This window comes from Methylobacterium sp. 391_Methyba4 (assembly GCF_029691625.1).
In the GTDB taxonomy this organism is placed as follows: domain Bacteria; phylum Pseudomonadota; class Alphaproteobacteria; order Rhizobiales; family Beijerinckiaceae; genus Methylobacterium; species Methylobacterium fujisawaense.
In genome coordinates this window covers 6,103,128-6,157,733 of record NZ_CP121475.1, presented here as the reverse complement: position 1 = coordinate 6,157,733, position 54,606 = coordinate 6,103,128, and the positions used below count along the sequence as shown (strand labels likewise).

Here is a 54,606-nt window from a genome sequence, read left to right as displayed (position 1 = left end):
CGTCCTGCTCTCCCTCCGCTGAGCGCCGCCGCCGCGCCCTTCACAGGACGCCGACGGGCCGCGCCGGCCTCGGATGCCGGGCCAGCGTCCGAAAGGCCGAGACCGACCAGACCAGCGTGGCCACCTCGGAGGACAGCAGGCCGACGAGCGCCGTGGCGGGAGGCATCAGCAGCAGCAGCACCGGCACCATCACGGCCATGCCGAGGGCGGCGCTCGCGACCGCACCCGCCGTGATGGTCCGGAACGCCGCGGAGGCCTCCAGATAGGCCCGCGGGATCGCGTAGAGCAGCGACACGGTCACCACCGCCCAGACGCCGAGCCCGATCCAGCCCATCGGCTGGTCGGCGAACCGCCCCTTGAACAGGATGTCCTCGATCAGCGGCAGGGCGGCCGCCATCAGCGCTCCATAGGCGAGACAGGCGCTGCCGAGCAGGATCCCGTTGCGGATGACGAGCCGGCGTGCGGCGTCGACCTGCCCGGCCGCGAGCAGCCGGCTGATCTCCGGCAGGATCATGTTCAGCAGCGCGCTCGCCGGGATGCGCAGCGGCGCATAGAGCACGATCGTGGCGGCGATCGGCGCGTAGGCGGCAGGCCCGGCCAGGAGCGCCAGCAGCAGGGTCAGCCCCTGCCCCTGCACGGTCAGGCTGGTGACGCCGGCCAGAGACCAAGCGAGGGTCCGCCAGATCGCCCGGTAGCGCGCCCGTGCCCGCGCGTGGAGGGAGAAGCGGATCCGCTCGCGGAGTGCCCCGTACGCCACGGCGATCGCGATCGCGTGGGCGAGTGCGATCGCCGCGAAGGCCCGATCCAGGAGCGCCGTGCCCTCGCCGTTCAGCCAGCGGGCGACCAGGAGACCGCCGCAGACCGCGTAGACCAGATCGCTCAGGCCGGCGATCCGGGGACGGCCGCGGGCGAGAAGCACGATCCGCAGATAGCTGCGGAAGGCGTAGAGGCCCACGAAGGCTCCCGCCGCGAGCGCGCCGAGGCCGATCACCGGGATCAGCACCAAGCCGACGCCGGTCGCCATGACGCCCGAGACGAGCACCGCCCCCGAGCCGAACATCACGTCGTAGCCGAGCGCCGCCGGCCGCCCCAGGCTCCGGGCGACGTGGATCGTCGCCGGGACCGCGACCAGGGCCCGGATATAGGTGATGCCGACCGCACCGACCGCGAAGACGATGGCGAACAAGCCGTAATCGTGCGCGCCGAGTTCGCGCACCAGCAGGATGTTCAGGAGGAAGTGGAACAGGCTCTGGATCAGTTCGCCTGACAGGATCACGGCGAACCGCCCGGAGAGGACGGCGCGCATCGGTCCGGGCAGGCGGCGACGGCCGGGACCCGGGATCCGGAGCCAATCACCGGGACGCGGCATCGAATCGGGCATGTGGGTGTGGACAGTCTCCGTGTGGGCAAGCCGACGGTGTTCCGGCACCGTCATCGAGAGCCGGCCGGTGGCGCAGCATCCGCATTCCTCCGGCTCTATGCCTGCGTCGAAGGATCCGCGCCCGATCGGTCTCAGATGACGCCCTGGCACGCGGCGCGCAGTGCGGCAATGCAGCGCGTGAGATCGTCGTCGTTCGCCCAGACATGCGGGCTGATGCGCAGGGCGCCGGAGCGCTCGCTGACGAAGACCTTGTCCTGGTGCAGGCGCCCGACGAGATCGGTCGGCATCCCCGCAGGCGGCCGCAATCCCAGGATGTGTGGTGCCCGCAAGGCCGCCGGCATCGGCGTCAGGCCGAACGCGGCGACCCCGTCCGCCAAGTGGTCTGTCAGCCCGCGCAGGCGGGCGGCGATGGCCGGCACGCGCCATTCGGCGATCAGCTCCAACCCGGCTACGGCCATGGACAACGCCACCGGATCGTAGAGTTCGCCCCGGTCGTAGCGGCGTGCGCCGACGGCCGGCGGCCGGTTCCCGACATTCTCCTCGATGGCCGCCCCGTCCTGCCGGTGCGGCGCCGCGTACAGGAAGGCGAGGCCATAGGGACCGAGGGTCCATTTGTAGGTGGGGAAGGCCAGGAAATCGGGGCGCCACCGGGCGACGCTCACCGGAACGGCGCCCACGGCCTGCGTCGCGTCGATCACCAGGGCCGCGCCCGCCGCATGGACCAGGGGCGCGAGACGGTCGAGGTCGATCAGGCTGCCGTCGGTCCAGTGCAGCGGGGTCAGGGTGGCGAGGGCGAGCGGCGCGGCACCCGGCCGCGTGATCGCGGCCGCGACGGCTTCGGTCCAGTCCCCGTCCGAAGGGCGCGGGACCTCCTCAACCACCAGGCCCTGTCGCTCGGCCAGGCGGTCGAAGGCGAAACGCAGGGACGGAAACTCGTCGGCCACGCGCAGCAGGCGCCCGCCCGGTCTCAAAGTCAGGTTGTGCGCGGCCACCGCCATGGCGTGGCTGACCGCGCCGACGATCGCGATATCGTCCGCGCCGGCCCCGATCAGCCGGGCGGCCGCTGCGCGCGCCCGCTCGGCCCAAGCCGGGACCACCGCGCGGGGATGGTCCCAGGGTCGGCTCTTGACCAGAATTCCCGCTTCGCCCGCCTCGCGCACGGCCCGCGGAAGCGGCGACCACGCCGCCGCGTCGAGGTAGCAGATGGCGGCAGGCATCTCGAACAGGTGGCGCTGGCAGGGAAGCGCGACAGAGACGGATTCGGGAAACGCCATGATGCGCGGGAGCCTAGAGGATCTGACCTGTCGGGACCAAGGCCCGGGCTTGATCGCGCGGCGCCGATGCCGCAAGGCGACTCGTCCCAGCCCGCGAGGCCGCCTGTGCCGACCCGCCCGCCCCCGTCTGAGCCCGCAGCGCCATGGGCCGCCTGAGCCCCGACTGCTTCGACGCCGCACCCGCGCCGATGCGGGTCGCCGACGCGGTGGCGCTGATCCGGGCGCGGCTTCCGGTCCTGTCCGGAATCGAGACGGTTCCGCTCGCGGGTGCGGATGGCCGGGTCCTCGCGGAGGACCTGATCGCGCCGCTCGATCTGCCCCCCTTCGACAACGCCGCGGTGGACGGCTACGCCCTGCGGGCCGGCGATCTCGCGGTCGAGGGCGAAACGCGCCTGCCCATCGGCGGACGCGTGCCGGCCGGCCATCCGGCCGCCGATCCGGATCCGGGCGCGGTGGTTCGGATCTTCACCGGGGCGCCGATGCCTCCGGGGACCGACACCGTCGCCATGCAGGAGGACGTGCGGATCGAGGGCGGTACCGTTGTCCTGCCCGAGGGCCTGCTGCCGGGCTCCAACCGGCGGCGGGCCGGCGAGGACGTCGCCCGCGGCAGCATCGTGATCCGCGCCGGGACCCGCCTCGGGCCGCAGCACATCGCGCTCGCCGCCGCCTGCGGCATGCCCGCGCTGCCCCTGCGGAAGCCCCTGACGGTCGCGTTGTTCTCCACCGGTGACGAGCTGACGCCGCCCGGCCAGCCGCTGTCGCCGGCCGGCATTTTCGACGCCAACCGGCCGATGCTCGCCGCGCTCCTGAAACGGCTCGGCACCAACCCGGTCGATCTCGGCATCCTGCGCGACGAGCCGGGGCCTCTGCGGGCGCGCATCGCGGGCGCCGCCGCGTCCCACGACCTGATCCTGACATCGGGGGGCGTCTCCGTCGGCGAGGAGGATCACGTCCGCGCCGCGGTCGAGGCTTCGGGCGCGCTGACCTTCTGGCGGCTGGCGATCAAGCCCGGTCGCCCGGTGGCACTCGGAACCGTGGCCGGCACGCCCTTCATCGGCCTGCCGGGCAATCCGGCCGCTGCCTACGTGACCGCCCTTGCGGTGCTGCGTCCCCTGGTCCTGCATCTCTCCGGGGCACACGACACGGCGCCCGAGATGGCGGTCCGCAGCGGCTTCGCCCGCGAGAAGCGTCCCGGGCGGCGCGAATATCTGCGCGTCTGCCTGCGCGCCGGCCCGGACGGTCTGCCTGAGGCCGTGCCGGCGCCCGGCGGAGCTCTGTCGGGCCTTGCGGGAAGCGACGGGCTGGTCGAACTCGCCGAGGATCTGACCGCGATCCGCGTGGGCGACGCCCTGCCCTATCGGCCGCACGGGGCGTTCGGCGGAGACACCCGCTGAGCTGTTGTTCTGGTCCGCGAGGCTGTAGAGCCTCGGGACAAACCGCCACGACCCGACCGAGACCCCGTGCCCCTTCTCGCCGATCGCGCCCCCGCCAAGGTCAACCTGACGCTCCACGTCCTCGGCCGCCGCGTCGGCGACGGCTACCACGTGCTTGAGAGCCTCGTCGCCTTCGCGGGGACTGCCGACCGCCTGACGCTGGATCCCGCTGCCCCGCTGGGCCTGACCGTCAGCGGGCCCACCGCCGGCCCGGCCGGTCCCACGGACGACAACCTCGTCCTCCGGGCCGCCCGGGGGCTCGCCGCGCGGGTGCCGGGGCTGCGCGTGGGCGCTTTCCATCTGGTGAAGCGCCTGCCGGTCGCGGCGGGGATCGGCGGCGGCTCCTCCGACGCCGCCGCGGCCCTGCGGCTGCTGGCGCGCCTCAACGGGCTGTCCCTCGACCACGAGGCCGTCGGCGCGGTGGCGCGCGAGACCGGCGCCGACGTGCCGGTCTGCCTCGTCCCGCGGGCCCGGATGATGCGCGGGGCCGGCGAGGAGATCGGCCCGGCCCTCGGGCTCGCGCCGCTGCCCGCGGTGCTGATCAATCCCGGCGTTCCGGTGCCCACCGCACCGGTCTTCAAGGCGCTGGGCCTCGCCGCCGGCCAGGATCTCCCGGGCGCGCCGCATCCGACGATCCCGCAAGACATGGCGACCGGCGCGCTGCTGGAAGCCCTGGCCGGGGCCCGCAACGATCTGGAGGCGCCGGCTCTGACCGTGGCGCCGGTGATCGGCGACGCGCTCAAGGCCCTCCGCGGCCAGGGCTGCCGCCTCGCGCGGATGTCGGGCTCGGGTGCGACCGTGTTCGCGCTGTTCGCCGACCGTCGCGCGGCCGTGCGGGCCGCCGCAGCCCTGCGCACCGCCCACCCTGCATGGTGGGTCGCACCGACCTTCCTGCGCTGAGCCAACCCGCGGCAGGCGTTCAGGCCGGCTCCGCCGCGTAGACCGTCACGACCCCGTTCCCCTCCGGCACCATCACGCGCCAGCGGCTTGCCCGCGGCAGGTCGCCGGGATCCATCGCGCTGACGCGGCCGCTCCCGACATCGAAGGCGGCCAGCCGGCCGTCCCTGTCGCAGCCGCACAGATACGCGCGGCCGTCACCGAGATGGAGCGCAGCCGGAGCGAGGGCGGCGTGGCCGACGGCGATGTCCGCGAGGGCACCGCTGGGCGCCAGGAAAGCGCCCTGCAGCGCCAACACGTCGGCGTCGGGGGCGATCTCAGAGACGATCCGCAGGTGGCCGTCGGCCTCGTGACGCCGGTTCAGCAGCAGGGCCTCCCGCCGTCCGTCACGCAGGACGACGAGGGCGAGATCAGGCCCGTCCGGGCCGGCGATCAGGTAGCAGCTGCCCGGCCCGAGCTGGTCGAGGCGGGTGGTCCGGCCGGGAAGGCGCGGCTCCATGGTCATGCCTCCATCCGTGCGCGCCGCTCACCCCGCCCCTTCCGGTAGAACGCGCGGCGCTCGGCTTCGGCCCGCACCACGGTGGCGCGCACCTGAAGCAGATCCTTGCGGGTCAGGAGCCCGACGAGGCTGCCGGTCTGCGGATCGGTGACCGGCAGGCGGCCCTGCCCGGCCGACAGCATCACGTCGAGGGCGTGCGAGACCACGTCGCCCGGATGGACGACGGCCAGATCGGCGTCGGAGACGCGCTCGCCGAGGGTGCCCGCCTCCGTCTCACCCTCGCGCACTTCGAGGGTCCAGCGCAGGGCGTCTTTGCGCGAGACGAGGCCCACCGGCCGACCCGCGCCGTCGACCACCGGGTAGGCGTGGTGGAGGCCGGTCTCGATGGCGGCGAGAGCCTCGGCCAGGGGCAGGTCCGCGTCCAGGGTCTCGACGGTGCGGGTCATCACCGCCTCGACCCGGGCCAGATCGTAGGGATCGATCCCGTATTCCCGGGTGACGTGCTGCCCGCGCCGGGCGATCTTCTCGGTCAGGATCGAGCGCTTGAGGAGGAGCACGGTCACCGCGTAGGCCGCCATGGTGGCGGCGAGCAGGGGCGCCAGGGCGGCGACGTCGCCGGTCACCTCGACAGCGAAGACGACGCCGGTGAGGGGCGCCGGCAGCGTGCCGCCGAGCATCGCCGCCATGCCGAGCAGCGCCCAGAAGCCGTGGGCGCCGGGCAGGAGCAGGCCGATCAGCCAGCCGACGGCGCCGCCAAGGATCAGCAGCGGCGCGAGCACGCCTCCGGACGTGCCCGACGACAGGGCGGCGAGCCAGATCACCGCCTTCACCCCCAGGATCAGCACCACGGCGCTCGCCAGCATGTGGCCGGAGAGCAGGTCGTGGATCACGTCGTAGCCGACGCCGAGCGCCCGGGGCTCCGCGAGGCCGCCCAGGCCGACCACGACGGCGCCGAGGGCGGGCCACCACATCCAGTGGATGGGAAGCCGCCCGAACCCGTCCTCCAGCGCGTAGAGCGCCCGGGTCAGCGCGCCGGAGATCAGGCCGCAGGCGACGCCGAGCAGCGCGCAGGCGGGAAGCCCCCACCAGGGCAGGGCCGGATTGTCGGCGAAGGGAAACAGCGGGCCGGCGCCGAACAGGGCCGGCCGCCAGCAGGCCGCCGTGACCGCCCCGACGGTCACCGGGACGAGGCTCCGCGGCCGCCACTCGAACAGCAGGACTTCGACGGCGAGCAGCACGGCCGCCACGGGCGTCCCGAAGATGGCGGTCATGCCCGCAGCCGCGCCCGCCACCAGCAGGGTCTTCCGCTCGGCGGCGCTGAGGTGGAAGAACTGCGCGAAGAGCGAGCCGACCGCGCCGCCGGTCACGATGATCGGCCCCTCGGCGCCGAACGGGCCGCCGGTGCCGATCGCCACCGCCGAGGAGAGCGGCTTGAGCACGGCCACCTTGGGCGACATCCGGCTCCCGCCGATCAGGATCGCCTCCATCGCCTCCGGGATCCCGTGGCCGCGGATCTTCTCCGAGCCGTAGCGCGCCATGGCGCCGACGATCAGCGCCCCGATCACCGGGATCGCCACCATCCAGGGCCCCGGCGTCGCGCCGGCCAGGGAGGTCAGAGCGGTATCGAAGCGGCCATACCACGCGAGATTGGTCACAAGGCCGATGAGCGTGAGCAGGATCCAGGCGGTGACGCCCGCGGCCGTGCCGGTGACGACAGCCATGCCGGCCAGCGTCAGGACCCGCCGATCAGCACTGAAATCCCGCAGCGCACGGCGCAACGGCCTCGCACCCCCGCGCTCCCCTTCCGTCCCGCCGATCATCCAGGCCTCCTTTCCTCACGACCGCATTTATGTCGTGATCCGATATAATCCACAACGGCACGGTCGTGGCGAGGCTGCACAAGCCTGTCGATCCGGGGCATCGTCGGCGGATCACAGGCCCCATCACGGAGGCGATCATGGACACCGACGCGTCCGGGACGGAGGCGCTGTCGCGGGAGCAATATGCGGCGCTCGCGGATTTCCGGTTCCGGCTCCGCCGCTTCCTGGCGTTCAGCGAGGCCGCGGCGGCCCGGGCGGGGCTGCCGCCGCAGCAGCATCAGGCCCTGCTGACCCTGGCAGGCCATGTCGGACGCGCGCCCGCCACGGTCGGCCTTCTGGCCGAGCAGCTGCTGATCGCCCCGCACAGCGCGGCCGAACTGGTGTCCCGCATGGTGGAGGCCGGTCTGCTGACCAAGACACGCGCCGTGGAGGACCGGCGGCGGAGCGCGTTGTCGCTCACGCCCCGTGCCGAGGTCCTCCTGCAAAGCTTGACGGCCGCGCATCTGGACGAGCTGCGCAACCTCGCCCCCGCCCTCACCGACGCCCTCGGACCCGCGACGCGCTGACGCGACCGGCGGCCGATGGGTCGTTCAATCGTAGGGACCGGCATCACCGACCCGCCTGCGGGGACGGAGCGCGAGGGATACCTTCGCGGCGGGCCGCGGTCCGATCAGCCCGGGGCGACGCGCTGCCGATCCGATGGTGGGGCGGTCTGGCTGTCGATGCGGGAGCCGTGAGGCCCCGCCTCAGCGCGCCCGCGCCACGCAGAACTCGACGGCCCCGAGGAGCGCCGCCTTGACGGGCCCGTCGGGGAAGATGTCGAGGGCGGCCCGGGCCTCTGCGCCGTAATGGTGGGCGCGGGCGACGGTCTCCTCCAGGGCGCCGTGGCGCTGCAGGAGGTCGAGGGCCGTTTCCAGATCGTCGGCGCCGATCTCGCCCTGCTGCAGGGTGCGGCGCCAGAAGCCGCGCTCGCCCTCGCTGGCGCGGCGGTAGGCGAGCACGATCGGCAGGGTGATCTTGCCCTCGCGGAAATCGTCGCCGACGTTCTTGCCGAGCTCCGCCGAGGTGCCGCCGTAATCGAGCACGTCGTCGATCAGCTGGAAGGCGATGCCGAGATTCATCCCGTAGGACCGGGCGGCCGCCTGCTCGGCCTCGGGCCGTCCGGCGAGCACCGGGCCGACCTCGCAGGCGGCGGCGAACAGCTCGGCGGTCTTGCCGCGGATCACCGCAAGGTAGGCGGCCTCGTCGGTCTCCAGGTTCTTGGCGTTGGTGAGCTGCATCACCTCGCCCTCGGCGATCACCGTGGCGGCGGCCGAGAGGATGTCGAGCGCCCGCAGGGAGCCGACCTCCACCATCATCCGGAAGGCCTGGCCGAGCAGGAAGTCGCCGACCAGCACGGAGGCCTCGTTGCCCCACTTGATCCGGGCGGCGACGCGGCCGCGGCGCATGTCGCTCTCGTCGACCACGTCGTCGTGGAGGAGCGTCGCGGTGTGCATGAACTCGACGCTGGCGGCGAGCTTCACGTCGCCGTCGGTCGCGCCCGCGTAGCCGCAGAGCTGGGCGCAGGCGAGCGTCAGGATCGGGCGCAGGCGCTTGCCGCCGGAGGCGATCAGGTGGTTGGCGACCTCGGGGATCATCGCCACGTCCGATCCCGTCCGCGACAGGATCGTGGTGTTGACCCGCGCCATGCCGTCGGCCACCAGCGCGACAAGGTCGTTGAGCCCCGCCTCCGCCTCGGGCTTCGGATTCTCGATGGAGAGGGCCATACCCAAGATCCGTGACCTCCAGACCGGTCGCCCCTCAGGGGGCGGGCGATCCCTTCGCACGCGCCCCGCGGCGCCGCAACATCGTCGCCGTCCGGATATGGGGTGCCGCCAGCGCGGGGCTCACGCGACGAAACCGCCGATCCGAGCCCGCTTCGGAGCGAACACGCGATGATCGAGCTGATCCGGGCCAACGATGTCGTGCTGATCGGGTTCGCCCGATCGGTCCTCGAGGCGGCCGAGATCCCGGTCCTCGTCGCCGACAGCCACATGAGCCTGATGGAGGGATCGATCGGGGTCTTCGGCCAGCGCCTTCTCGTCCCGCGCGACCACGAGGCCCAGGCCCGCCGCCTGCTCACGGATGCCGGCATCGCCCACGAGCTGCGCCAGCCGTGACAGAAGAGGCCGACACCGGCGCCGATTCTTTCCTCGGCGGCCTCCTGCGCCTGCACCAGCCGCCGCGGGGGGCGCATCGCGCCGGGACCGACGCGGTGCTGCTCGCCCGGCTGCTCGCGCCGCAGGCCGGGGAGCGGGTCTGCGATGTCGGCGCCGGGACCGGTGCCGTCGGTCTCGCCTGCGCGGCCCTGGCGCCGGGCCTCCGGCCGACGCTGGTCGAGCGCGACCCGGTGCTCGCCGGGCAGGCCCGCGCCAACGCGGCCCTCAACGGCATCGACGCGCAGGTTCTGGTAGCCGACGTCCTGGCACCCGCGGCGGAACGCCGCGCCGCCGGCCTGGCGCCGGACAGTTTCGACGTCGTGCTCACCAACCCGCCGTTCTTCGCACCCGGCAGCCACCGCGCCTCGCCGCATCCGGGCCGCGCCGCCGCCCACACCTTCGCGGGCGGGGATCTCGAGACCTGGATCCGGACCTGCACGGCGATCCTGCGGCCCGGCGGCCGCCTCGGCCTGATCCACCGGGCGGACGCCCTTCCCGCCTGCCTCGACGCCCTGAAGGGCCGCTACGGCGGGCTGGCGATCCGCCCGGTCCATCCCCGCGGCGACGCGCCCGCGATCCGTGTGCTGATCGCCGCGGTCCGCGGCAGCCGCGCCGCCGCGAGCCTGCGCCCGCCCCTCGTGCTGCACGGTTCCGACGGCACCTTCACGGCCGAGGCCGAGGCGCTCCATCGCGGCGCGCCCTGGCCATCGCTCTGAGCCGTCAGCTTACGCCGCCAGCGCGGCGGGTTCGGCATCACGGATGCCGAGGAACCGCTCGACCTCTGGAAGATCCGGGAAGGCGAGGAATTCCGGACGCAGCGGCTCGGGCAGGCCCTCGAAGTTGAGGCCCGGGAACGTGTCGGGATGCGGGTAGAGCTGCCAGGCCGCGCCGGGCTCGACCGGGGGGAACAGGATGGCGACCTTCTCGGCGCCGAGGCGCACGATCCGCGTCGGGCTGTAGGACAGCGTCTCGATGCTCCAGCCGTGGTGGGAATCCCGGCGGGCCTTCATGGTGCGGCGGCTCGTCGCGCGATGCATGGCGGTCTCCTTCGGTGGGGTGGAAGCGGGATCAGGCGGCGCTGCGGCGTCCGGCGCGCTTCGGCCAGCCGAGCGCCACGAGGCGGGCCTTGGCGTAGTCGCGCACCTCGTCGCGGGTGCCGGGCGGCATCGTCGCCAGGACGGCCTGGGTGGCACCGTCCAGCATCAGGTCGGTGACCGCGTTGATCGTCGCGGCCTCGTCGATGCGGCGCTTGAGGTCGCCCTCGGCCTCGGTGACCTCGTCGAAGGCGGGCGCCTCCTCGAAATCCTCGTCGACGGCGCGGACCGGGATCTGATGGGCGCGGAACTCGTCGGCCTCCTCCTCCGAGTAGACGAGACCGTGCAGCTCGATGAGCTTGAGGATGACGCGGTCCTTCCCGCGCTTCTCGGCCATGGCGTAGACGTAGGCCGCCTGCTTGCCGGAGACGCGGTAGTTCACGTTGACCAGCGCCTCGCCCATCGACCACTCGACCCGCTCGGTCCCGGGCTTCGCGCCGGGCAGGCGGCCGGTCACCAGGATCACGGCCTCGTCGCGTTCGGCCCGGATGACGGTCGGCGGCTCGAACACGATGCCGGCCTGGGCGGCGATGCGCTCCAGGGTCTTGTGGTAGATGACGGCGGTCCCCTGAACGCGCCAGACGTTGCCCCCGAAGGGCTCGCCGTAGCGGACGAGGATGTCGGCGATCTGCTTGTCGGCGGTTCGCATGAGGCGCTCGTTCCGTCAGGAGGGAGGCGGGTCGTCCACAGCTTTTCTCAGGGACGCTCTTTCGTTCTCTTTTTGTTCACGTCTATATGCGCAATCTGCCCGCGATGCGCAAGGCTCGGACGCCAAAACCTGCGGTTGCGGACATGCGTCATCGTCCCCGCGCGCCGGTGGCACCCGGGGCATGGCCCGGGACGCCTCGAACAGGCGCGGTCAGGAAGCTCGAGATAGCGATACTGTCCAGACCGGCGAACGCTGGGAGGCTTAGACGCGTGTGGGCGTAGCGCGGGTCCCCTCTCCCGCACGGGAGAGGGGGCGCGTCGCGGATGTCCCAAGAAGACGGTTGGGTGTCGACGCGATCGTCCAGGAGCGCGTCGGCTCCGACGCCCCGTCAGCGTTGGCACCGCCTGCGACCACATTCCGGCGACCCCGCCGCCTGCGCCGCCGACCCGCATTGTTGCTGCACCGCACCCTAGGCTAGACCGCTTCCACGATGTCCGAGACAGCTGCCGCGATGACGCCTTCCCTCTGGACCCGCCTGTCGAACCCCAGCCATTTCATGCGCTGGTCGGGCGCGCTGGTGCCGTGGCTCACGGCCCTGTCGCTCGCCGTCCTGGCCCTGGGGCTGTACCAGACCTTCTTCGTGGTGCCGCCCGACTACCAGCAGGGCGAGACCGTGCGGATCATGTACATCCACGTCCCGGCGGCGTGGCTCGGCGTGTTCTTCTACGGGGCCATGAGCGTGTCGGCGATCGGCACCCTGGTCTGGCGCCACCCGTTGGCCGACGTCGCCCAGCGGGCGGCGGCGCCGATCGGGGCGGCCTTCACGCTGATCTGCCTCGTGACCGGCTCCCTGTGGGGCAAGCCCATGTGGGGCACCTACTGGGTCTGGGATGCCCGCCTGACCTCCATGCTCATTCTGCTGCTGATCTATTGCGGCATCATCGCCCTGTGGCGCACGCTGGAGGATCCGAACCGTGCCGCGCGCGCGGTGGCGATCCTGACCCTGGTCGGGGCCGTGAACCTGCCGATCATCAAGTTCTCGGTGAACTGGTGGTCGACCCTCCACCAGCCGGCCTCGATCCTGCGCATGGGCGGCTCGACCATCGATCCCTCGATGCTCTACCCGCTGCTGGTCATGATCGGCGCCGCGACCCTGGGGGGGACCACCCTGCATCTCTACACGATGCGCACCGAGATCATGCGTCGCCGGGTGCGGACGTTGACGATCCGCGAGGCCGAGCGCCTCGACCGCGCCCAGCCGCACATCACTCCGACACCGGCCGCGATGCCGGTCGGCCAACCGGTCTAGGGGGCCGCAATGGATCTCGGGTCTCACGGCGGCTTCATCCTGCTCGCCTACGCCTTCACCGCCTTCGTGATGGTCGCCCTGGTCGGCAACGCCCTGCGCGATCGCCGGACGCAGCTGCGTGCCCTGAAGGGCTTCGGCGAGGATCGGCGATGACCGCGCCCCTCGACGAGGCGACCGGGCGGCCGCCGCCGGTCCGCCGCTCGCTGCTGCTGATCGTGCCGGCCCTCGCCTTCGCGGCGCTCGCCGCCGTGCTGTTCCTGCGCCTGCGCTCCGGCGCCGATCCGGCGGCCCTGCCCTCCGCGATGATCGGCAAGCCGGTGCCGCAGTTCGATCTGCCCGCCGTGCCGGGGCTGACCGCCGGGGGCGCGCCCGTGCCCGGCCTGTCGAGCGCGGATCTGAAGGGCCAGATCACGGTGCTCAACGTCTTCGCCTCCTGGTGCGCGCCCTGCCAGGTGGAGCACCCGATGCTGATGCGCCTGGCGAAGGAGCCCGGCATCCGGCTCGTGGGCATCGACTACAAGGAGCCGACCCCCGAGGCTGGCCAGCGCTTCCTGGCCCGGCACGGGGTCCCGTTCAGCGCGGTGGGGGCCGATGCCGGAGGGCGGGCGGCGATCGATTTCGGCGTCTACGGCGTGCCCGAAACCTTCATCATCGGGCCGGACGGCATCATCCGCGACAAGCTCGTCGGCATCCTCACGCCTGAGAATTTCGCGAGCGTGCTCACGCGAATCCGCGCCGCCGGCAAGGTCGCGGCAGCGCAGTAGACCCTAGATTTCGGGCTGCGGGGTCTTGCGCTCGTAGCGGGTCAGCAGCGGCGTCTGCGCCAGGGCGAACAGCACGGTGATCGGCATGATGCCGAACACCTTGAAGTTCACCCAGAAATCCTCCGTCTGCGTCCGCCACACCAGCTCGTTGAGCGCCGCCAGCACGAAGAAGAACACGCCCCAACGGAAGGTGAGCTTGCGCCAGCCCTCCTCGGTGAGGCTGAACATCGAATCGAGCACCACCGAGAGCAGCGAGCGCCCGAACACGAGGCCGCCGAGCAGCACCGTCCCGAACAGGGCGTTCACGATGGTCGGCTTGACCATGATGAAGGTCTTGTCCTGCAGCGCCAGGGTCAGGCCGCCGAACACCACCACCACCACGCCGGACACGAGCGGCATGATCGGCAGGCGGCGCACCATCACGTAGTGGATCGCCAGCGCCACCACGGTCGCCGCGATGAACACGCCCGTGGCCACGAACAGCTTCTGGTCCGGGGCGACGCCGAACTTCTCGGAATACGCGTTGCCGAGGAAGAACAGCACCAGCGGGCCGAGTTCCAGCGCCAGCTTCACGAGCGGCGGCAGGTGGCGGTGCGGGGGGACGGATTCGATCTGCATACGCTCGGTCGGCTCGGCTGCGGCGCTCACGGTGGGCCGGGAGCGTCGAACGGGATTTGCGGGGTGTGTGGTACGCCGAGCGCGCGATGTCCATGACATCGCGCACCAAAGATCGGCGGGCGCCCGCGTCCTAATCCTTCTCCAGCCCGGCGATGGCCCGGGCGAAATCGCGGGCCGCGAAGGGCTCCAGGTCCTCGACGCCCTCGCCGACGCCGATGAAGTGGACCGGCAGGCCGAATTTCGCCGCCAGCGCCACCAGGATGCCACCCCGGGCGGTGCCGTCGAGCTTGGTCATCACCAGGCCCGAGACCGGCGCGGCCTGCGAGAACAGCTCCACCTGGCTGAGGGCGTTCTGGCCCACCGTGGCGTCGAGGACGAGGATCGTGGCGTGGGGCGCCTCCGGATCCTGCTTGCGCAGCACGCGTACGATCTTCTCAAGCTCCGCCATCAGGCCGGTCTTGTTCTGGAGCCGGCCGGCGGTGTCGATCAGCAGCACGTCGGTCCCGGCGGCGGCCGCCTGCTTGAGGGCGTCGAAGGCGAGGCCCGCGGCATCTGCCCCCTGCGCGCCGCTCACCACCGGCGTGCCGGTGCGCGCGCCCCAGACCTTGAGCTGGTCGATCGCCGCCGCCCGGAACGTGTCGCCCGCCGCCAGCATCACGGTGCGCCCCTCCGCCCGCAGCTTCGAGGCGAGCTTGCCGAGGGTCGTGGTCTTGCCGGCGCCGTTCACGCCGACGGTGAGGATCACGAAGGGCTTCCGGCTCGCGTCGATGGCGAGCGGCACCGCCACGGGCTCCAGCGCCCGCTCGACCTCCGCGGCGAGGATCGCCCGCACCTCGTCCGGCGAGATGCCCTTCTCGTAGCGGCCCTTGCCGACGGCCTCCGAGACCCGCATCGCGGTCTCGAGGCCGAAATCGGCCTGGATCAGCGCGTCCTCCAGGTCCTCCAGGGTGGTGGCGTCGAGCTTGCGCTTGGTGAACAGGCCGGTCACGCGCTCGGAGAGCGCCGACGAGGTCCGCTTCATCCCCGAGGTGAGCCGGCTCCACCAGCCCTTGGCCTCCGGCTCGCGGTCCGGCCCGGCACCCGCGTCGTGGGCCAGGGCCGCGGCGCTGTCGACCGGCTGGATGTCGGGCATCGGCGCGACCACCGGCTCCCGGTTCACGTCACCGGTATCGACCGGGTCGGCCCCGTGCGCGGGGTCGTCGCCGGCGGTGCCGGCCGGCGGACGCTCGGGCTCGCCCGCGACGGGCAGCAGATCGGCGCCCTCGACCACGTCCGGGACCGGCTCCCCGGTCTCCTCCGGCGGCAGCGGAACATGCGCGACGTCCTCCGCGGCGGTGGCGAAGTCCGGCTCACCCTCGGAGGGCGAGGCCGCCTCCGGGGGCAGCTCGGCCTCGGGCTTGTCTTCCGGCTTGTCCTCGGGCGCGGGCTGGTCTTTGCGCCCGAACAGGCGTCCGAACCAGCCGGGCTTCTCCTCGCTCGCCATGAAATCGCGTCCTCGCCCCACCTTGCCCCGCCGACACCGACCCTCTAGCCGATCCGGATGTCCAACGCCTTCGACATAGGCGCGCGCCTCCTCTACCGCGATGCCCTGCTGCTCGTCATCGACAAGCCGGCGGGTTTACCGGTCCATCCGGGTCCCCGCGGTGGCGAGACGCTCACCGATCACCTCGACGCCCTGCGGTTCGGCCTGCCGCGCCGCCCGGAGGCCGCGCACCGGCTCGACCGCAACACCTCCGGCTGCCTCGCGCTCGGCCGCCACGCCAAGGCGCTGGCGCGGCTCGGCAAGCTGTTCTCCGGCAGCGGCGTCGACAAGACCTACTGGGCGATCGTGGAGGGCGGCCCCGCCGAGGAGGCCGGCCGCATCGACCTGCCGCTGGCCCGCCGCTCGGACGATCCGCGCTCCTGGTGGATGAAGGCCGACCCGGCGGGCGACCCGTCGCTGACGCACTGGCGGGTGCTCGGCCGCGCCGGGGGGCGGACATGGCTGGAGCTGAAGCCGGTGACCGGCCGCACCCACCAGCTCCGGGTCCATTGCGCCGCCTCCGGCTGGCCGATCCTGGGCGACGCGATCTACGGCGGGGCGCCCCGCGGCAGCGCGCTGCACCTGCACGCGCGGACCCTGTCGATCCCGCTCTATCCGAAGCGCGACGCCATCACCGTGACGGCCCCGCCGCCGCCGCACATCGCCGAGGCCGTGGCGCCGCTCGCGGCTCAGGCCGCGATCAGCCGCGCCCCGTCGTGAGACGCGATCGCGACGCTGTGGAACGTGCCGGGGGCAAGCGCGTCTGACAGGCGCACGGCGGTGAAATCCGCGCTCCGCCCGGTGCCGCCGCGCTCCGCCAGCACGGTCAGCCGCCGCCCGACCTGTGCGTCGAGGTGCCGCCGCAGGGCGTCGGCACCGGCTGCGCGCAGCCGCGCCGCCCGCGCGCGGATCGCGTCCGCCGCCACCGGCGGCATCCGCGCGGCGGGCGTCCCGGGGCGCGGGGAATACGGGAAGACGTGCAGGTGCGTCAGGCCGCACTCCGCCACGAGGTCGAGGGAGCGGGCGAACTGCGCCTCCGTCTCGGTCGGAAACCCCGCGATCAGGTCGGCGCCGAACACCATGTCGGGCCGCAGCCGCCGCACGGTCTCACAGAAGCGGATCGCGTCGGCGCGCAGGTGCCGGCGCTTCATGCGCTTGAGGATCAGGTCGTCGCCGGCCTGCAGCGACAGGTGCAGGTGCGGCATCAGCCGCTCCTCCTCGGCGATCGCCGCGAGCAGGGCGTCGTCGGCCTCGACGGAATCGATGGAGGAGAGGCGCAGGCGCGGGAGGTCGGGCACCGCCCGGAGGATCGACCGCACCAGACCGCCGAGGGACGGCCCGGCGAGATCCCGTCCATAGGCGGTGAGGTCGACGCCGGTCAGCACCACTTCCCGCCCGCCCCGGGCCACGAGGGTCTCGACCTGCGCGACCACATCGGGCACCGGCACCGAGCGGGAGACGCCCCGTCCGAACGGGATCACGCAGAAGGTGCAGCGGTGGTCGCAGCCGTTCTGCACGGGCACGAAGGCGCGGGTGTGCCCGGCCATGGCCTCGATCCGCGTCGGCTCGGCCATCCGCGCCGCCATGACGGCCCCCGGTCCGGTCGCGGCCGCCGACCAGCCCTCCGGCCGCAGCTTCTCGGCGTTGCCGACGAGGCGCGCGACCTCCGGCATGGCCGCGTAGGCCTCCGTCTCCACCTCGGCGCCGCAGCCGGTGACGACGATCTCGGCGCCGGGCCGTTCGCGGGCGATGCGCCGGATCGCCTTGCGGGCCTGCCGCCCGGCCTCGGCGGTGACCGCGCAGGTGTTGACCACCACCCGGTCCCGGCCGTCCGCAGCCGCATGGGCCCGCAGAGCCTCGGACTCGACGGTGTTGAGGCGGCAACCGAAGGTGAGGGTCTCGACCGCCATCAGGCCGCGCTGTCGAACAGCTCCGGCGCCAGGGTCCCCTCGGCGACGAGCGCGACCGGGCCGGTCATCAGGACATGGTCGTCGGCGCGCCACTCGATGAACAGCTCGCCGCCGGGCAGCGCGACCTGGGCCTGCCGGCCGATCATCTTGAGGCGCGAGGCGGCCACCACGGTGGCGCAGGCAGCGGTGCCGCAGGCGAGCGTCAGCCCGGCGCCGCGCTCCCAGACGCGGAGCTTGATCGTCTCGCGGCCCGTCACCTGCGCCACGGAGATGTTGGCGCGCTCCGGGAACAGCGGGTGGTTCTCCAGCATCGGACCGATCCGCGCGAGGTCGAAGGAATCCGGATCCTGCTCCACGAAGAACACCGCGTGCGGGTTGCCCATGTTCACCGCGCCCGGCGAGTGCAGGATCGGATCGTCGATCGGGCCGATCTGCAACTCGATCCGGCGCGTGTCCGGGAAGGGCTCCGACAGGGGGATCTCGTCCCAGGCGAGACGCGGACGGCCCATATCGACCGTGAAGGCCCGCTCCGAGACGCGGCGCACGCCGAGCACGCCCGCTTCGGTCTCCAGGGTGAGCCGCCCGCCCTCGGCCGGCCGGGCCATGGCCGGATCGTCGAGCATCGCGTAGGCGACGCAGCGCGTGCCGTTTCCGCAGGCGCCCGATTCCGAGCCGTCGGTGTTGTAGATCCGCAGGAACGCGTCCGTGCCCGGGCTCACCGGATCGTGTAGCACCATCAGCTGATCGAAGGCCGAGCCGGGATCCTGCGCGATCGCCCGCGCCTCCTCGGGCCGCACCGTCGCGGTGGAACCGCGCAGGTCCAGCACCACGATCGCGTTGCCGGCGCCGTGCATCTTCAGGAAGCGTCTGTGGGCGAGTGCGCTCATGCGGTCCCGCAGGTCGAGGAGGGGCCGGCTATATCGCAAAAGCGACCGCCCGGCGCGAGGGGTGCAGCAGCGTGGCAGATGCGCCGCACCCGCGGCTCTCGTCCGCGGTGCCCTCGCGGGCCGTCCCGTTCGCCACTAGGTTACGCGGCGGGAGCCTGCGCGATCATCCGCGGGCCTCGACCGGAGCGCCCCACGTGATCCGCCTTCGTCCGCTCGTCGCCCTCTCGGCCGCCCTCGTGCTCGCGTCCGGCGGCCCGATCGCCGCGCAGCAGCAGCCTGCGCCGCCGCCCTCCACGGCACCCGCGCCGGCCCAGACGAACCCGCTGCCGACGACGACGGCGCCGAACCCGGTGGCCGATCCGGACAAGAGCGCGGCCCCGGCCCCCCAGCAATCGGTGGCGCCCCCGCCCGCGGGCCAGTCCGCGGTGGGAACGCCCGCGCGTCCGACGCTCATCGAAAAGGCCGGCGAGCCCGGCGACGTCGACGAGGTCACCCTGCCGTCGAAGCCCGCCGCGATCCTGTCGGGCAAGACCAAATGGGAGGAGGCCGTGCCGAACCTGAAGCAGGCCTTCGCGCGGATCGAGGCCGACCTCGCCAAGCTGGGCGTCGCGCCGGCCGGCCGGCCGCTGGCGGTCTTCACCCGGACCGACGATGACGGCTTCGAGTTCGAGGCGATGATCCCGGTGGCGGCCGCGCCGAACCCGGCGCCGGCGGAGACCGACGGGCTGCGCTTCGGCACGACGCCCTCCGGCAAGGCGTTGCGCTTCGCCCACAAGGGTTCCTACGAGTCGATCGACAGCACCTACGAGACCCTGACCGCCTATCTCGATGCCAAGGACATCGTGGTGCAGGACCGGTTCGTCGAGGAATACGCCACCGACCTCAAGGACGGTACCGACGACAACCTCGACGTGAACATCTACGCGCTGGTGAAGTAGGGGCCGGCAGATCGGCCGACGTCGCGGACCGATCCCGCGCCGGAGAACCGGCCGCAACCGCCGCCTCTCGCCCCCCTCTGCGGGGAAGGGAGGAGTGCGCGGCACCCGATCGCCCGTTCCTGACGCGCATGCGCGGAGATCGGACAGATCGCCGCTGCCCCGCCCCGGCAGGAACAGGGGCGTCGGCTCGCGGATTCGCCCGACATGCCCGCCACCGACCTCAGAACCGGGACCGTCCCGCCTCCGCGCCGCAAGGCGGCCCCCAACGCCATGGATCCCGCCCTCGCCGAGAAGGCTCTGGCGATCCACGCGCGCCTCTGCCCGGTCTACGGCTGCCCGATCCCGTACTTCCACAGCCTGGATCCGGTCAGCGAACTCGTCTCCTCGCTCCTGTCGCACCGGACGCGCAACGCCGAATCCGGCCGGGCCTTCAAGGCCCTGCGGGCACGCTTCCCGGACTGGGAGGCGGTGATCGACGCGGACGTGCCGGAGATCGAGGCCGCCATCGCGGGGGTGACATGGCCGGAGCTGAAGGCGCCGCGCATCCGCGACGTGATCCGGGCCCTGCGCGACCGGTGCGGAACCCTCGACCTCGCCTTCCTGGCCGACATGGAGGTCGAGGCGGCGCGGGCGTGGCTGCAGGCCATCCCCGGGATCGGGCCGAAGACCAGTGCGGCGGTCCTGTCGTTCTCCACCCTGCGGATGCCGGCGCTGCCGGTGGATAGCCACCATCACCGGGTCGCCCAGCGCCTCGGGCTGATCGGCCCGCGGGTCGATGTCGGCCCGGCGCACGCGATCCTGCGGGGGCAATTGCCCGCCGCGTGGAACGCGCAGGATCTCTACGACAATCACGAGATCCTGATGCTGCACGGCCAGCAGGTCTGCCACCATCACCGGCCCGCCTGCGGGCGCTGCGTCCTGACCGACCTCTGCCCCAGCGCGAAGCGCCCCGTGCGGGAGTCGTGAGCGCGTCCTTGACCATTCCGGCCTACGGGTGCGAGTAACCCCGCGCCCGGACGGCGCGGAGCCCCGGTCTATCTTTGCTCAGGATCGGCGCCGATGGCCGCGTTCACCGAATTGGTCTTCTCGGGCGTCCAGCCCACCGGCAACCTGCATCTCGGCAACTATCTCGGAGCGGTGAAGCGCTTCGTGGAGATGCAGGACCGCGACGCGCAGTGCCTGTACTGCGTGGTCGACCTGCACGCGATCACCGTCTGGCAGGATCCGGAGGCCCTGCGCGGCCAGATCCGCGAGGTCACGGCCGCCTTCCTCGCCGCCGGCATCGATCCGAAGCGCTCGATCGTGTTCAACCAGAGCCAGGTGCCCCAGCACGCCGAGCTCGCCTGGGTGTTCAACTGCGTCGCCCGCCTCGGCTGGCTGAACCGCATGACCCAGTTCAAGGAGAAGGCCGGCAAGGACCGGGAGAACGCCTCGATCGGCCTGTACGACTACCCGGTGCTGATGGCCGCCGACATCCTGGCCTACCGGGCGACCCACGTGCCCGTGGGCGAGGACCAGAAGCAGCATCTGGAGCTGACCCGCGACATCGCGCAGAAGTTCAACACCGACTTCGCAGGCTCGATCGCGGCGCACGGCCACGGCGACGCGTTCTTCCCGATCACGGAACCGCTGATCGGCGGTCCGGCCGCCCGGGTCATGTCGTTGCGCGACGGCGCCAAGAAGATGTCGAAGTCGGACCCGTCCGACAACGCCCGGATCAATCTCACGGACGATGCGGACGCCATCGCCCAGAAGATCCGCCGGGCGAAGACCGATCCAGAGCCCCTCCCCTCCGAGGTGGCGGGCCTGAAGGAGCGGCCCGAGGCCGACAACCTCGTGGGGATCTACGCGGCGCTGGCCGGCATCAGCCGCGAGGACGTGCTGCGCGACTTCGGCGGGGCGCAGTTCTCGACCTTCAAGCCGGCGCTCGCCGACCTCGCCGTGACGAGCCTCGCGCCGATCGCCGGGGAGATGCGGCGGCTCACCGCCGATCCCGGCCATATCGACGCCGTGCTGGCCGACGGCTCCGCCCGGGCGGAGACGATCGCGGCGCAGACCCTCGACGCGGTCAAGGACATCGTCGGCTTCGTGCGGCGGGGCCCCAGCCTCCAGGCGGTGCGGTGACAATCCGGGCGCTGGTCTTCGACGTCTTCGGGACGCTCGTCGACTGGCGCTCCGGCGTCGCCCGCGAGGCGGCGCGGCTGCTGGCGCCCGTCGCGCCGAGCCTCGATGCGGGCGCCTTCGCGGATGCGTGGCGGGCCCGCTACGACCCGTCGATGGAGACGGTGCGCTCCGGCGCCCGGCCCTATGTCGACCTCGACACGCTCCAGGCCGAGTCCCTGCCCGACGTGCTGGCGCAGTTCGGCATCGCGGGCGTGCCCGAGACCGTGCAGCGGGAGCTGGTCCAGGCGTGGCACCGGCTCGAAGCCTGGCCCGAGGTGCCGGACGCGCTGCGGCGGCTGCGGGAGAAGCACCTCCTGGCGCCGAACTCCAACGGGCCTGTCCGGTTGATGGCCGACCTCGCCCGCCGCAACGGGCTGATCTTCGACGCGGTGCTCGGCGCCGGCTATTCCCGCGACTACAAGCCGAAGCCGGCGCTCTACCGCGACGCGGTGGCGGCCTTCGGGTTCGCGCCGGCGGAAACGATGATGGTCGCGGCGCACTCGAACGACCTCGCGGCGGCGGCGCGCCACGGTCTGTCCACCGCCCACATCGCCCGCCCGCACGAGCACGGCCCGGCCGGCGGCGAGACCGCGCCGACGGTGCCGGTCACCCACGCGGCGCGGGACCTGGCGGACCTCGCCGACCAGCTCGGCTGCTGAGGCGTCGCACGGAAGGTTGAGATGGCCGATTGGAACCCCGCCCTCTACACCCGTTTCGAGGACGAGCGGACGCGGCCAGCGGCCGAGCTCCTCGCCCGCGTGCCCCTCGACGCGCCACGGCTCGCCTGCGATCTCGGCTGCGGGCCCGGCAATTCCACCGCGCTGATCGCGGCGCGATTTCCCGATGCTGAGGTGCTCGGCCTCGACAGTTCCCCGGCGATGCTGGAGAGCGCCCGTGCCCGCCTGCCCGACCTCACCTTCGCGCAGGCCGATGCCGCGACCTGGGTCCCGGAGCGCGCCCCGGACCTGATCTTCGCCAACGCCGTCCTGCAATGGCTGCCGGACCACGCGACCCTGCTGCCGCGGCTGTTCGGTCTCCTCGCCCCGGGCGGGGTGCTCGCCGTGCAGATGCCCGACAATCTCGCCGAGCCCACCCACCGGCTGATGCGCGAAGTCGCGGCGGCCGGACCCTGGGCGGCAACGATCGGCGACCCGGCCGTAGCCGGCCGCCTCGGCCGCATGCTGGAGCCCGCGGCCTACTACGACCTGCTGGCGCCCATGGCCGCCGAGGTCGATGTCTGGCGCACTGCCTATCACCACCGGATGGCGGATGCCGCCGCCATCGTGGACTGGGTGAGCGCCACGGGGCTCCGGCCCTTCCTCGACCCGCTGGAGCCCGGGGAGAAGGCCGGCTTCCTGGCGGCCTATACCGGCGCGATCGACGCCGCCTACACGCCGCGCAGCGACGGGCAGCGCCTGCTGGCCTTCCCGCGGGTGTTCATCGTCGCCCGAAAAGCCCCGTAGCGCGCAGGCCGGCCCGGTGGTCCTCAGGCCGCGCGCACCGTTCCGAGGAAGCGGCTGACCTCCGCCCGGAGGTGCTCGGATTGCTGCGACAGGTTCGCGGACGAGTCCAGCACCTGGCCCGCGGCCGAGCCGGTCATGTCGGCGGCTTCGGCCACGCGGGCGATGTTCGTCGTCACCTCGCCCGTGCCGGCGGCGGCCTGGGTCACGTTGCGGACGATCTCTTGGGTCGCCGTACCCTGCTGCTCGACCGCGGCGGCGATCGTCGTGGCCACGCCGCTGATCTCGTCGACGCGCGTCGTGATGCTGCCGATCGCCGAGGCCGCCTGCGCGGTCGAGGCCTGCACGCGGGCGATCTGGCCCGCGATCTCCTCGGTGGCCCGCGCGGTCTGTTCGGCCAGCGCCTTCACCTCGGCGGCCACGACCGCGAAGCCCCGTCCGGCCTCGCCGGCACGGGCCGCCTCGATGGTGGCGTTGAGGGCCAGCAGGTTGGTCTGGCCCGCGATGCCGCTGATCAGCGCCACCACGTCCCCGATCTTCATCACGGCCGCACTCAGATCCTCGACCAGACGCACCGTGCGCCCGGCCTCGTCGGCCGCGGCCCGCGCGAGTTGGGCGGAGCCCTGGACCTGACGCCCGATCTCCTGCACGGAGCTGCCGAGCTCCTCGGCCGCCGAGGCCGCGGCCCGGACGTTGGCGGCCGCCTCCTCGGCCCCGGCCGCGACGGTGGTCGACTGGCCGGCGGTCTCCGACGCCGTGGCGGCCAGCGCCCGGGCCGTGGCCTGCAGCTCGGTGGCCGCGTTCGTGACCGTCTCGACGATGCCGCCGACCGCCTGCTCGAAGGTGTTCGCCAGATCCGCCGTCACCCGCTTGCGGTCCCGGTCGGCGGCGGCCTGGGCAGAAGCCCGCGCCTGCGTGTCGGCCTCCGCCTGCGCCCGGAGGCCGTCGCGCAGGTTCAGGACGGCCCGCCCGACCAGCCCGACCTCGTCGCGGCGCCGAGCCTCGGGCACGTCCGCCCCGTAATCGCCCGCGGCCATGTCGCCGATGGTCCTGCCGAGGGCGCGGACCGGCTTTCTGACGAGGCGGTGCAGCGCGCCGAAGACGACCGCGCAGCCGATCAGCACGCAGAGGACCGAGATGCCGATGAGCCTGGCGCGCGCCTGATCGGCGGCAGCCGTGAGCGTCGCCACCGGCACCGCGACCACGATGGCCCAGCGGTCGGGCGTCTCGCCCGCCTGGATATGCTGCGCCATGTACCGCCACGGCGCCCCATCCGGGCCCGGCGCATCGGTCACCACCACGGCGCCTGCCGCGATCGCCTGCCTGGCCGCGTCGGCTGCCGACGCGTCGAAGCCGTGCATCGGCTTCCCGGCCGCCGCGCCGGTCGGATGCGCGACGGTCGTTCCGCTCGCCGAGACCACGGCCAGGTAGCCGGTCCCGAACGGCTTCACCGCGCCGAAGGCGGCATTCAGGGATCCGAGGTCGATGTCGACACCGGCGGTGCCGCGATACTTGCCGTCCACGCTGATCGGCGCGCCGAACGACATCATGACGACGTCCTTCCCGGCCACCGGGTAGATGTAGGGTTCGATGGCCACCAAGCGGTTCAGCTTCTTCGGCTGAAGGTAATAGGCGCCGTCCGGCTCGGCCTCGTAGCCGGTGAGAACCTCCCGCTTGATCGTGCCGCTGCCGCGATTCCAGTAGGGCATGAAGCGGCCGCTCGCGTCCGACGAGGCCGTGCCGGCGAACGTGCGGTCGCGCCCGTCCAAGGCATCCGGCTCCCAGCCCGTCCAGGTCGCGATCAGGCTGGGGTTGGCGCGCAGAAGCTCGCGCAGCATCGCATCGTAGACCTCACGGTCCTGAATGCCGCGGGCGCGCAGGGCCGAGGCGGAGACCGCGATGCTCTCGGCGGTCTTGGCCGCGACCGCGAGGCGAAACCGGACCTCGCGCGCCTCGTTCGACAGAGTCTCCGACTGCATCTTGGCCGCCTGCTCCTCGAAGGAAGCGTTGATTCGACGGGCAAGAAAAGTCATCCCTCCCGCGAAAACCGCAGCGATCAGGACGCTACAGATAACGGCGACACGCAGGGGCAGCGAAAGCATGTTCTCTACGATCCGCGCAAGGATGTGACCGACTAGATTTGCAGGAAATCTAGCGGCCACCCCCGCACATCGTCAAGAAATTTTGAACTCGGCCGCGATCAGTCGCAATTATATTGCTACATCAATATGAAGCGCCGCGGATATCTACTTGGTATCAACTTGTGCGCCGAAGATTGAATTCCCGGCATATCGAGCGCCCGCCGGCCGCCCCATTTCGCGAGGCGGCCGGCAAAGGGTCGTCAGGCCTCGCCGCGGGCGACCAGCGCCTCGTACTCCGAGACCTCCAGCTTGCCCTCCCGGGCGACCCGCGCCTTGTCTTCGTCGCTGATCACGTCGCCCGCGAGGTCCAGACGCTTCCAGGCGGCGAGCGGCGTCTCGCGGCCGGGCCGCGGCACGTACTTGTTCTGCTCGAGCTTCTGGTACTTGTGGATGTAGCGCGGGCAGTTGATCCAGATCTTCGTCACCGCGACCTTCACCAAATACTTGGCCTCGGTGTACTCGGCCATCAGGGCGTCGTCGCGCAACAGCGTGGCGTGGCCCTGCACGCGGATGCGGTGGGGCGTCTCGAAATCGATGAACAGCAGGCCGACCTTGGCCTGCCCCGCGATGTTGCCCATCGAGTAGAACATGCCGTTGCCGTCGAAGCCCGGGAACACCAGCGTGTTGGCGTCGAGCACCTTCACGAAGCCCGTGGGGCCGCCCTTGTAGGAGACGGTCGGCATGCCGTCCGGGTCGACGGTCGAGAGGAAGAACATGTCGCGGGAGCCGATGAAGGCGGCCTCGTCCGGCTGGATGCTCTCGTGGACCCAGTCCTCGTCGAGGCGCACCGCGAGCTTGGTGGTGCCGAACTCCTCCTGCAGCGCCCGGTGCGCGTCGGAATAGAGCGATGCCATGCGTGTCCTCTCCGCTAGCCGGTCCTCGTACACGCGGGACCGCTGGCGGGCTTATGGCCGGGACTCCCCAGGTCGGGCAACCCGGAACGCGAAGGGCCGGCCACGCTTTCGCGTGACCGGCCCCCGGGCGCGGCCGAGCAGAGCCCGGCCGCGCAATCCGAAGCAATCAGTTGCGGGTCTTGTCGACCAGCGCCTTCTCGGAGATCCACGGCATCATGCCGCGGAGCTTGGCGCCGACCTCCTCGATCGGGTGGGCGGCGAGCTTGGCGCGGGTCGCCTTGAACGAGGTCTGGTTGACCTTGTTCTCCAGCATCCAGTTGCGGGTGAAGGTGCCCGACTGGATGTCGTTCAGCACGCGCTTCATCTCGGCCTTGGTCTCGGGCGTGACGATGCGCGGGCCGGTGACGTACTCGCCATACTCGGCCGTGTTGGAGATCGAGTAGTTCATGTTGGCGATGCCGCCCTCGTAGATGAGGTCGACGATCAGCTTCACCTCGTGGAGGCACTCGAAATAGGCCATCTCGGGGGCGTAGCCCGCCTCGACCAGGGTCTCGAAGCCGGCCTTGATCAGCTCGACGAGGCCGCCGCAGAGCACGGCCTGCTCGCCGAACAGGTCGGTCTCGCACTCCTCCTTGAACGTCGTCTCGATGATGCCGGCGCGGCCGCCGCCGTTCGCCGAGGCGTAGGACAGGCCGAGGTCGTGGGCGTTTCCGCTCGCGTCCTGCGCGATGGCGATCAGGGTCGGTACGCCGCCGCCGCGGAGGTACTCGGAGCGCACGGTGTGGCCCGGGCCCTTCGGGGCGACCATCAGGACGTCGAGATCCTTGCGCGGCTCGATCAGGTTGAAGTGGACGTTGAGGCCATGGGCGAACAGGAGCGCGGCGCCCTGCTTCATGTTGCCCTCGAGGGACTCGCGGTAGATGTCGCCCTGCAGCTCGTCGGGGGTGAGCATCATCACCACGTCGGCCCACTTGGCGGCCTCGGCGACCGACAGGACCTTGAAGCCCTCGTGCTCGGCCTTCTTGGCGGTGGCGGAGCCCTCGCGCAGGGCGATGACGATGTCCTTCACGCCGGAATCGCGCAGGTTGAGCGCGTGGGCGTGGCCCTGGCTGCCGTAGCCGACGATGGCGACCTTCTTGCCCTTGATCAGGTTCAGGTCGGCGTCGCGATCGTAATACACCCGCATGTCTGTCTCCTCTTAAACGTGGCGGTTCGGGTCGGGTTTGGCCTGGCCGTAGAGGGCCAGAAACTGCTCGACGGCGCGGCCCGCATCGCGCCGGATCTCGGCCCCGTCGAAATCGAGGGTCTCGCCGAGCAGAAGTCGAATCTGGATATCCCGGCCGACGAGGCCGAAGAAGGTGCGGAAGGTGGCCTCGCTGTCGGCGAAGGCGAGTAGCCCGGCGGCGCGCCCGGCCTCCAGCACGGGCTTCACCCGCTCGCCGATGGCGAAGCGGCCGTTGGCCAGCACGATGCCGCCGAGATTGCTCTTGCGCGAGCCGGCATGCGCGATGGCGATGCGGTTCAACGCGACCGAGGTGGGGCCGGTGATGACCTCCAGCCACGTCACGGCGAAATCCTGCAGGCGCTCCCGCAGGGTCGCCCCGTCGAGGATCTGCGCGGCGTCGTGCCCGGCATGGACCCGGGAGGCCTGCCAGCGCACCGTCGCGGTCAGCAACCCGTCCCGGTCGCCGAACCACTTGTAGAGCGTCTCCTTCGAGCAGCTCGCCCGGCGCGCGACGGCGTCCATGGTGAGCTGCTCGCCGTCCTCGACCATGAGGCCGAGCACGACGTCCAGCACCGCCTGCTGGCGTGCCGACGGCGCTTCCCGCTCTGCTGTGGCGCTGGCCTGCATCATCTCGAATAGCGTACCGTACCGTACGGTACGCGCTCTAGGCCGATTCGATGGCCGCGGCAAGGGGGTTGCCGCGACCGAATGGGATTAGTGCGGGAGCGGCAACCCCTCGCGGGCGAAGACGGCCTGCACGGCCGGGCGCTCGGCGACGCGGCGGGCATGGGCGGTCCAGGCCGGGAAGCGGCCGGCCATGTCGAACCGCAGCACCGGGCCGTTGGCCCAGAACCAGAAGACCATCAGGTAGGCGTCGACGACGCTGAAGCGGTCGCCCACCGCCCAGCCGCCGTGCGAGAGGCGCACCTCGGTCATGGTGGCGAGATCCGCGTAGGTGTTGGCCGCCTTGCTCTTGATGCCGTCGAACGCGCTCTCATCCTCGGTGTAGCGTTCCGGACGGCGGACATGCGCGTAGGTCACGTGGTGGTTGCAGGCGAGCCAGCCGAGCCACTCGTCCGCGGCGGCCTGCTCCCGCAGGTCGGCGGGCCACAGAGCCGTCTCCGGCACCTGACGGGCCACGTGGCGCATGATGGCCGCACATTCGGTGAGCACCCAGCCGTCCTCGGTCAGCGCCGGCACGCGGCCGCGATCGTTGATCGCGAGGTATTCCGGCCGGCGCTGGTCGCCGGCGGCGAGGTCGAGCTTGATGCCCTCGTAGGGCAGCCCGGATTCCTCCAGGACGATGTGGGCGGCGAGCGAGCAGGCGCCGGGGGCGTAGTAGAGGGTGCGGGCGGTCATGACACTGCTATACGCCGTCCTGCTTCAAAGCCCGAGCAGTTTCGCGATCTGATGCCGGACTTCGGCGAGAACAGCGCCCGGCGCGACGCCGAGGCGCCTCAGAATACGCGCCCGCTGATCGATGGACCGGATCTGATCCGTCAACACCGCGCCTTCGACAGTCATTCCGACCGGAAGCATGACCTTCGTCGGCCATGGTTCGATGTTGCTCGTAATCGGGCAGACGATGACGCGGCGCGTCGCCGTGTTCATCAGCACTTCCGACACAACCAACGCCGGTCGACGACCATCTTGTTCCGTCCCGCGGACAGGACCGAATTCGACGAGGATCAAATCGCCGGCCTGAAGCGATGGCTCAGCGGGAGTCGTCGTCATCGATGATCTCAGAGCCGACATCCGGACCCCAGTCCACGGTCGGCGGCTCGAAATCCGGGCCCAGACGGCGCATCTCGGCGACCATGTCCTCGAGCGTATAGACCGGCAGCCCGTTGACGTACCGGCGCCCAGCCCATTGCTGCGGCTCCGGCGGGACCGGGCGCTTCGAGACGATCTCGACCGTCTCGCCTTCGCGGATGCCGAGTTCTTCGGCCTCCGCGCTGCTCAGACGGACGGCGAGGTCGTCACCCCAGCGGATGACCTTGGCTTCCATCACTCCGCCTCCTGCGGGGACGGGGCATCCTAGCAGAGGTCAGCCGCCGGAGCCTACAGCGGCTCAGCCCCGCGCCCCATCGCGGAGATGCCGGTCCGGCAGATCTCCACCAGCCCGATCACGCTCATCAGGCGCACGAACCGGTCGATCTCCTCGGTGGCGCCGGTCAATTCGAACACGAAGGAGTTGAGCGTGGCGTCCAGCGTCTTGGCGCCGAACGCGGCGGCCAGCCGCAGGGCCTCGCTGCGGTGCTCGCCCTCGCCCTTCACCTTCACGAGGCAGATCTCGCGCTCGAGGGCGTTGCCCTGGAGCGTCAGGTCCACCACCCGGTGGACCGGCACCAGCCGGTCGAGCTGCGCCTTGATCTGCTCGATCACGGCGTTGGTGCCCGTCGTGACGATGGTGATGCGGGAGATGTGGCGCGCCTCCTCGGTCTCGGAGACGGTCAGGCTCTCGATGTTGTAGCCGCGGCCGGAGAACAGGCCCGAAATGCGCGCGAGCACGCCGGGCTCGTTGTCGACGATCACCGCCAGCGTGTGCCGGTTCACCGGCTCGACGCGGACGGCATCGGGGTAGTGGGTGTTCATCGCATTCATCGCCGGCCTCGTCCTCGTCGTCCCGTCCGTGCTCACCAGCGGCGACCCCGGAGGGCCGCCGCCAAACCCATCACACCAGCATCTTGCCTTCCTCGGAGATCACGTCGCCGAGTTCGACGCCGGTCTCACCGAGGTAGTCGGACAGGAGCATCTCGTTGTGCGCCTTGCCCGACGGGATCATCGGGAAGCAGTTCTCGGTCTTGTCGACGATGCAGTCGAAGATCACCGGGCCGTCATAGGCGAGCATCTCCGCGATGGCGCCGTCGAGGTCGCCCGGCTTCTCGCAGCGCATGCCCTTGGCGCCGTAGGCCTCCGCGAGCTTCACGAAGTCCGGCAGGCTCTCCGAATAGCTCTGCGAGTAGCGCGAGCCGTGCAGCAGCTCCTGCCACTGCCGGACCATGCCCATGTACTCGTTGTTCAGGATGAACACCTTGATCGGCAGGCGGTACTGCACCGCCGTCGACATCTCCTGCATGTTCATCAAGATCGAGGCCTCGCCGGCGATGTCGATCACCAGCCCATTCGGATGCGCGAGCTGCGTGCCGATCGCCGCCGGCAGGCCGTAGCCCATCGTGCCGAGGCCGCCTGAGGTCATCCAGCGGTTCGGCTCGTCGTACTTGAAGTACTGGGCCGCCCACATCTGGTGCTGGCCGACCTCGGTGGTGATGTAGGTCTCGCGGTCCTTGCAGGCCTCGTAGAGGCGCTGCACGGCGTATTGCGGCTTGATGATCGTGCCCGACGGCCAGTAGGCGAGGCAGTCCCGCACCTTCCAGGCACTAATCTTCTGGAACCACGGATCGAGGTTGGACTTGTCGGGCCGCGACGGCAGGGCGCGCCACGCCTCCAGCATGTCGGCGAGCACCGAGGCGCAGTCGCCGACGATCCCGACATCGACCTTGACGACCTTGTTGATCGAGGAGGCGTCGACGTCGATGTGGATCTTCTTGGAGAAGGGCGAGAACGCGTCGAGACGGCCGGTGATCCGGTCGTCGAACCGGGCGCCGACGCAGATCATCACGTCGCACTCGTGCATCGCGAGGTTGGCCTCGTAGGTCCCGTGCATGCCGAGCATGCCCAGGAACTTCTCGTCCGTGCCCGGATAGGCGCCGAGCCCCATCAGGGTCGAGGTGATCGGGAAGCCGGTCTCGCGGACGAGCTCGCGCAGCAGGCGCGACGCCTCCGGGCCGGAATTGATCACGCCGCCGCCGGTGTAGAAGACCGGCCGGCGCGCGGTCGCCATCAGTTCGACGGCCGCGCGGATCCGGTCGGCGTCGCCCTTCACGGCCGGGCGGTAGGTCTTGTGGCTCGCGATCTCCGGGCGCTCGTAGAGGCCGGACGCGAACTGAATGTCCTTGGGCAGGTCGACCACGACCGGGCCGGGACGGCCGTTGGCCGCGACGTAGAACGCCTCGTGCAGGATGCGCGGCAGGTCGTCGATCGATTTGACCAGGTAATTGTGCTTCGTGCAGTGGCGCGTGATGCCGACCGTGTCACACTCTTGGAACGCGTCGGTGCCGATCAGGTGCGTCGGGACCTGGCCGGTGATGCAGACCAGCGGGATCGAATCCAGCATCGCGTCGGTCAGCCCGGTGACGATGTTGGTCGCACCGGGGCCCGAGGTGACCAGCACGCAGCCGACCTTGCCGGAGGAGCGGGCATAGCCCTCGGCGGCGTGGACGGCGCCCTGCTCGTGGCGGACGAGGATGTGCTTGACGGCGTTCTGGTGGAAGAGCGCGTCGTAGATCGGAAGTACGGCGCCGCCCGGATACCCGAACAGCGTGTCGACACCCTGATCCTGGAAGGCCCGGATGACCATCTCGGCCCCGGTCATGACCTCGCCGCCCATGCTCGTCTCCTCGCGCTCTCCGGAGCCACCGCGATCCCGTGATCGCCGCCCTGCCCCGTCCTCTCTCCCGGCACCCTCGTCACGCGGGGCGGTCTCCGCCTCGCCCGAAGGTGCCTATCGCCTCGGATCTCCGTCCGTCCCAGTCCTGTCCCGCCCGGACGCGGGCAACAAAAAAGGGCCCCGAGGGACCCTGCATGCGCCACCGCCCGGATCGCGGCCCTAGCTCAGGGCCGCCCCGTCGGTGACGCTACCGCTACAATAAGGACCGTGGTCATCGGAAATCCGAACCTGCCCCGCGGCGCCCGCATGATCCGGAACTGGCTCATGGTCGGCGCGCGAAGTGTCGGGCCTCATAGCGGAGCGCGCGCGGCGGGTCAACGCGTCCGCGCGTGCAAGTGAGCCGGTTCGGAGGCGGAGCCGCTCCCTCACTGCAGGGGCGGCGGGAAGCGGCGGACCCAGTTGCTCGCAGCGTCGTAGGCGGCCCCGAGTTGCAGGCAGGCGAGTTCGCCGTGGTTGGGTCCGACGATCTGGATGCCGGTGGGCAGTCCGGCGGCTCCGAACCCGGCCGGCACGTCGAGCGCCGGCAGGCCCGACATCGTCGCCGGGATCGTGATCTGCATCCAGCGGTGATAGGTGTCCATCGCCTGTCCGCCCACCGTCTCGGGCCAGCGCAGGGCCTTGTCGAACGGGAAGACCTGCGTGCTCGGCATGACGAGGTAATCGTAGCCCTCCATGAAGCGGCGCAGGGTCTCGTACCAGCGGGTGCGCCCCTCCAGGGCCGCGATGATCCGGTCGGCGCCGAGCGCCAGCCCCCGCTCGACCTCCCAGACCGCCTCCGGCTTGAGCAGGGCCCGGTGGCGGGGCTCGTCGTAGAACGGGCGGAGATTTGCCGCGACGGTGAAGGCGCGCAGCACCAGCCAATCCTCCCAGAGCCGCTCCATGTCGTAGCGCGGCATCGCCTCCTCGACGGTGCAGCCGATCTCCGCGAACGTCGCCAGGGCGGCGCGTCCGACGTCGAGCACGCCGGGATCGAAGGGGATCTGGCCGCCGCAATCGCCGAGCCACGCGATCCGCGTCCCGCGGAAGTCGCGGGCGAGCGGGCTCGCGAAGGCGGAGGGGTCCTGCCGGATGGCGTTCGGGCAGCGGGGGTCGTAGCCCGCCAGCACCGAGAGCATCAGGCCGATATCGGCGGGCGTGCGCCCGATCGCCCCGAGCACGCCAAGCCCGGGGCTGAACACGTCCTTGGCCTCGGCGGGGATCCGTCCCCAGGCCGGGCGCAGGCCGTAGCAATTGTTGAAGGCCGGCGGGTTGCGGAGCGAGCCGGCATGGTCGCTGCCGTCGGCCACCGGCTGCATCCGCAGCGCCACCGCCACGGCCGCGCCGCCGCTCGACCCGCCCCCGGTCTTCGCCGGATCGTAGGCGTTGCCGGTGGCGCCGTAGACCGGGTTGAAGCTGTGCGAGCCGAGGCCGAATTCGGGGATGTTGGTCTTGCCGATGAAGATCGCCCCGGCGGCGCGCAGGCGCGTCACCATGATCGAGTCCGTCTCGGCGATCCGGTCGGCGAAGATCGGCGACCCTTGGGTGAACGGCAGGCCGCGGACCGGGTCGAGGTCCTTCACGGCCAGCGGGAAGCCGTGCAGCGGCCCGACGGGCTCGCCCCGCGCCAGGACGGCGTCCGCACCTTCGGCCTCGCGCAAGAGCGCCGCGTCGTCCTGCAGGCCCACGATCGCGTTGACCTGCGGGTTGAGCCGGTGGATCCGCTCCAGATAGGCGCGCATCACCTCCGCGCAGGAGACGACCCGCCCGCGGATCGCCGCGGCGAGATCCACGGCGCCCATGGCCGTGATTCCGTCCTGTCGCGCGTCCTGCATCGTACCCTCCTCCGGATCAACCGAAGATCGGTAACCGGAGGTTGGATCCAGGCAAAGATGGCTTTGGCTGATTGGATGGAGTGCCGATGTCCGTCTCCGCGAGCGCAGCGAAGCAATCCAGTGTCGCGCGACGATCGCCGATGTCGCGCTGCCCTGGGTCGCTTCGCGCCGCTCGCGATGACGGTGCGCTGTCCTCAGCCTAGGCGGTCACACCACCGACCAGGGCAGCGTCTCGTCACCCCGGAACACCACCACCGCGGTGTCGTCCACGGTCACGGCCTCGGCGACGCGGCCGGGCCGGCGCTCCAGGGTGACGGTCCCGGCATTCGGCTCCAGACCGTGGAAGCGGGCGCCGTTGAGGGAGGCGAAGGCCTCGAACTTATCGAGCGCCCCCTCCTCGTCGAAGACCTGCACGTAGGTCTGGAGCGCGCTCGGCCCGCAGAACACGCCTGCGCAGCCGCAGGCCGCCTCCTTGGCGCCGCGGACGTGGGGGGCGGTGTCGGTGCCGAGATAGAAGCAGGCCTCGCCGGAGGTCGCGGCCCTGCGCAGGGCCAGCCGGTGCCGCTCGCGCTTGGCCACCGGCAGGCAGTACAGGTGCGGGCGCAGCCCGCCCTGGAAGATGTGCGTCCGGTTGATCACGAGGTGGTGCGGCGTGATCGTGGCCGCGCACCGGCTCCGGTGCTCCCGGACCACGTCGAGGATCTCCGCCGTGGTGGCGTGCTCCACGGTGACCTTCAGCCCCTTGTGCCGGCCGAGCAGCGGGATCAGGCTGCCCTCCATGAACGCGGCCTCCCGGTCGAAGATGTCGATCTCCGGGTCGGTGGCCTCGCCGTGGATCAGGAGCGGCATGCCGATCCGCTCCATCCGCTCCAGCACCGGCGCGATCCCCAGGAGGTCGGTGACGCCCGCATGGGAGTTCGTGGTCGCGCCCGCCGGATAGAGCTTGGCGGCGACCCAGACCTTCTCCCGGAAGCCGCGCTCGATCTCGTCCGGATCGGTGTCGTCCCGCAGGTAGCAGGTCATGAGCGGGGTGAAGTCCATGCCGGCGGGAAGGGCCGCCAGGATCCGCGCGCGATAGGCCTCCGCGGCGGCGACCGTGGTCACCGGCGGCACGAGGTTCGGCATGATGATGCCCCGGGCGAACTGCGCCGCCGTGTAGGGCAGCACCGCCTTCAGCATCGCGCCGTCGCGCAGGTGGATGTGCCAGTCGTCCGGCCGGCGGATCGTGATCCGGTCGACCGGCTTCGCGTCCTGGCGCTCGGCGGGGAACAGGTCTGCGACGCCCATCGCGAAAACCCCTCAGGCCTGGCCGAAGGCGGAGATGCCGCCATGGGCGGCCGACCACTCGGCCGGCGCGTTGAGGAAGCGCTCGACCTCGTCGAGCGTCTTCGGATCGAAGGTGCCCATCTCCTTGGCCACCGCCAGTACGTCCCACCACGTGGTGAGGTAGTGGAGCTTGATGCCGATCTCCTCCATCAGCGCGGCGCTGCCGGGGAAGATGTCGTAGTAGAACAGCACGAAGCAGTGATCGACCTGGGCGCCGGACTCGCGCAGGGCCTTGCAGAAGTTGACCTTACTGCGTCCGTCGGTGGCCAGATCCTCGACCAGCAGCGTCCGGGCGCCGTCGACGATCTCGCCCTCGATCTGCGCGTTGCGGCCGAAGCCCTTGGGCTTCTTGCGGATATACTGCATGGGCAGCATCATCCGGTCGGCGATCCAGGCCGCGAAGGGGATGCCGGCGGTCTCGCCGCCCGCGATGTGGGTCAGCTTCTCGTAGCCGATCTCGCGCACGATCGTGGCGGTGGCGAAGTCCATCAGCGTCGAGCGCAGGCGCGGGAACGAGATGATCTTCCGGCTGTCGGTGTAAACCGGGCTCGCCCAACCGGAGGTGAACTTGAACGGCTCGTCCTTGTAGAAGAGGACGGCACCGATCTCGAGGAACATCTTGGCCGCCTCGCGGGCGATGACGGTCCGGTCGAGGGGCAGGAAGGGGCTGGTCATGCGGCGTGCGCGCTCCGCTTGAGGCGCTCTCCGGGGCCATGAGGACCGGTCCGGCCGGGGAGCGCGCGTGAAACTAGGGCCTGACCGCCCTCCTCCGCCCTGTCTCCGCCAGCGTCAACCCTGATCGCGGCGCTATCCGCGCCTCATGCAGGCTTGCCGGACCGCAGATGCGCGAGGTGGCGGATGGCGAGCGCGTAGCCGTGCGTCCCGAACCCCGCCAGAACCGCCGTGGCGGCGAGCGAGATGTAGGAGTGGTGGCGGAAGGCCTCGCGCCGGTGGACGTTCGAGATGTGGCACTCGATCACCGGCACCTCGCAGGTGTTGAGCGCGTCGAGGAGCGCCACGGAGGTATGGGTGTAGGCGCCCGCGTTGATGACGATACCGGCCGAGCCGACCCGGAAATCGTGGATCGCGTCGATCATCACGTGCTCGGCGTTGCTCTGGCGGAAATCGACCGTGAGCCCGAAGCCGGCGGCGGTCTCGCGGCACAGGGCCTCGACGTCGGCCAGGGTGTCGCGGCCGTAGATCTCGGGCTGGCGCTTGCCGAGCAGGTTCAGGTTCGGCCCGTTCAGGACCAGGATCGTGTCGTTCATCGTGTGCCTCGCGGCCGGAAGAGGTGCGGCAAGCGCCGGCGAGACACAAGTCCGTCGGGACACGGGTCCGGGCTGTCATCCGGCCCGAGATGTCGCGCAGACGGATCTGCCGCCCGCGCCGGGCGGTTCAGATCCGGCTTGCGCGGCGCTATCCGGGATTCCGAATTCCAAGAGGCAGGGAGGACAGGCGGATGGCAGGATCCCGGAGCGAGGTGCCCGTTGTGATCGCGGTGGCGATCACCGGCTCCGTGCCGCGCAAGACCGACAACCCGGCCGTTCCGGTCACCGTCTCCGAGCAGGTCGAGTCGACGCATCAGGCCTTCGAGGCGGGCGCCACGCTCTGCCATATCCACGTGCGCAACGACGACGAGTCGCCCTCCTCCGACCCGGACAAGTTCGCCGCCGTGCAGGCGGGGCTGCGCGAGCACTGCCCAGGGATGATCGTGCAGTTCTCCACGGGGGGGCGCGGGCGCGACCCGGCCGCCCGCGGCCTCTCGCTCAAGCACCGGCCCGACATGGCGTCCCTGTCCACCGGCTCGGTGAACTTCCCGACGATCGTCTACGAGAATTCCGCAAGCCTCGTGACCGACCTCGCCGGCCAGATGAAGCAGTATGGCGTCCGGCCCGAGATCGAGATCTTCGACCTCTCGCACCTGCACGGCGCCAAGCGCCTCGTGGAGGCAGGCCTGATCGACGCGCGCCCGCACGTGCAGTTCGTCCTGGGCGTCCAGAACGCGATGCCGGCCGAGGAGCACCTCCTCGACATCCTGCTCGCCGAGACGCGGCGGATCCTGCCGGAGGCGACGTGGACGGCGGCCGGGATCGGCCGCAACCAGGCGATCGTGATGGACTGGGCGCTCGCCCGCGGCGCCGACGCGGTCCGCACCGGCCTGGAGGACAACATCCGGGTGACGAAGGACCGTCTGGCGGCCAGCAACGGCGAACTGGTCGGCCTCGCCGCCGAGGCCGTGGCCCGGCACGGCCGGCGGATCGCGACGCCCGCCGAGGCCCGCGCCGCGCTGGGGCTCGGCTGATCGGGCGACGCCTCGGTCCCGCGACGAGTGCCCCCGGCTGGAGCGACGCGACCGTCGCAAGCCCCTCGTTTCGAGGGGGTGCCGGGTTGCCGAGCGGCGCGGCGCCGGAGGATCGTCCCTTCGCGGCGGCCGTTCATCGCTGGCCGCGTCCCACCTTCTCACGGGCATCGCAGCGTGCTAACGATCCGCCCGCGCGGGTGTAGCTCAATGGTAGAGCAGCAGCCTTCCAAGCTGAATACGAGGGTTCGATTCCCTTCACCCGCTCCATTCCAAAATCCGAAATCGCATCACGCGCTTAAGCGTAACCGGCCGGCCCTCCTCAGGCGTCGCGCGGCCGCCCCCTGCGCCGTGCAAGCTGCGTTCCCGGCCCCGCCGCGCCGCGGGCAGCCGGATGCGGGGCGGAGGCGTCGGCGGCTCGAGGCCAGGATCGCGGGCCGCCAGGAGCCCCGCAGGCCAGGCCCTCCCGGAGGACCGACGACCGCGGTGCGCGCCGGCTGTTTCTTGATGGACCCGGCGTTGTAAGACGGGCGCCGACGATCCGGACGGATGACGATGCCGTCCCCCCGTACGGCCGACATGACGACGTCTGACCCTCCCAACGATCCGGGTTCCCGCGGCGACGACCCCTTCGACGCGGAGGGACTTCGGCTGACGCTCGACGAAGCGGGCATCTGCGGCTGGGCCCTCGACGTCCGGACCGGGCGCGTCACGATCTTGCCGTCCTGCCTTCGTCTGTTCGGGGTGCCGCCGGACCGCCTGACCACCTTCGACGCGATGCAGGCCTTCGTGCATCCGGACGACCGCGCAGCCAGGGCGGACGCCATCGGGCGCGCGCTGGCGGAGGGCGGACGCTACGAGGTCGATTATCGGGTGGTGCATCCCGATGGACGCGTCCACTGGCTGCGTTCGCGCGGCCGCGTGCAGCTCGGCGCCGACGGTCGGCCGTGCCGCCACCGCGGCGTGGTCTTCAGCATTCACGAACAGAAGCAGGCCGATGAAGACCTGCGGGCGCGCGAGGCGCATCTGCGCTCGATCCTCGACACGGTCCCCGACGCCATGATCGTCATCGACGAGCAGGCGCAGATCAAATCGTTCAGCGCGGCGGCCGTGCGGCAGTTCGGTTACGGGCCGGACGAGATGGTCGGCCGGAATGTCAGCCTGCTGATGCCGGAACCGTATCGGAGCCAGCACGACGCCTACATGGCGCGCTACCGTTCGACCGGAGAACGCCGCATCATCGGCATCGGCCGCGTCGTGGTCGGCCAGCGCAAGGACGGCTCGACCTTCCCGATGGAATTGGCGGTCGGCGAGATGCGTTCGGGCGGCGTGCGCTACTTCACCGGCTTCATCCGCGACCTCACCGAACGGAACCAGACGGAGATGCGTCTGCAGGAGTTGCAGTCCGAGCTGGTGCACATGTCGCGCTTCACCGCCCTGGGCGAGATGGCATCGACGCTGGCGCACGAGATCAACCAGCCGCTCACGGCAATCGCGAGCTATCTCAAGGGCTGCCGCCGCCTCCTCGGGCGCATGGAAGGCCCGGAGGCGGCCCGGCTCTCCGACGCGGTGAACCAAGCGGCCGATCAGGCCCTGAGAGCCGGACAGGTGATCCGGCACCTGCGGGACTTCGTATCGCGCGGCGAGAACGAGCGGCATATCGAAAGCCTGCCCAAGCTGGTCGAGGAGGCGAGCGCCCTCGCCCTCGTCGGCGCCAAGGAGAAGGGCGTGCGCGTCCGCTTCGATCTCGATCCGGATGCGCCGCTCGTGCTGGCCGACCGGATCCAAGTGCAGCAGGTCCTGCTCAACCTCATCCGCAACGCGATCGAGGCCATGCAGGACGTGACCCGGCGCGAACTCGTCGTCGGGACGCGGGCGCGTCCGGCCGAAGGCCTGGTCGAGATACGGGTGTCGGATACCGGGACCGGCATCGCGCCCGAGATCGCCGAGCAGCTGTTCCAGCCCTTCGTGACAACGAAGGCGAACGGCATGGGCGTCGGCCTGTCGATCTGTCGAACCATCGTCGAGGCCCATGGCGGCAAGATCCTGGCCTGCCCGGGTCCGGACGGCGGAACGACCTTCCGCTTCACCCTGCGCACGCTCGACCGCGAGGAGATGGCTCATGTCGACTGACGCGCCCGTGCACATCGTGGATGACGATCTCGCGGTGCGCCAGTCCCTCGCCTTCCTGCTGGCGACCGACGGACTGGCCGTCCAGGTGCACGACTCGGCGACCGCCTTCCTCGCCGCGGGGACCGACCGTGTCGGATGCATCGTCACGGACGTGCGCATGCCCGACATCGACGGCGTCGAACTGCTGCACCGCCTCCGGCAGAGAGGCCGGATGCCGCCCGTGATCGTCATGACAGGCCATGCGGACGTCGCGCTCGCGGTCGAAGCGATGAAGGCCGGCGCGGTGGACTTCATCGAGAAGCCCTTCGACGACGACGTTCTTCTCGCCAGCATCCGATCGGCCTTGGCGCGGGCGGATCGCGCCCGGACGCGCGACGCCGAGGGGGACGCGGTGCGGGCGCGCTTGGCCGCACTCAGCGAGCGCGAGCGCCAGGTCCTGGAAGGACTGGTCGCCGGCAAGGCCAACAAGGTCATCGGGCTCGATCTCGGCATCAGCCCGCGGACCGTCGAGATCTACCGGGCCAACGTCATGTCCAAGATGCAGGCGGGCAGCCTGTCCGAGCTGGTGCGCATGGCACTGATCGCAGAAAGCCTGGAGGGCGACTGAAGACCGACGCGCGTTGCGTCCCGTCGAGATGCCGTTTCCGGGATGCCTCAGCGGACGGGCTTCGACGCAGGGGCTCGCTCTTCGAAGGCATCCCCAATGCCCTCTCGGCGCCCGCCCACAGCCGGGCGCATGACTGCAGGCCCGCCTCCGCGCCGACATCGGGTGGATCGGCGCACGGCAGTCACTTCCGACCCCAGGGCGCTTGCCGGCTCCGGCGGTTCGCGTTCGCCGCGGGTCGGCGGCGCGCGGTCGATGCCGGATCGGGATCGGGGTTGGGCCAAATCTGCAGTTGATATGCATCAAGGCCGGAATGCGCCCCGGTTCTCACGATGCCGAGGTCGAGTGGAAGCGCAGCTTGCCATGCGCGGAGAAGCGAACACCGATCCCGGAACGGGTGACAGCAGCAAGGAGGCACCGCGCATCCGCACCATGTTCCAGCACACGCTCGAGCACGAAGTGCCGGCGGGGACGATCCTTTTCGCGCAAGGCGAGGTCCCGACCTTCCAGATCGTCGTCCTGTCGGGATCGGTTCAGCTCTTCGGACGATCCCGCGATGGCCGCGAGGTGCTCATCGAAGTCGTGAGGGCGCCGGACCTGTTGATCCCTGCCGCCGTCGTGACCGCATCGCCGTATCTGATGCAGGGGCGGGCTCCGGAGCCGACCCGCTTCCTGCTCATTCCGGCCGATGCGTTCCGCGACGCGGTGGAACGCAACCCGCATCTGGCGAAGGCGGTTCTGGAAACGCTCGCCGAGCAGTTCCGTCGGATGGTGCGGCAGACCAAGAATCTGAAACTGCGCTCCGCGGCCGAGCGCGTCGGATGCCATATCCTCGTCCTATCCGAACGGCAGGGCACGCCGGACCGCGCGATCCTGCCCTACGAGAAGCACATGATCGCGTCCGAACTCGGGATGACGCGCGAGTCCTTCTCCCGTGCCCTCAAAGCCCTCACCAAGATCGGCATCGGCGTTGCGGGCCAGGAGATCGTCATCCGCGACCGCGCGCGACTGACCGCCGTCGCCAAGCCCGACCCCATGATCGATCTGCCTGCCTTCGACGACACCGGTCGCCGGACCCTGGCCCTGATCGAGCGGTTGAAGGGATAGGGACGGAAGGGCGGCCCGCGGCGTTCGACGGCGGACGCCCGTTCCGTCGGCACCGGGCGGTTCGGCGCCCGCACGCGCGATCACGGGAGGCGGCAGCGCCGTTCGCGGCGCCGCCGACACCCGGCTGTGGCGCCACGATCAGGCGACGCGCCGCACCTCGTCCTCCAGCAATTCGTCCGCCGGCCCGAAGAATTCGAAGCGGACGCGCTCGGCCGGGATGCCGTGGCGCTGCAGGCCGTTCACGAGCGCGGCCAGAAACGGCTTGGGACCGCAGAGGTAGTAGACCGCTTCGGCCTGCGGCGTGTTCGCCACGAGCCAATCCGCCGTGATGAGACCCGCCTCGTCGTAATGCTCGCCACGCCGGTCCTGCGTGTCCGGCTGGGCGTAGAAGGTCCGGACGCGGATATGCGCGCGCCCCGAGGCTGCGGCGGTCGTCGCGTCCCGCAGCGCATGGACACGGCCGTTGAGGGCTCCGTGGACATACCAAGTCGGGCGCTCGGGCATCTCATCCGCGATGGCGGCCAGCATGCTCACCATCGGCGTCAGTCCGACGCCGCCGCTGACCAGGACCACGGGGCCGTTCGTCGACCGGTCGAGGAAGAAGTCGCCCGCCGGCGGTGCCACGCGCAGGATCGTGCCGATGCCGGCCGCGTCGTGCAGCCAGTTCGAGACGACACCGGCCGGCGCACCGGGCGCGTTCTCGCGCTTGACGGTGATGCGGTAGACGCGATCGTTCGGGGCACACGAGACCGAGTAATTGCGTTTCAGAACGCCCTGGCCTGGCAGGTCGAAGAGGAAGCCGAGGTACTGACCGGGCTGGTGGCGCAGCACGGGCCCCCCATCGACCGGCGCCAGCACGAAGGAGCGGATCGTCTCGCTCTCCTGGGTCACGCTCTCGATCTGGAACGCGCGCCAGCCGGTCCAGCCTCCAGGCTTTGCGGCGTGGTCGCGGTAGATGGCCGCCTCGCGCCCGATCAGGATCTCCGCCAGGAGCCAGTACGCGTCTCCCCAGGCCGCGCAGATCTCGGACGTCGCCGCATCGCCCAGAATGTCGCCGATCGCGCCGAGCAGCGCATCCGCGACATGCGGATAGTGCTCGGGGAGGATGTTGAGCGCGACATGCTTCTGCGCGATGCGCTCCACCGCCCCGCCGAGAACGCTCAGATTGTCGATGTTGCGGGCATAGGCCAGCACGGCTTGCGCGAGGGCCTTCGGCTGCGAGCCCGCTGCCCCATGGTGCGACTGGTTGAAGAGGTCGCGCATCTCGGCGTTCTCGAACAGGCGCTCGTACATGCGCCGCGTGATGTCCAGGCCTCGCGCCTCCAGGGCGGGAATCGTGGCTTTGATGAGGGCGACGGTGGAGGGACTCAGCGGGGCAGGCATGGCGGTCCTCAAGATGCATATTACATACACCTTATGACGGCCCATTTTTAAAGGTGCAATCGTCATGCACCTTAAGGGCTGTTACGGAGTTGACATGCGGCTGACCCGCTTCACCGATTACGGCCTGCGCACTCTGATCTATCTCGGCTCGCTGGGCCCCCGGCAGGGCTCCATAGCCGGCGTCGCGGCGGCCTACGGGATCTCCGAGCATCACTTGGTGAAGGTGGTGCATCAGCTGGGCCGGCTGGGATTGATCCGGACGACGCGCGGCCGGGGCGGCGGCTTGCTTCTGGGCCGGCCCGCGGACCAGATCCGCGTCGGAGACGTCGTGCGGGCCATGGAGGAGGATCTGGCGCTGGTCCCCTGCTTCGCCGGTGCGGCCTGTGCGATCACGCCCGCGTGCCGCCTCAAGGGTGTCTTGAACGAAGCGCTCGCCGCGTTCCTCGCGGTCCTCGACCGACATACCCTCGCCGACCTGCTGGAGCCGAATGCCGGGCAGGATCTCGCAGCCCTCCTGGGCATCGATCCCATGCCGTCGATCGACGAGCCCGCCTCGCGCATGCCTCGACGCCCCGTCGACCCGGTGCGTTGATCGACGGTTGCTCAGCCTCGACGCCGCGATGTGATCACCAACGCCATCGCAAGGCCGGACGCCCGCAGCATCGGAGCATGGGCGAGCGTCGGCGCGCTCCGGACGCGGGCTCGGAGCCCCACCGGATGCCGACTCGCCTCGGTGATCGCGGCGCAGTCGTCGCGATCGAAGTGGCAGGTCTTCACCTCTGCCGTCACGGCTCCGGAGCCCAGGGCAGGACGGCACCGGCGATAGGACCTCGCCCGAACGCAGGCTATAGTGCTTCTATACGATTTGATCTCTCGAACGCTTTGGGGCTGCCTGCGCGACGCCGATGGATAATTCGGCATTCAACCATCGATATCGAAAGGTCGCGATGATGAAGAATGTGCCAGAGATCCGCGAATTGACGGATGAAGAGATCGATCGTGTCGCCGGCGGCGTGAGCGACGACGCACTGTACGGGGCAGCGATCGGCCTCGCCGTGGCCAGCGTCGGCGCGCTGATCGCGGTGCCGACCATGGGAACGAGCACGACGCTCTGCGTGTGGGGGGCCTCCCTCGCCTCGTCGGCGCTCGCCTACAACATCGCGGCCCAGTAGCGCGGCCTGAACCCGGCGGCCCGCCGGGTCCGGAGAGGGTCTGCTCACGGAGCGGCCCTCTCCAAGGACGGAGGCTTCGACGGGCACCCGAACGGGCGCAGGGTCTTCGGCCGGCCGGCCGGCGCCTGCGCGAGCGCGAGGGGGCCGATCCGGCGGGGGACGCCTCCTGTCCGCAGCCGGCGCAACGCGCGGTCGGCCGAACGCGTCGGCTGCTGTGTCGACCGGCCCATCACGGCCAGGGGCGCCGGCCCATCCGCATCGCGCCCGGCCCCGTCAGGCGACACCCGTGAAGAAGGTGGCGTAGCCGTCCTCGTGCACGCGGGCGAGATAGGCCCGGTACGGTGCGAAGCCCGGCTCCTCGGGTCCGATGCGCCCGTAGCCGAACGCGCCGGCCTGCTCCGGGAGCAGCGCCAGGGGCGCCGCGGCGGGGGTCAGCTGGGTGCCGCGCCCCGCATGGAGCGTGGTTAGGACCCCGTACATCTCGCCCTGGATGTTCGGGCGGCACAGGACCGCCAGGCGGTGCTGCCCGTGCCAGTTGGTCACCAGATAGATCATGCCCGACTGGCTCGGCACGGCGACGCTGCCGGATTGCGCGAAGGGGGCGTCGAGCCGCTCGGCCTCGCGGAACACGAGGCGAGCCGACTCCGGGTCCCAGGCGATCTCGGTGCGGTAGGCGAAGATCGCGCCGGCCGTCCCGAAGGAGGGCCGCAGGGTGAGATAGCGCCCCTCGATCCAGGCCACGCTCTCCCGGGAATAGGAGCCGAGTTCGTCGGGCGCGTGACGGGCCGTCTCCGGAGCCGGTCGCCCCGGTTCCTGGCGGAGGGATTGGCCCAGGGCCTCCTCCAGCCGGATCGTCGTCGCCAGGGTGAAGGGCCGGCGGCCGGCAAGCGCCTTCTCCAGGGTCGAGATGCTGATCCGGGCCTCTTCGGCCAGCGTCTGCCGGGAGATCCGCCGGCGGGCCAGCGCCTCGCGCACGGTCTGGGCAATGGCGCGGCTCTGCGCCTCGGACAGTTCGATCTCGCTCACAGGCACGGCTCGCGCGGGCTTGATCCGGACAGATCCGCACGAAACCGCACAATTGCGCAAGCGCGGCCAAGCTGGCCATCCACGGCGGCCCGTCAGGAACGCCCCGCCTCCGACGCCAGCTCCGTCTCGACGATCAGCCGGAGCGGTCCGGCCCGCAGCGCCTCCAGGGGCCAGCAGGTGACGAGGTCGAGATGCCGGCCGGCCGCCTGCGGGTCGATGCCCGAGGCGTCCCACCGCGCCACCCGCGTGCCGGTGACGCGGAAATGCCGGGTCCGGCCGTCGCGGCCCGTCACCGTGACGGGATCGCCGGGCCCGAGGCGCCCCAGCACCGCGAACTGCGTGTCGCGGTGGGCGGCGAAGATTGCGGTGCCGGGCGCGCCGGCCTCCGGCGTACCGTCCAGATGGCCCGGGCCGAAGGCCAGGGCCTGGCCGCTCCCGCCCCGCAGCACCACGAAGCTGCGGCCCGCGACGGTGAGGCGGGCGACCGGCTCGGTGTCGGCCCAGGGCCAGGGCTTGGCGGGGTGCCCCTCGGCCAGCGTGCGGGCGAAGGCGCGCTCCAGCAGCACCTGCGCCAGGGCGGCCTTGGCGGGGATCCAGGCGGCCTGCGCCGCCAACCCGAGCCCCCCGAGGGTGAGGAGGGCCGCGAGGGCCCTCCCCAGTCCGGATACCGGGGAGCGGCTCATCGCGCGTCCCCGATCAGCCGGACGCCGCGCCGCTGCAGGCCAGCGCCCAGCAGGAGGCCCAGGAGGGCGAGGAGCAGGCCCAGGCCGAGCTGCGCCAGGATCCCGGCCCCGGTTTGCGGGAGGTCGACGCCCGCCTCGCCGGCATGGATCGGCACGATCCGGGCGGCCTTGTCGTCGGCGGGCGCTTCGCCGCTCCGGTCCGTGCCGAACACCTTGGCGAAGTCCCAGCCCGCCGGCAGGTTCAGCGGCAGGTCGGCGGCGACGAGGGGCGTGCCCGGCGCCCGGCGGGGCGTGGCGTCGATGGCCACGAGGCTGGTCAGCCGCGTCGTCAGGCCGTGCTCCAGGGCCAGCGCCAGGATGGTGGCGTCGGCCGCCTCCGCGCCGAGGCGTCCGGTGATCCGCGCGGTCTCGGTCTCGCCGATCCGGGAGCGCGCCCAGACCTTGGAGATGCCGGCGCCCGTGCCGGCCGCGGCGAGGGGCAGGGTCCGGGTCCAAGTCCGGCCGCCCACCCGGCCCGAGACGGTCACGGTCCCGTGGGCGATCCCCTCGGCCGCCTCCGGCAGCTGCGCGGCGAAGACCAGCGGCTCGCCGCGATACAGGTCGGGCAGCGCGCCCGGCGTGACGGCGACGCCCGGGACCGAGAAGGTCGCGGTCAGGTCGGTGACGGCGGGGGATTCCAGCTTCTCGTAGAGCGCGCGGGTCCGTTCGCCGACCAGGGCGAGGTCGCGGATCTCCGTGAAGCTGCCGCGGCCGATCTCGGCGGCGTGACGCATCAGGTGGCCGTTGGGCGCCGAGCCGATGCCGACCATGAACAGGCGCGTGCGCCCGAGATTGGCGTGGATCGCCGCGAAGATCCGCTCCTCGTCGCCGACGGCCCCGTCGGTGAGGAACACGACCTGGCGCACGCGCCCGTCCTCCGGATGGGGATCGGCCAGGGCCGCCTTGAGCGGCGCCAGCATCTCGGTGCCGCCTCGGGCCTCCAGGGCGGCGACGAAGCGCTCGGCTTCCGCCAGGGCCGCCCGCGTCGCCGGGACCGGCTCGGGATGCAGCGCGTCCCAGGTGTCGTCGAAGCGGATGACGTTGAAGCGGTCCTGCGGCGTCAGACGCGCGAGGCCGGCCAGCAGCCCGGCCTTGGCCTGCCGCATCGAGGCGCCGGACATCGAGCCGGAATTGTCGATCACGAAGGTGACGTCGCGCGCCGGCCGGGTGGCCGCGTCGGGCTCGAGCGCCGGCGGGTTCACGGCGGCCAGCAGGTAGGTCCGGCCGGCCACGGTCTCGCGGACCAGGCCGAGGCCGGGCACCCGGCTCGGAGCGGGCTCCCAGGTCAGCTCGAGGTCGCGGTCGGCCGGCACGACGCCGTCGGCCAGCGTGACGGTGCGCGCCTCCGGGCCGGTCTCGGTCACGCGGATCGCGTGGGTGGCGCTGCGGACGGCGCCGACGGCGAAGCCCGCCTGGAGCCGCACGGTGACGGCGACCGGGTTGGTCGGCGGGGACAGGGCCGGGTCGAGCACCGGCGGGCTGATCCGGGCGCGATCCGGAACCGGGTCGCGGGCCGCCTCGGCCACGCCGTCGAGGGAGACCGCGTCCACCGCGGCGGGGGCGGGAGTGTAGCGGGGCGCCACCACCAGCGGCAGGCGCAGCGTCCGCGTCTCGCCGGAGACGGGGATCGTCTGCTGATAGGTAATCTGGACCACCACCGTCTCGCCGGGGCCGATATTGGCGACCGCGTTGGTGAAGATGTTGGGCCGCTCCTGCGCGGTCAGGGCCGCCGACTGCCCGGCCGCCTTCGCGGCCTCGTAGGCGCGCTTGGCCGCCGCCCGCTCGCGGATGTCGGCCACGATCACGCGGTTGCCGACGACGAGCTTCATCCCGTCGACGGCCGCGTCTTCCGGCAGGGGGTACACGTAGGTGCCCTCGACCCAGTCCGCCGTGGTGTTGCGGAAGGCCTGGGTGACCGTGGCCCGGGCGGTCGGGCCGCTGACATCGACGCTGATGTCGGTGGCAAGCTGGACGGCCTCGGCCGGCGCGGCGCCGGCCGGCCCGCGCAGCATCAGGCCGCCCCGCGCCGGCCCCGGCGCCGCGTGGGCCGAGGCGAGCATGATGAGGAGCGCCAGCAGCGCGAGGAAGAGCGGTGACAACGCGGCGTTGCGGGGGAGCTCGACCGCGGGTCGTGGAGCGAAGAACGGCATCGGGGAACCTCCTGCGCCGGCGGATCGGGGCCGGCTCGCCGCTGAAGCTCCCGCGCCCGCCCCTCGGCCGCCACGAGAAGCTTCGCCCTTTTCCAGGCTCGGCCCGCACCGGCCGGCCGCGCCGCGGCGGATCTGTGCGGAGCCGGTGCGGAGCTGTGCGCCCGGCGGCGCGTCCTGACGGATCCGCCGTCGCCTTGACATATGCGCAACCTGCGTCTTAGTTATGCTCAACCTGAGTAGAAATCGAGCGATGACCGAATCCGAGTTCCTGGCAGGCTACGATCCTGCGGCCTACGAGCGGCCCGCCCTGGCGGTGGATCTCGTCCTGCTGGGGATCCGGGCGGGGCGGCTCGCCGCTCTCCTGCTGCGGCGGAGCCAGCAGCCGCAGGCGGGCCGCTGGGCCCTGCCGGGCGGGTTCGTGGGCATCGCCGAAACCCTCGACGCCGCCGCGGAGCGCGTCCTGCGCGACAAGGCCGGGATCGGGCGGGCGCGGCTCGAACAGCTCTACACCTTCGGTGGCGTGGACCGGGATCCGCGGATGCGCATCGTCTCGGTCGCCTATCTGGCGCTGCTGCCGGAGGCGGCCTTCGCCGAGGCCCTGGCGGGCGGCGCCGCGCTGACGGCGGCGACGCTGGTCGTGCCCTGGGCGGGCGAGGCCGGTGGCCCGGTCTCGGCCGTCACGGAGGACGGCGCCCCCCTCGCCCTCGCCTTCGACCACGCCGACATCCTGGCGCTCGCCGTGAAGCGGCTGCGCGGCAAGCTCGACTACACGGATGTCGGCTTCGCGCTGCTCCCGGAGCACTTCACCCTCCGCCAGCTCCAGGACGTACACGCGGCGATCCGCGGCGCGCCCCTCAACAAATCCGCCTTCCGCCGCCGCATGCGCGACCGGGGCTGGATCGCGCCGACGGGCGCCCGCGAGGCCGGGACGGCGTTCCGCCCCGCCGAACTCTTCCGCTTCGACAGGTCGGGTCAGTTTTGAGGAGACCATCATGGCCACGGTCCGCAACATCGGTGTGATCGCCCAGCTTCGGAGCGAGGCGAGCAGCCACATCATCCGCTTCCGCAACGGCCGGGTCCGGCAGAGCGGGCGGGGGCTGGTCTTCTGGTTCCGGCCCGAGACCGCCAGCATCAGCGAGGTGCCGGTGGACGACCGCGAGATGACCCTGTTCGTCCGCGGCCGCAGCCGGGACTTCCAGACCGTCGTGGTCCAGGGGACGATCGGCTGGCACGTCGTCGATCCCGAGCTGCTGGCGAGCCGGGTCGACTTCTCGATCGACCTCCGCACCGGGCGCCTGCAGGGCGAGCCGATCGAGCGGATCGAGGCGCGCCTCGGCGGCATCGCCGGTCAGGCGGTGCTGCAATATCTCGGGGCGAGCCCGATCGGCGCCCTCCTCGACGCGGGGCCGGAGCCGCTGCGCGCCGTTCTGGAACGGGTGCTCTTCGCCGCCCCGGCCCTGGCCGAGATCGGCATCGCGGCCGTGGCGGTGCGGCTCACCAACCTCGCGCCGACGAGCGAGCTGGAGCGCGCCCTGCAGACGCCGACCTTCGAGGCCCTGCAGCAGAAGGCCGACGAGGCGACCTTCGCCCGGCGCGCGCTCGCAGTCGAGAAGGAGCGCGCCATCGCGGAGAACGAGCTCGCGACGAAGACCGAGCTGGCCCGGCGCGAGACCGTGCTGATCGCGCAAGAAGCCGAGAACGCCCGCGACCGCGCCGCCGGCGTCGCGGAGGCCCGCGGCCTGGAGGCCGCCGCGGAGGCCGAGCGGATCCGGCTCGTCGAGGGGGCCCGGGCCGAGGCGGAGCAGCGCCGCGCCGCAATCTACCGGGACATGCCGCCCGCCGTCCTGCTCGGTCTGGCGGCCCGGGAACTCGCCGGCAAGCTGGAGACCATCGAGCACGTCAACGTCACGCCCGATCTGCTGGCGGCCGTCCTCGGGGAGTTCCGCGGCGCGCTGCCCGCGCGGCTCGCGCCGCGCTGAGGAGGCCCGCCATGCCGGCCATCACCCCCCGGGTCGTCTTCGTGATCCGCGACACGGATTACGAGCTGCTCATCGCCCGGCACGCGACCCGCGGCCAGGTTCGGTTCTTCCTGGAGAGCCGGGGCCAGACGCTCGCGGAGGTCGAGGCGCGCCACGCCCAGTTCCAGGCCGTGCTCGCCGAGGCGCGGTCCGCCGTGCCCCTGGACTGGCGGCAGGCCCTGGTGCGGCGCCCCGACCTCGACCGCTTCCTCTTCGCCCCCGAGGACGTGGTCGTGGCCGTGGGGCAGGACGGGCTCGTGGCCAACGTCGCCAAATACCTCGACGGTCAGCCGGTGGTCGGCGTCAACCCGGCGCCCGACCTCTACGACGGCGTGCTGGCCCGGGCCCGGGTCGAGGCCCTGCGTGCCCTGCTGCCCGCCAGCGCGGCCGGCGCCGCGCCCCTGCAGCGGCGCACCATGGTGCAGGCGACCTTCGACGGCGGCGAGCGGCTGCTCGCCCTGAATGAGATCTTCGTCGGCCACCGCAGCCACCAATCGGCGCGCTACCGCATCGACGACGGGGCGCGGGCGGAGGACCACTCGTCGAGCGGGCTGATCGTGGCCTCGGGCACGGGCCTGACCGGCTGGGCGCGCTCGATCAGCGAGGCGACGCACCTCACCGTTGAGGTGGGCATCGAGGAGGCGGCCTTCGGCTACTGGGTGCGCGAGCCGTTCCCGAGCGTCGCCACCGGCACCGACCTGCGCGGCGGCAAGTTCGCCGGATCGCCCCTCACGGTGGTGTCGCGGATGAACGAGGGCGGCGTGGTGTTCTCGGACGGGATCGAGCAGGATTTCGTCGCCTTCGACTGGGGGCGGCGGGTGAGCCTCGCGCCGGCCGACCGCACCTTCAACCTCGTGGCCGCGTAGGGCGGCGCCGACCGGGAGCCCGATGATCGCCATCCGGACCGACCGCCTCATCCTGCGGCGCTTCAGGCCGGACGACGCCGCCGACCTGTTCGCCTACCTGCACCGGCCGCGGGCACGCTGCTTCCTGAGCAGCCGCCTCGATACGCCGGCGGACGCGGAGGCGGAGGCCGAGCGGCGCGCCAGCGACGACGAGCACGTGGCCGTGTGCCTGACCGCGTGCGGCCGGCTGATCGGCGACCTGTTCTGCCTCCCCGAACCGCCCGACACCTTCTCGGTCGGCTGGAACTTCAACGCCGCGTATGGCGGCGCGGGCTACGCCCATGAGGCCGCGGCCGCTCTGTTCGGGCACCTGTTCTGCGAGCGGCAGGCGCGGCGCCTCTACGCCTATGTCGAGGAGGACAACGCCGCCTCGCACCGCCTGTGCGCGACGCTGGGAATGCGCCTCGAGGGCCTGTTCCGCGAGTTCGTCACCTTCGTGGACGACGATCAGGGCAACCCGATCCTCGAGAACACGATGCAGTACGCCATCCTGCGCCGGAAATGGGCAGAGCGCTCCGCGCGCGGCTGAGGCCGGTCCGGCACTGTCCAAAGACCCCGGCTGAATACGCCGGCGGCATTCAGCTGCTTTCGCGGGCGTCGGACCGGTCGAATCACGGCGCGAAGACGGTGTCCGTCATCACGAGCGCAGCGAAGTGACCCAGGGCAGCGCGACGTTCGGAGGCCTAGCGCTGCTGGATTGCTTCGCTCCGCTCGCAATGACGGCGGTGCAGTTCTTCGACAGCGGCGACGGGCAAGGCGCGCCGCCAATACGGTCGGTCCCTGCATCTGGCACGCTTCTTGGTTCGTCTTCACCAGCGCAGCGTCGCCCCGGCGGCGGCTAGAGGTTGGCGTGCCGTCGATGTGGTGAGGTGCCGGGCGACCGGATCTCCGCGACTGCCTTGAGCCTGTCCCGAGCTCCGATCCCTCCGTTTCAGCACCGGCACGCGCCGTCCGGCGGATCGCACGATCCGCCCTCTGAGGAGAGTCGATATGTGCGACCGTCACGGCGATTATCGCGTCCCGGATTTCACGCGGTTCAAGCCCAGCCGCAGGCGCTTCCTCGGCGGGACCGCCGCCGCGCTGACCCTGGCGGTGGGTCCGGGCCTGACCGGCCCGGCCGCGGCGGCCACCGGCATCCGCGCGACCCACGGCACCGGCTTCTGCAACCTGAACTTCTTCCTCGCCGAGGCGATGCAGCTCGCCAAGGATGACGGCCTGACCATCGACTTCGTCAACACGCCGACCTTCTCGGATCAGGTCACCTTCCTCGGCATGGGGCAGGTCGATGCCGGCGTGATGCCCTACACGAGCTTCATGGCGCTCTACGACGCGGGGGCCCCCGTGAAGATCGTGGCCGGCGGCGGCATCGAGGGCTGCGTGCTGGTCGCCCAGCCCGGCCTCGACAGCCCGGAGAAGCTCAAGGGCAAGACGCTCGGCACCTTCCAGCTCGATACGCTGGAGGTGCTGCCCTACGACTGGCTGAAGAAGAACGGCGTCGCCTTCAAGGACATCACGGTCCGCTACATGGGCTCGACCCCGGAGGCCGTGGAGGCGTTCCGCGCCGGGGCGCTGGACATCATCTCGACCATCGAGCCCTACGGCACCGCGCTCCTCACCGACGTGAAGGGCGCCGTGAAGCTCTCCGACGGCACCGACATCTACGGCAAGGGCTACACCGACTGCGTGCTGGCGGTCCGCAATGAGCTGATCGCCAAGAACCCGGCCGCCGTGAAGGCGCTGATCAAGGGCATGATGAAGGCCCAGGCCCTGGCCGAGGGCGATCCCCAGGCCGCCCTGAACAAGCTCGTCGGCTCCTACTACAAGACCTCGATGAGCAACGCCCAGCTCGCCATGGGCCGGCAGCCCTCGGTGGTGGACGCCCGCAACCAGACGCAGTTCATCCTCGACCGGACCGATTCCGTCGCCGAGATGGGCTACATCAAGAAGAAGCCCGGCCGCGACGCGATCGACTGGACCCTGCTGGAGCAGGTCATCGCCGAGAACCCGGATCTCTACGGCAAGCTCAAGCTGAAGTCGGCCTGAGCGGATGGCCGTCGATCTCGCCCGCGCCGCCGTCCCGCACATCCGGCCGCGCGTGCCCTTCGGTCAGCGCCTCGCGCTGCCCGACGGGCTCGTCCCCCTGCTCCGCCGGATCGGCTGGATGCTGGTCTCGGTCGGCTGCTTCGCCGGCCTCTGGGAGCTGCTCTGGGCGCTCGGCATCGCCGACGCCAAGCTCCTGCCGCCGCCGCACATCTTCCTCGGCAACCTCGCCGAGCAGGCGCGCTTCTTCAACACCGCGCAACGCTGGCAGATCGGCACCGGGATGAATACCGGCCCGAGCCCCGCCATGGCGGTGCTGATCACCGTGCTCGCCTCCACGGGCCGGGTCCTGGCGGGCCTCGCCCTGGCCGCGACCCTGTCGATCCTCGTCGGCGTGGCGATCCGCTACGTCGTGTTGTTCGAGCGGCTGACCCTGCCGACCATCACGCTGCTGGCCCCGGTCTCGCCGATCGCGTGGCTGCCGGTGGCGATCTTCATGTTCGGGATCGGCAACGCCCCGGCGATCTTCATGGTGTTTATCGCCCTGTTCTTCACGATGGTCCTCTCGACCATCCACCAGATCGACGGGGTCAACCGGAACTACATCAACGTCGCCCGGACCATGGGGGCGACGAAGCGCCAGATCTACGCGCGGGTGATCGTGCCGGCGATCCTGCCGGGGCTGCTCGCGGTTTTGCGCCTCAACCTGTTCGGCGCCTGGATGGTGGTGCTCGTCGCCGAGGCGACCGGCGTCGGCTACGGGCTCGGCCAGGTGATCATGCTGGCGCGCAACACCTTCAACCCGTCGCTCGTCTTCTTCACCATCACGCTGATCGGCCTCCTGGGCTTCGCCTTCGACCTGCTGTTCCGGCTGGTCCAGCGGCGGATGCTCTACTGGCTGCCGCGCGACGCGGGGTCCTCCCTTGGCCTCTGATCCCGCATCCCAGGACGCCGTCTCCTGCCGGGGCGTCGCCAAGGTCTGGGCGGCCGGCACCGCTCGCGCCCACGAGGCCCTGCGCGACATCGACCTCACCGTGCGGCCCGGCGAGTTCGTGGTGTTCCTCGGCCCCTCGGGCTGCGGGAAGAGCACGCTGCTCTACCTGATCGCCGGGCTCGAACCCGCCTCCGGGGGCGCGCTCCTGGCCTTCGGCGAGGCCGTCACCGGCCCGTCGCCGGAGCGCAGCCTGATCTTCCAGGAGACCTCGCTGCTGCCCTGGCTCAGCGTCTGGCAGAACGTCAGCTTCGGCCTGTCGCTGAAAGGCGTGCCGGAGGCCGAGCGCCGGAGCATCGCGCGGGCCGCCCTCCAGCGCGTCGGCCTCGCCGAGGCCTTCGACAAGCGGCCGGACGAATTGTCCGGCGGCATGCGCCAGCGCGTGGCCGTGGCCCGGGCGCTCGCCATGCGTCCCAAGGTCCTGCTGATGGACGAGCCCTTCGCGGCGCTCGACGTCCAGACCCGCCAGAAGATGCAGGACTTTCTGCTCGACGTCTGGCGCGACAGCGGCGCCTCGGTGCTGTTCGTGACCCACCACATCGACGAGGCGGTGGCGCTCGCCGACCGGGTGGTGGTGTTCACGGCCCGGCCCGGGCGGATCAAGACCATCGTCCGCAACGACCTGCCCCGCCCGCGCGACCCGTTCTCCCCCGAGGCCGAGGCGATGCGGCGGCACCTCACCGAGCTTCTGCGCGACGAGGTCGACCGGGCCTTCGCCGAGCAGGAAGCGCTCGTCTGACCCCCTCCCCCAACACGGACACGACCATGGCCACATCGCTGATCCGCAGCCGGCGGATGATCACCCGTACCCTCGATCACGACCGCTGGGAGGAGATCGCCGACGGCGCGGTCCTGCAGAAGGACGGCGTGATCGAGGCGGTCGGCACCTACGCGGACCTGCATGCCCGCTATCCCGACGCCCCCGTGATCGGCTCCGGCCGCGAGATCCTGCTGCCGGGCTTCGTCAACGGCCACCACCATGTCGGCCTGACGCCGGTGCAGCTCGGCTCCCCCGACATGCCGCTGGAACTGTGGTTCGTCACCCGCATGGTGGCGCGCAACCTGAACCTCTACCTCGACACCCTGTACTCGGCCTTCGAGATGGTCGGCTCCGGGATCACCACGGTCCAGCACATCCACGGCTGGATGCCCGGCAGCCTGGAGGAGGTCGAGGCGCGCTCCAACGAGGTGCTGCGCGCCTATCGCGACATCGGCATGCGGGTTTCGTACTGCTTCGCGGTCCGCGACCAGAACCGCCTCGTCTATCAGGCCGACATGGATTTCGTGGCGAGCCTGCCGGCGCCGCTGCAGGACCCGATGAAGCGCTGGTTCGAGCGCTTCCAGATGTCCCTGGAAGACAACTTCTCCCTGTT

Annotated in this window: 57 protein-coding genes and 1 tRNA gene (2 of these 58 running past the window's edge); 30 read left to right on the top strand and 28 right to left on the bottom strand. The window is 71.4% G+C overall.

All coding sequences use genetic code 11. The features are described from left to right. Positions 1–22 carry the final stretch of a GNAT family N-acetyltransferase gene (locus P9K36_RS29060; protein WP_043352155.1) on the top strand. It extends 977 nt beyond the left edge of the window, so the window shows 22 of its 999 coding nt (coding positions 978–999); the start codon falls outside the window, past its left edge; the stop codon is at positions 20–22. An 18-nt stretch (positions 23–40) separates the two neighbouring features. Here P9K36_RS29060 and P9K36_RS29055 read toward each other — a convergent pair whose 3' ends face one another. Beyond that, positions 41–1,306, bottom strand: a complete 1,266-nt coding sequence (locus P9K36_RS29055) for a membrane protein (RefSeq protein WP_043761720.1) — start codon at positions 1,304–1,306, stop codon at positions 41–43. A 206-nt stretch (positions 1,307–1,512) separates the two neighbouring features. Continuing rightward, entirely contained in the window at positions 1,513–2,655 is a 1,143-nt protein-coding gene (locus P9K36_RS29050; RefSeq protein WP_043760296.1) for an aminotransferase class V-fold PLP-dependent enzyme, read from the bottom strand. A gap of 143 nt (positions 2,656–2,798) precedes the next feature. Here P9K36_RS29050 and glp point away from each other — a divergent pair, with 143 nt between their 5' ends. Beyond that, positions 2,799–4,049 carry a gephyrin-like molybdotransferase Glp gene (gene glp / locus P9K36_RS29045; RefSeq protein WP_278306293.1) on the top strand — a complete coding sequence of 417 codons (1,251 nt, stop codon included), beginning with the start codon at positions 2,799–2,801 and terminating at the stop codon, positions 4,047–4,049. Between the two features lie 66 nt (positions 4,050–4,115). Further along, positions 4,116–4,988 carry a 4-(cytidine 5'-diphospho)-2-C-methyl-D-erythritol kinase gene (locus tag P9K36_RS29040; RefSeq protein WP_043382624.1) on the top strand — a complete coding sequence of 291 codons (873 nt, stop codon included), beginning with the start codon at positions 4,116–4,118 and terminating at the stop codon, positions 4,986–4,988. A gap of 19 nt (positions 4,989–5,007) precedes the next feature. Here P9K36_RS29040 and P9K36_RS29035 read toward each other — a convergent pair whose 3' ends face one another. Both P9K36_RS29035 and P9K36_RS29030 read right to left on the bottom strand, forming a co-directional pair. After that, the gene (locus tag P9K36_RS29035; protein ID WP_043760292.1) at positions 5,008–5,490 is read right to left on the bottom strand and encodes a hypothetical protein; all 483 of its coding nucleotides are present in this window, start codon (positions 5,488–5,490) and stop codon (positions 5,008–5,010) included. Continuing rightward, positions 5,487–7,304, bottom strand: a complete 1,818-nt coding sequence (locus P9K36_RS29030; protein ID WP_278306292.1) for a chloride channel protein — start codon at positions 7,302–7,304, stop codon at positions 5,487–5,489. Before P9K36_RS29030 ends, P9K36_RS29035 begins: the two co-directional genes overlap by 4 nt. A 137-nt stretch (positions 7,305–7,441) precedes the next feature. Here P9K36_RS29030 and P9K36_RS29025 point away from each other — a divergent pair, with 137 nt between their 5' ends. Then, positions 7,442–7,870, top strand: coding sequence for a helix-turn-helix domain-containing protein (locus tag P9K36_RS29025; RefSeq protein WP_043382616.1), 429 nt, complete (start codon positions 7,442–7,444; stop codon positions 7,868–7,870). A 180-nt stretch (positions 7,871–8,050) separates the two neighbouring features. Here the strand turns inward: P9K36_RS29025 and P9K36_RS29020 are convergent, their stop codons facing one another. Beyond that, a complete protein-coding gene (locus P9K36_RS29020; protein WP_043347174.1) occupies positions 8,051–9,070 on the bottom strand; it encodes a polyprenyl synthetase family protein in 1,020 nt (339 codons plus the stop codon). Between the two features lie 168 nt (positions 9,071–9,238). Between P9K36_RS29020 and P9K36_RS29015 the strand changes: the two genes are divergently transcribed. Beyond that, positions 9,239–9,463, top strand: a complete 225-nt coding sequence (locus tag P9K36_RS29015) for a DUF2007 domain-containing protein (RefSeq protein ID WP_026604550.1) — start codon at positions 9,239–9,241, stop codon at positions 9,461–9,463. After that, entirely contained in the window at positions 9,460–10,218 is a 759-nt protein-coding gene (locus P9K36_RS29010) for a methyltransferase (protein WP_111473221.1), read from the top strand. Before P9K36_RS29015 ends, P9K36_RS29010 begins: the two co-directional genes overlap by 4 nt. A gap of 9 nt (positions 10,219–10,227) precedes the next feature. On the opposite strand, the gene P9K36_RS29005 is transcribed toward P9K36_RS29010, so the two are convergent. Continuing rightward, positions 10,228–10,539, bottom strand: a complete 312-nt coding sequence (locus P9K36_RS29005) for a hypothetical protein (protein WP_020090705.1) — start codon at positions 10,537–10,539, stop codon at positions 10,228–10,230. Between the two features lie 31 nt (positions 10,540–10,570). After that, positions 10,571–11,245 (bottom strand): hypothetical protein, encoded by a 675-nt coding sequence (locus P9K36_RS29000; protein WP_043382610.1) that lies wholly within the window; start codon positions 11,243–11,245, stop codon positions 10,571–10,573. 511 nt (positions 11,246–11,756) lie between these two features. Here P9K36_RS29000 and P9K36_RS28995 point away from each other — a divergent pair. From P9K36_RS28995 to P9K36_RS28985, 3 genes are read left to right on the top strand one after another with little or no spacing between them, the layout of a single operon-like run. After that, positions 11,757–12,554, top strand: coding sequence for a heme ABC transporter permease (locus tag P9K36_RS28995; RefSeq protein ID WP_043382608.1), 798 nt, complete (start codon positions 11,757–11,759; stop codon positions 12,552–12,554). Between the two features lie 9 nt (positions 12,555–12,563). Continuing rightward, entirely contained in the window at positions 12,564–12,707 is a 144-nt protein-coding gene (gene ccmD / locus P9K36_RS28990) for a heme exporter protein CcmD (protein WP_043347163.1), read from the top strand. After that, complete coding sequence (locus tag P9K36_RS28985) at positions 12,704–13,318, top strand: DsbE family thiol:disulfide interchange protein (protein ID WP_043347162.1); 615 nt, start codon at positions 12,704–12,706, stop codon at positions 13,316–13,318. Before ccmD ends, P9K36_RS28985 begins: the two co-directional genes overlap by 4 nt. Before the next feature lie 3 nt (positions 13,319–13,321). Here P9K36_RS28985 and P9K36_RS28980 read toward each other — a convergent pair whose 3' ends face one another. Both P9K36_RS28980 and ftsY read right to left on the bottom strand, forming a co-directional pair. Next, complete coding sequence (locus P9K36_RS28980) at positions 13,322–13,936, bottom strand: septation protein A (RefSeq protein WP_043382604.1); 615 nt, start codon at positions 13,934–13,936, stop codon at positions 13,322–13,324. Between the two features lie 130 nt (positions 13,937–14,066). After that, complete coding sequence (ftsY, locus tag P9K36_RS28975; RefSeq protein WP_278306291.1) at positions 14,067–15,419, bottom strand: signal recognition particle-docking protein FtsY; 1,353 nt, start codon at positions 15,417–15,419, stop codon at positions 14,067–14,069. Between the two features lie 57 nt (positions 15,420–15,476). Here ftsY and P9K36_RS28970 point away from each other — a divergent pair, with 57 nt between their 5' ends. Beyond that, positions 15,477–16,178 carry an RNA pseudouridine synthase gene (locus tag P9K36_RS28970; protein WP_278306290.1) on the top strand — a complete coding sequence of 234 codons (702 nt, stop codon included), beginning with the start codon at positions 15,477–15,479 and terminating at the stop codon, positions 16,176–16,178. On the opposite strand, the gene mtaB is transcribed toward P9K36_RS28970, so the two are convergent. Together mtaB and dapF are read right to left on the bottom strand one after the other, a co-directional pair. Then, positions 16,148–17,368, bottom strand: coding sequence for a tRNA (N(6)-L-threonylcarbamoyladenosine(37)-C(2))-methylthiotransferase MtaB (gene mtaB, locus P9K36_RS28965; RefSeq protein WP_278306289.1), 1,221 nt, complete (start codon positions 17,366–17,368; stop codon positions 16,148–16,150). The genes P9K36_RS28970 and mtaB overlap by 31 nt on opposite strands. Further along, positions 17,368–18,255 carry a diaminopimelate epimerase gene (gene dapF, locus P9K36_RS28960; RefSeq protein ID WP_043347151.1) on the bottom strand — a complete coding sequence of 296 codons (888 nt, stop codon included), beginning with the start codon at positions 18,253–18,255 and terminating at the stop codon, positions 17,368–17,370. Before dapF ends, mtaB begins: the two co-directional genes overlap by 1 nt. A 194-nt stretch (positions 18,256–18,449) precedes the next feature. Between dapF and P9K36_RS28955 the strand changes: the two genes are divergently transcribed. From P9K36_RS28955 to tam, 5 genes are all read left to right on the top strand, one after another. Further along, positions 18,450–19,193 carry a GyrI-like domain-containing protein gene (locus P9K36_RS28955; protein ID WP_043382595.1) on the top strand — a complete coding sequence of 248 codons (744 nt, stop codon included), beginning with the start codon at positions 18,450–18,452 and terminating at the stop codon, positions 19,191–19,193. A gap of 204 nt (positions 19,194–19,397) precedes the next feature. Then, positions 19,398–20,159 (top strand): Fe-S cluster assembly protein HesB, encoded by a 762-nt coding sequence (locus P9K36_RS28950; protein WP_278306288.1) that lies wholly within the window; start codon positions 19,398–19,400, stop codon positions 20,157–20,159. Between the two features lie 93 nt (positions 20,160–20,252). Continuing rightward, on the top strand, positions 20,253–21,317 hold the full coding sequence (gene trpS, locus P9K36_RS28945) for a tryptophan--tRNA ligase (protein WP_278306287.1): 1,065 nt from the start codon (positions 20,253–20,255) through the stop codon (positions 21,315–21,317). Then, on the top strand, positions 21,314–22,015 hold the full coding sequence (locus P9K36_RS28940; protein WP_043760276.1) for a haloacid dehalogenase type II: 702 nt from the start codon (positions 21,314–21,316) through the stop codon (positions 22,013–22,015). The genes trpS and P9K36_RS28940 overlap by 4 nt, the downstream gene beginning before the upstream one ends. Before the next feature lie 21 nt (positions 22,016–22,036). Continuing rightward, complete coding sequence (gene tam, locus P9K36_RS28935) at positions 22,037–22,819, top strand: trans-aconitate 2-methyltransferase (RefSeq protein WP_043760274.1); 783 nt, start codon at positions 22,037–22,039, stop codon at positions 22,817–22,819. 23 nt (positions 22,820–22,842) lie between these two features. Here tam and P9K36_RS28930 read toward each other — a convergent pair whose 3' ends face one another. The 13 genes from P9K36_RS28930 to aroQ all read right to left on the bottom strand — a co-directional run bounded on the left by P9K36_RS28930 (position 22,843) and on the right by aroQ (position 35,951). Then, the gene (locus P9K36_RS28930; RefSeq protein WP_278306286.1) at positions 22,843–24,918 is read right to left on the bottom strand and encodes a methyl-accepting chemotaxis protein; all 2,076 of its coding nucleotides are present in this window, start codon (positions 24,916–24,918) and stop codon (positions 22,843–22,845) included. A 239-nt stretch (positions 24,919–25,157) separates the two neighbouring features. After that, on the bottom strand, positions 25,158–25,811 hold the full coding sequence (locus tag P9K36_RS28925) for a pyridoxamine 5'-phosphate oxidase family protein (RefSeq protein WP_043347120.1): 654 nt from the start codon (positions 25,809–25,811) through the stop codon (positions 25,158–25,160). Between the two features lie 166 nt (positions 25,812–25,977). Beyond that, the gene (gene ilvC / locus P9K36_RS28920) at positions 25,978–26,997 is read right to left on the bottom strand and encodes a ketol-acid reductoisomerase (RefSeq protein WP_012322218.1); all 1,020 of its coding nucleotides are present in this window, start codon (positions 26,995–26,997) and stop codon (positions 25,978–25,980) included. A 12-nt stretch (positions 26,998–27,009) separates the two neighbouring features. Further along, positions 27,010–27,666 carry a TetR/AcrR family transcriptional regulator C-terminal domain-containing protein gene (locus tag P9K36_RS28915; protein WP_043347122.1) on the bottom strand — a complete coding sequence of 219 codons (657 nt, stop codon included), beginning with the start codon at positions 27,664–27,666 and terminating at the stop codon, positions 27,010–27,012. Between the two features lie 84 nt (positions 27,667–27,750). After that, positions 27,751–28,395, bottom strand: a complete 645-nt coding sequence (locus P9K36_RS28910) for a glutathione S-transferase N-terminal domain-containing protein (protein ID WP_111473225.1) — start codon at positions 28,393–28,395, stop codon at positions 27,751–27,753. Between the two features lie 24 nt (positions 28,396–28,419). Further along, on the bottom strand, positions 28,420–28,770 hold the full coding sequence (locus P9K36_RS28905; protein ID WP_043347126.1) for a type II toxin-antitoxin system PemK/MazF family toxin: 351 nt from the start codon (positions 28,768–28,770) through the stop codon (positions 28,420–28,422). Next, positions 28,751–29,044: a MazF family transcriptional regulator gene (locus P9K36_RS28900; RefSeq protein WP_043382578.1), complete on the bottom strand. Its 294-nt coding sequence runs from the start codon at positions 29,042–29,044 to the stop codon at positions 28,751–28,753. Before P9K36_RS28900 ends, P9K36_RS28905 begins: the two co-directional genes overlap by 20 nt. A 53-nt stretch (positions 29,045–29,097) precedes the next feature. After that, entirely contained in the window at positions 29,098–29,640 is a 543-nt protein-coding gene (gene ilvN / locus P9K36_RS28895; RefSeq protein ID WP_043347129.1) for an acetolactate synthase small subunit, read from the bottom strand. Between the two features lie 70 nt (positions 29,641–29,710). Continuing rightward, positions 29,711–31,486 carry an acetolactate synthase 3 large subunit gene (locus tag P9K36_RS28890; protein ID WP_111473226.1) on the bottom strand — a complete coding sequence of 592 codons (1,776 nt, stop codon included), beginning with the start codon at positions 31,484–31,486 and terminating at the stop codon, positions 29,711–29,713. 425 nt (positions 31,487–31,911) lie between these two features. Then, entirely contained in the window at positions 31,912–33,357 is a 1,446-nt protein-coding gene (locus P9K36_RS28885; protein WP_111473227.1) for an amidase, read from the bottom strand. A gap of 207 nt (positions 33,358–33,564) precedes the next feature. Continuing rightward, a complete protein-coding gene (pyrC, locus tag P9K36_RS28880) occupies positions 33,565–34,644 on the bottom strand; it encodes a dihydroorotase (protein ID WP_043760268.1) in 1,080 nt (359 codons plus the stop codon). Positions 34,645–34,656: 12 nt separating this feature from the next. Next, positions 34,657–35,358: an orotate phosphoribosyltransferase gene (locus P9K36_RS28875; RefSeq protein WP_043382568.1), complete on the bottom strand. Its 702-nt coding sequence runs from the start codon at positions 35,356–35,358 to the stop codon at positions 34,657–34,659. A gap of 143 nt (positions 35,359–35,501) precedes the next feature. Next, a complete protein-coding gene (gene aroQ / locus P9K36_RS28870; RefSeq protein WP_043352489.1) occupies positions 35,502–35,951 on the bottom strand; it encodes a type II 3-dehydroquinate dehydratase in 450 nt (149 codons plus the stop codon). 191 nt (positions 35,952–36,142) lie between these two features. Between aroQ and P9K36_RS28865 the strand changes: the two genes are divergently transcribed. The 5 genes from P9K36_RS28865 to P9K36_RS28845 all read left to right on the top strand — a co-directional run bounded on the left by P9K36_RS28865 (position 36,143) and on the right by P9K36_RS28845 (position 40,826). Continuing rightward, positions 36,143–36,985, top strand: coding sequence for a 3-keto-5-aminohexanoate cleavage protein (locus P9K36_RS28865; protein WP_043760265.1), 843 nt, complete (start codon positions 36,143–36,145; stop codon positions 36,983–36,985). Between the two features lie 193 nt (positions 36,986–37,178). After that, positions 37,179–37,252 (top strand) — tRNA-Gly (locus P9K36_RS28860). A 309-nt stretch (positions 37,253–37,561) separates the two neighbouring features. Next, positions 37,562–39,115, top strand: a complete 1,554-nt coding sequence (locus P9K36_RS28855; RefSeq protein WP_043761715.1) for a PAS domain S-box protein — start codon at positions 37,562–37,564, stop codon at positions 39,113–39,115. Then, the gene (gene fixJ / locus P9K36_RS28850; protein WP_043345590.1) at positions 39,105–39,722 is read left to right on the top strand and encodes a response regulator FixJ; all 618 of its coding nucleotides are present in this window, start codon (positions 39,105–39,107) and stop codon (positions 39,720–39,722) included. Before P9K36_RS28855 ends, fixJ begins: the two co-directional genes overlap by 11 nt. Positions 39,723–40,064: 342 nt before the next feature. Beyond that, entirely contained in the window at positions 40,065–40,826 is a 762-nt protein-coding gene (locus P9K36_RS28845; RefSeq protein ID WP_278306285.1) for a cyclic nucleotide-binding domain-containing protein, read from the top strand. Between the two features lie 138 nt (positions 40,827–40,964). Here P9K36_RS28845 and hmpA read toward each other — a convergent pair whose 3' ends face one another. Beyond that, a complete protein-coding gene (gene hmpA / locus P9K36_RS28840) occupies positions 40,965–42,209 on the bottom strand; it encodes an NO-inducible flavohemoprotein (protein ID WP_278306284.1) in 1,245 nt (414 codons plus the stop codon). A gap of 94 nt (positions 42,210–42,303) precedes the next feature. Here hmpA and P9K36_RS28835 point away from each other — a divergent pair, with 94 nt between their 5' ends. Further along, positions 42,304–42,801, top strand: coding sequence for an Rrf2 family transcriptional regulator (locus P9K36_RS28835; protein WP_075381312.1), 498 nt, complete (start codon positions 42,304–42,306; stop codon positions 42,799–42,801). 313 nt (positions 42,802–43,114) lie between these two features. Beyond that, on the top strand, positions 43,115–43,381 hold the full coding sequence (locus tag P9K36_RS28830) for a hypothetical protein (protein ID WP_278306283.1): 267 nt from the start codon (positions 43,115–43,117) through the stop codon (positions 43,379–43,381). Between the two features lie 273 nt (positions 43,382–43,654). On the opposite strand, the gene P9K36_RS28825 is transcribed toward P9K36_RS28830, so the two are convergent. The 3 genes from P9K36_RS28825 to P9K36_RS28815 form a co-directional block, all read right to left on the bottom strand. Next, entirely contained in the window at positions 43,655–44,407 is a 753-nt protein-coding gene (locus tag P9K36_RS28825) for a helix-turn-helix transcriptional regulator (protein WP_043386750.1), read from the bottom strand. Positions 44,408–44,499: 92 nt separating this feature from the next. Further along, positions 44,500–45,090: a class GN sortase gene (locus P9K36_RS28820; protein ID WP_043353988.1), complete on the bottom strand. Its 591-nt coding sequence runs from the start codon at positions 45,088–45,090 to the stop codon at positions 44,500–44,502. Next, positions 45,087–47,279, bottom strand: coding sequence for a marine proteobacterial sortase target protein (locus tag P9K36_RS28815; RefSeq protein WP_278306282.1), 2,193 nt, complete (start codon positions 47,277–47,279; stop codon positions 45,087–45,089). Before P9K36_RS28815 ends, P9K36_RS28820 begins: the two co-directional genes overlap by 4 nt. Before the next feature lie 250 nt (positions 47,280–47,529). Here P9K36_RS28815 and P9K36_RS28810 point away from each other — a divergent pair, with 250 nt between their 5' ends. The 8 genes from P9K36_RS28810 to P9K36_RS28775 form a co-directional block, all read left to right on the top strand. Next, positions 47,530–48,261 carry an NUDIX domain-containing protein gene (locus P9K36_RS28810; RefSeq protein WP_043760253.1) on the top strand — a complete coding sequence of 244 codons (732 nt, stop codon included), beginning with the start codon at positions 47,530–47,532 and terminating at the stop codon, positions 48,259–48,261. A 10-nt stretch (positions 48,262–48,271) separates the two neighbouring features. After that, entirely contained in the window at positions 48,272–49,258 is a 987-nt protein-coding gene (locus tag P9K36_RS28805) for a band 7 protein (protein WP_043760252.1), read from the top strand. An 11-nt stretch (positions 49,259–49,269) separates the two neighbouring features. Continuing rightward, positions 49,270–50,163 (top strand): NAD(+)/NADH kinase, encoded by an 894-nt coding sequence (locus tag P9K36_RS28800; RefSeq protein ID WP_043386741.1) that lies wholly within the window; start codon positions 49,270–49,272, stop codon positions 50,161–50,163. Positions 50,164–50,185: 22 nt separating this feature from the next. Beyond that, positions 50,186–50,731 carry a GNAT family protein gene (locus P9K36_RS28795; RefSeq protein ID WP_043760250.1) on the top strand — a complete coding sequence of 182 codons (546 nt, stop codon included), beginning with the start codon at positions 50,186–50,188 and terminating at the stop codon, positions 50,729–50,731. Between the two features lie 461 nt (positions 50,732–51,192). Next, complete coding sequence (locus tag P9K36_RS28790) at positions 51,193–52,245, top strand: ABC transporter substrate-binding protein (RefSeq protein ID WP_043760248.1); 1,053 nt, start codon at positions 51,193–51,195, stop codon at positions 52,243–52,245. Between the two features lie 4 nt (positions 52,246–52,249). Further along, a complete protein-coding gene (locus P9K36_RS28785) occupies positions 52,250–53,176 on the top strand; it encodes an ABC transporter permease (RefSeq protein ID WP_043760246.1) in 927 nt (308 codons plus the stop codon). Continuing rightward, positions 53,166–53,972: an ABC transporter ATP-binding protein gene (locus P9K36_RS28780; protein WP_043760244.1), complete on the top strand. Its 807-nt coding sequence runs from the start codon at positions 53,166–53,168 to the stop codon at positions 53,970–53,972. The genes P9K36_RS28785 and P9K36_RS28780 overlap by 11 nt, the downstream gene beginning before the upstream one ends. Positions 53,973–53,998: 26 nt before the next feature. Beyond that, positions 53,999–54,606, top strand: partial view of an amidohydrolase family protein gene (locus P9K36_RS28775; protein WP_043760242.1) — the 5' end (the start) only. Its footprint extends 934 nt past the window's final position; the window shows 608 of its 1,542 coding nt (coding positions 1–608); it begins with the start codon at positions 53,999–54,001; its stop codon lies beyond the right edge, outside the window.

Coding starts and splice junctions, on each gene's coding strand:
- P9K36_RS29050 (WP_043760296.1), bottom strand. CDS start 2,655: ATGGCGTTTCCCGAATCCGTCTCTGTCGCGCTTCCCTGCCAGCGCCAC.
- P9K36_RS29035 (WP_043760292.1), bottom strand. CDS start 5,490: ATGACCATGGAGCCGCGCCTTCCCGGCCGGACCACCCGCCTCGACCAG.
- P9K36_RS28855 (WP_043761715.1), top strand. CDS start 37,562: ATGACGACGTCTGACCCTCCCAACGATCCGGGTTCCCGCGGCGACGAC.
- P9K36_RS28815 (WP_278306282.1), bottom strand. CDS start 47,279: ATGCCGTTCTTCGCTCCACGACCCGCGGTCGAGCTCCCCCGCAACGCC.
- P9K36_RS28900 (WP_043382578.1), bottom strand. CDS start 29,044: ATGGAAGCCAAGGTCATCCGCTGGGGTGACGACCTCGCCGTCCGTCTG.
- P9K36_RS29015 (WP_026604550.1), top strand. CDS start 9,239: ATGATCGAGCTGATCCGGGCCAACGATGTCGTGCTGATCGGGTTCGCC.
- P9K36_RS28980 (WP_043382604.1), bottom strand. CDS start 13,936: ATGCAGATCGAATCCGTCCCCCCGCACCGCCACCTGCCGCCGCTCGTG.
- P9K36_RS29030 (WP_278306292.1), bottom strand. CDS start 7,304: ATGATCGGCGGGACGGAAGGGGAGCGCGGGGGTGCGAGGCCGTTGCGC.
- P9K36_RS29020 (WP_043347174.1), bottom strand. CDS start 9,070: ATGGCCCTCTCCATCGAGAATCCGAAGCCCGAGGCGGAGGCGGGGCTC.
- P9K36_RS28820 (WP_043353988.1), bottom strand. CDS start 45,090: ATGAGCCGCTCCCCGGTATCCGGACTGGGGAGGGCCCTCGCGGCCCTC.
- P9K36_RS29055 (WP_043761720.1), bottom strand. CDS start 1,306: ATGCGCGCCGTCCTCTCCGGGCGGTTCGCCGTGATCCTGTCAGGCGAA.
- P9K36_RS28910 (WP_111473225.1), bottom strand. CDS start 28,395: ATGACCGCCCGCACCCTCTACTACGCCCCCGGCGCCTGCTCGCTCGCC.
- hmpA (WP_278306284.1), bottom strand. CDS start 42,209: ATGCCTGCCCCGCTGAGTCCCTCCACCGTCGCCCTCATCAAAGCCACG.
- P9K36_RS29005 (WP_020090705.1), bottom strand. CDS start 10,539: ATGCATCGCGCGACGAGCCGCCGCACCATGAAGGCCCGCCGGGATTCC.
- P9K36_RS28835 (WP_075381312.1), top strand. CDS start 42,304: ATGCGGCTGACCCGCTTCACCGATTACGGCCTGCGCACTCTGATCTAT.
- ilvC (WP_012322218.1), bottom strand. CDS start 26,997: ATGCGGGTGTATTACGATCGCGACGCCGACCTGAACCTGATCAAGGGC.
- P9K36_RS28805 (WP_043760252.1), top strand. CDS start 48,272: ATGGCCACGGTCCGCAACATCGGTGTGATCGCCCAGCTTCGGAGCGAG.
- P9K36_RS29025 (WP_043382616.1), top strand. CDS start 7,442: ATGGACACCGACGCGTCCGGGACGGAGGCGCTGTCGCGGGAGCAATAT.
- P9K36_RS28875 (WP_043382568.1), bottom strand. CDS start 35,358: ATGACCAGCCCCTTCCTGCCCCTCGACCGGACCGTCATCGCCCGCGAG.
- P9K36_RS28810 (WP_043760253.1), top strand. CDS start 47,530: ATGACCGAATCCGAGTTCCTGGCAGGCTACGATCCTGCGGCCTACGAG.
- dapF (WP_043347151.1), bottom strand. CDS start 18,255: ATGAGCGCACTCGCCCACAGACGCTTCCTGAAGATGCACGGCGCCGGC.
- P9K36_RS28905 (WP_043347126.1), bottom strand. CDS start 28,770: ATGACGACGACTCCCGCTGAGCCATCGCTTCAGGCCGGCGATTTGATC.
- aroQ (WP_043352489.1), bottom strand. CDS start 35,951: ATGAACGACACGATCCTGGTCCTGAACGGGCCGAACCTGAACCTGCTC.
- P9K36_RS28970 (WP_278306290.1), top strand. CDS start 15,477: ATGTCCAACGCCTTCGACATAGGCGCGCGCCTCCTCTACCGCGATGCC.
- mtaB (WP_278306289.1), bottom strand. CDS start 17,368: ATGGCGGTCGAGACCCTCACCTTCGGTTGCCGCCTCAACACCGTCGAG.
- P9K36_RS28795 (WP_043760250.1), top strand. CDS start 50,186: ATGATCGCCATCCGGACCGACCGCCTCATCCTGCGGCGCTTCAGGCCG.
- tam (WP_043760274.1), top strand. CDS start 22,037: ATGGCCGATTGGAACCCCGCCCTCTACACCCGTTTCGAGGACGAGCGG.
- P9K36_RS28785 (WP_043760246.1), top strand. CDS start 52,250: ATGGCCGTCGATCTCGCCCGCGCCGCCGTCCCGCACATCCGGCCGCGC.
- P9K36_RS28925 (WP_043347120.1), bottom strand. CDS start 25,811: ATGGCATCGCTCTATTCCGACGCGCACCGGGCGCTGCAGGAGGAGTTC.
- P9K36_RS28890 (WP_111473226.1), bottom strand. CDS start 31,486: ATGGGCGGCGAGGTCATGACCGGGGCCGAGATGGTCATCCGGGCCTTC.
- P9K36_RS28985 (WP_043347162.1), top strand. CDS start 12,704: ATGACCGCGCCCCTCGACGAGGCGACCGGGCGGCCGCCGCCGGTCCGC.
- glp (WP_278306293.1), top strand. CDS start 2,799: ATGGGCCGCCTGAGCCCCGACTGCTTCGACGCCGCACCCGCGCCGATG.
- P9K36_RS28950 (WP_278306288.1), top strand. CDS start 19,398: ATGCCCGCCACCGACCTCAGAACCGGGACCGTCCCGCCTCCGCGCCGC.
- P9K36_RS28790 (WP_043760248.1), top strand. CDS start 51,193: ATGTGCGACCGTCACGGCGATTATCGCGTCCCGGATTTCACGCGGTTC.
- ccmD (WP_043347163.1), top strand. CDS start 12,564: ATGGATCTCGGGTCTCACGGCGGCTTCATCCTGCTCGCCTACGCCTTC.
- P9K36_RS28800 (WP_043386741.1), top strand. CDS start 49,270: ATGCCGGCCATCACCCCCCGGGTCGTCTTCGTGATCCGCGACACGGAT.
- trpS (WP_278306287.1), top strand. CDS start 20,253: ATGGCCGCGTTCACCGAATTGGTCTTCTCGGGCGTCCAGCCCACCGGC.
- P9K36_RS28885 (WP_111473227.1), bottom strand. CDS start 33,357: ATGCAGGACGCGCGACAGGACGGAATCACGGCCATGGGCGCCGTGGAT.
- fixJ (WP_043345590.1), top strand. CDS start 39,105: ATGTCGACTGACGCGCCCGTGCACATCGTGGATGACGATCTCGCGGTG.
- P9K36_RS28865 (WP_043760265.1), top strand. CDS start 36,143: ATGGCAGGATCCCGGAGCGAGGTGCCCGTTGTGATCGCGGTGGCGATC.
- P9K36_RS28830 (WP_278306283.1), top strand. CDS start 43,115: ATGGATAATTCGGCATTCAACCATCGATATCGAAAGGTCGCGATGATG.
- P9K36_RS28930 (WP_278306286.1), bottom strand. CDS start 24,918: ATGCTTTCGCTGCCCCTGCGTGTCGCCGTTATCTGTAGCGTCCTGATC.
- P9K36_RS29000 (WP_043382610.1), bottom strand. CDS start 11,245: ATGCGAACCGCCGACAAGCAGATCGCCGACATCCTCGTCCGCTACGGC.
- ilvN (WP_043347129.1), bottom strand. CDS start 29,640: ATGAATGCGATGAACACCCACTACCCCGATGCCGTCCGCGTCGAGCCG.
- P9K36_RS28915 (WP_043347122.1), bottom strand. CDS start 27,666: ATGATGCAGGCCAGCGCCACAGCAGAGCGGGAAGCGCCGTCGGCACGC.
- ftsY (WP_278306291.1), bottom strand. CDS start 15,419: ATGGCGAGCGAGGAGAAGCCCGGCTGGTTCGGACGCCTGTTCGGGCGC.
- pyrC (WP_043760268.1), bottom strand. CDS start 34,644: ATGGGCGTCGCAGACCTGTTCCCCGCCGAGCGCCAGGACGCGAAGCCG.
- P9K36_RS28995 (WP_043382608.1), top strand. CDS start 11,757: ATGACGCCTTCCCTCTGGACCCGCCTGTCGAACCCCAGCCATTTCATG.